General features: G+C 44.0%; 48 protein-coding genes and 1 pseudogene (1 of these 49 running past the window's edge). 24 read left to right on the plus strand and 25 right to left on the minus strand.

Annotated features, from left to right (window positions below; all coding sequences use genetic code 11):
• The 3 genes and pseudogenes from L2744_RS02050 to L2744_RS02060 form a co-directional block, all read left to right on the plus strand.
• Positions 1-183 (plus strand): annotated as a pseudogene (locus tag L2744_RS02050) (transposase); the annotation flags it as partial.
• Between the two features lie 329 nt (positions 184-512).
• Positions 513-1,055, plus strand: a complete 543-nt coding sequence (locus L2744_RS02055; protein ID WP_248990491.1) for a DinB family protein — start codon at positions 513-515, stop codon at positions 1,053-1,055.
• An 87-nt stretch (positions 1,056-1,142) separates the two neighbouring features.
• The gene (locus L2744_RS02060) at positions 1,143-1,592 is read left to right on the plus strand and encodes a GNAT family N-acetyltransferase (RefSeq protein WP_248990492.1); all 450 of its coding nucleotides are present in this window, start codon (positions 1,143-1,145) and stop codon (positions 1,590-1,592) included.
• 383 nt (positions 1,593-1,975) lie between these two features.
• Here the strand turns inward: L2744_RS02060 and L2744_RS02070 are convergent, their stop codons facing one another.
• The 7 genes from L2744_RS02070 to nadK all read right to left on the minus strand — a co-directional run bounded on the left by L2744_RS02070 (position 1,976) and on the right by nadK (position 13,015).
• Complete coding sequence (locus L2744_RS02070) at positions 1,976-3,154, minus strand: AAA family ATPase (RefSeq protein ID WP_248990493.1); 1,179 nt, start codon at positions 3,152-3,154, stop codon at positions 1,976-1,978.
• A 577-nt stretch (positions 3,155-3,731) separates the two neighbouring features.
• Positions 3,732-4,301, minus strand: a complete 570-nt coding sequence (locus L2744_RS02075; protein WP_248990494.1) for a LutC/YkgG family protein — start codon at positions 4,299-4,301, stop codon at positions 3,732-3,734.
• A gap of 1 nt (position 4,302) precedes the next feature.
• The gene (locus L2744_RS02080) at positions 4,303-5,697 is read right to left on the minus strand and encodes a lactate utilization protein B (protein WP_248990495.1); all 1,395 of its coding nucleotides are present in this window, start codon (positions 5,695-5,697) and stop codon (positions 4,303-4,305) included.
• Between the two features lie 10 nt (positions 5,698-5,707).
• Positions 5,708-6,451 (minus strand): (Fe-S)-binding protein, encoded by a 744-nt coding sequence (locus L2744_RS02085; protein ID WP_248990496.1) that lies wholly within the window; start codon positions 6,449-6,451, stop codon positions 5,708-5,710.
• Between the two features lie 312 nt (positions 6,452-6,763).
• The gene (locus tag L2744_RS02090) at positions 6,764-9,568 is read right to left on the minus strand and encodes an FAD-binding and (Fe-S)-binding domain-containing protein (RefSeq protein WP_248990497.1); all 2,805 of its coding nucleotides are present in this window, start codon (positions 9,566-9,568) and stop codon (positions 6,764-6,766) included.
• 77 nt (positions 9,569-9,645) lie between these two features.
• Positions 9,646-11,289, minus strand: coding sequence for an L-lactate permease (locus L2744_RS02095; RefSeq protein ID WP_248990498.1), 1,644 nt, complete (start codon positions 11,287-11,289; stop codon positions 9,646-9,648).
• 847 nt (positions 11,290-12,136) lie between these two features.
• Complete coding sequence (gene nadK / locus L2744_RS02100) at positions 12,137-13,015, minus strand: NAD(+) kinase (protein ID WP_248990499.1); 879 nt, start codon at positions 13,013-13,015, stop codon at positions 12,137-12,139.
• Between the two features lie 99 nt (positions 13,016-13,114).
• Here nadK and grpE point away from each other — a divergent pair, with 99 nt between their 5' ends.
• Positions 13,115-13,735, plus strand: coding sequence for a nucleotide exchange factor GrpE (gene grpE / locus L2744_RS02105; RefSeq protein ID WP_248990500.1), 621 nt, complete (start codon positions 13,115-13,117; stop codon positions 13,733-13,735).
• 121 nt (positions 13,736-13,856) lie between these two features.
• Here grpE and dxs read toward each other — a convergent pair whose 3' ends face one another.
• Genes dxs through xseB form a run of 3 tightly spaced genes read right to left on the minus strand, consistent with a single transcriptional unit; the run spans position 13,857 to position 16,870 of the window.
• Complete coding sequence (gene dxs / locus L2744_RS02110; protein ID WP_248990501.1) at positions 13,857-15,725, minus strand: 1-deoxy-D-xylulose-5-phosphate synthase; 1,869 nt, start codon at positions 15,723-15,725, stop codon at positions 13,857-13,859.
• 21 nt (positions 15,726-15,746) lie between these two features.
• On the minus strand, positions 15,747-16,628 hold the full coding sequence (gene ispA / locus L2744_RS02115) for a (2E,6E)-farnesyl diphosphate synthase (protein WP_248990502.1): 882 nt from the start codon (positions 16,626-16,628) through the stop codon (positions 15,747-15,749).
• A gap of 2 nt (positions 16,629-16,630) precedes the next feature.
• Entirely contained in the window at positions 16,631-16,870 is a 240-nt protein-coding gene (gene xseB, locus L2744_RS02120; protein WP_248990503.1) for an exodeoxyribonuclease VII small subunit, read from the minus strand.
• A gap of 311 nt (positions 16,871-17,181) precedes the next feature.
• Here xseB and pomA point away from each other — a divergent pair, with 311 nt between their 5' ends.
• From pomA to thiI, 3 genes are all read left to right on the plus strand, one after another.
• The gene (gene pomA / locus L2744_RS02125; protein WP_248990504.1) at positions 17,182-17,949 is read left to right on the plus strand and encodes a flagellar motor protein PomA; all 768 of its coding nucleotides are present in this window, start codon (positions 17,182-17,184) and stop codon (positions 17,947-17,949) included.
• A gap of 3 nt (positions 17,950-17,952) precedes the next feature.
• Positions 17,953-18,879, plus strand: a complete 927-nt coding sequence (locus tag L2744_RS02130) for a flagellar motor protein MotB (RefSeq protein ID WP_248990505.1) — start codon at positions 17,953-17,955, stop codon at positions 18,877-18,879.
• Between the two features lie 212 nt (positions 18,880-19,091).
• Positions 19,092-20,546 carry a tRNA uracil 4-sulfurtransferase ThiI gene (gene thiI, locus L2744_RS02135; protein WP_248990506.1) on the plus strand — a complete coding sequence of 485 codons (1,455 nt, stop codon included), beginning with the start codon at positions 19,092-19,094 and terminating at the stop codon, positions 20,544-20,546.
• 85 nt (positions 20,547-20,631) lie between these two features.
• Here thiI and L2744_RS02140 read toward each other — a convergent pair whose 3' ends face one another.
• A complete protein-coding gene (locus L2744_RS02140) occupies positions 20,632-20,871 on the minus strand; it encodes a hypothetical protein (RefSeq protein WP_248990507.1) in 240 nt (79 codons plus the stop codon).
• A gap of 177 nt (positions 20,872-21,048) precedes the next feature.
• On the opposite strand from L2744_RS02140, the gene L2744_RS02145 reads away from it, so the two are divergent.
• The 4 genes from L2744_RS02145 (at position 21,049) to rlmM (ending at position 24,343) form a co-directional block, all read left to right on the plus strand.
• A complete protein-coding gene (locus L2744_RS02145) occupies positions 21,049-21,960 on the plus strand; it encodes a transcriptional regulator GcvA (protein WP_248990508.1) in 912 nt (303 codons plus the stop codon).
• Positions 21,941-22,585 (plus strand): alpha/beta family hydrolase, encoded by a 645-nt coding sequence (locus L2744_RS02150; RefSeq protein ID WP_248990509.1) that lies wholly within the window; start codon positions 21,941-21,943, stop codon positions 22,583-22,585. The genes L2744_RS02145 and L2744_RS02150 overlap by 20 nt, the downstream gene beginning before the upstream one ends.
• A gap of 103 nt (positions 22,586-22,688) precedes the next feature.
• Positions 22,689-23,081 (plus strand): DUF423 domain-containing protein, encoded by a 393-nt coding sequence (locus L2744_RS02155; protein ID WP_248990510.1) that lies wholly within the window; start codon positions 22,689-22,691, stop codon positions 23,079-23,081.
• Positions 23,082-23,257: 176 nt separating this feature from the next.
• Complete coding sequence (rlmM, locus tag L2744_RS02160; RefSeq protein ID WP_248990511.1) at positions 23,258-24,343, plus strand: 23S rRNA (cytidine(2498)-2'-O)-methyltransferase RlmM; 1,086 nt, start codon at positions 23,258-23,260, stop codon at positions 24,341-24,343.
• A 99-nt stretch (positions 24,344-24,442) separates the two neighbouring features.
• Here the strand turns inward: rlmM and L2744_RS02165 are convergent, their stop codons facing one another.
• Positions 24,443-25,453 carry an isocitrate dehydrogenase gene (locus L2744_RS02165; RefSeq protein ID WP_248990512.1) on the minus strand — a complete coding sequence of 337 codons (1,011 nt, stop codon included), beginning with the start codon at positions 25,451-25,453 and terminating at the stop codon, positions 24,443-24,445.
• 254 nt (positions 25,454-25,707) lie between these two features.
• Between L2744_RS02165 and L2744_RS02170 the strand changes: the two genes are divergently transcribed.
• A complete protein-coding gene (locus L2744_RS02170) occupies positions 25,708-28,542 on the plus strand; it encodes a S9 family peptidase (RefSeq protein WP_248990513.1) in 2,835 nt (944 codons plus the stop codon).
• Positions 28,543-28,649: 107 nt separating this feature from the next.
• On the opposite strand, the gene L2744_RS02175 is transcribed toward L2744_RS02170, so the two are convergent.
• The 5 genes from L2744_RS02175 to L2744_RS02195 all read right to left on the minus strand — a co-directional run bounded on the left by L2744_RS02175 (position 28,650) and on the right by L2744_RS02195 (position 35,284).
• Complete coding sequence (locus L2744_RS02175) at positions 28,650-29,072, minus strand: DUF3192 domain-containing protein (protein ID WP_248990514.1); 423 nt, start codon at positions 29,070-29,072, stop codon at positions 28,650-28,652.
• 110 nt (positions 29,073-29,182) lie between these two features.
• Positions 29,183-29,971, minus strand: a complete 789-nt coding sequence (gene xni, locus L2744_RS02180; RefSeq protein WP_248990515.1) for a flap endonuclease Xni — start codon at positions 29,969-29,971, stop codon at positions 29,183-29,185.
• Between the two features lie 21 nt (positions 29,972-29,992).
• Positions 29,993-31,348: a nucleotide 5'-monophosphate nucleosidase PpnN gene (gene ppnN, locus L2744_RS02185; protein WP_248990516.1), complete on the minus strand. Its 1,356-nt coding sequence runs from the start codon at positions 31,346-31,348 to the stop codon at positions 29,993-29,995.
• Between the two features lie 55 nt (positions 31,349-31,403).
• Complete coding sequence (locus tag L2744_RS02190) at positions 31,404-32,960, minus strand: GGDEF domain-containing protein (protein ID WP_011790084.1); 1,557 nt, start codon at positions 32,958-32,960, stop codon at positions 31,404-31,406.
• Between the two features lie 152 nt (positions 32,961-33,112).
• Positions 33,113-35,284, minus strand: coding sequence for a tetratricopeptide repeat protein (locus L2744_RS02195; RefSeq protein WP_248990517.1), 2,172 nt, complete (start codon positions 35,282-35,284; stop codon positions 33,113-33,115).
• Between the two features lie 154 nt (positions 35,285-35,438).
• Here L2744_RS02195 and L2744_RS02200 point away from each other — a divergent pair, with 154 nt between their 5' ends.
• Entirely contained in the window at positions 35,439-37,250 is a 1,812-nt protein-coding gene (locus tag L2744_RS02200; RefSeq protein ID WP_248990518.1) for a M61 family metallopeptidase, read from the plus strand.
• Between the two features lie 81 nt (positions 37,251-37,331).
• Here L2744_RS02200 and rdgC read toward each other — a convergent pair whose 3' ends face one another.
• Positions 37,332-38,246 (minus strand): recombination-associated protein RdgC, encoded by a 915-nt coding sequence (rdgC, locus tag L2744_RS02205; RefSeq protein ID WP_011918960.1) that lies wholly within the window; start codon positions 38,244-38,246, stop codon positions 37,332-37,334.
• A 291-nt stretch (positions 38,247-38,537) separates the two neighbouring features.
• Between rdgC and L2744_RS02210 the strand changes: the two genes are divergently transcribed.
• The 5 genes from L2744_RS02210 to L2744_RS02230 all read left to right on the plus strand — a co-directional run bounded on the left by L2744_RS02210 (position 38,538) and on the right by L2744_RS02230 (position 45,246).
• Positions 38,538-39,488 carry a porin gene (locus L2744_RS02210; RefSeq protein ID WP_248990519.1) on the plus strand — a complete coding sequence of 317 codons (951 nt, stop codon included), beginning with the start codon at positions 38,538-38,540 and terminating at the stop codon, positions 39,486-39,488.
• Between the two features lie 186 nt (positions 39,489-39,674).
• Positions 39,675-40,364, plus strand: coding sequence for a phosphate regulon transcriptional regulator PhoB (phoB, locus tag L2744_RS02215; RefSeq protein WP_007646631.1), 690 nt, complete (start codon positions 39,675-39,677; stop codon positions 40,362-40,364).
• An 80-nt stretch (positions 40,365-40,444) separates the two neighbouring features.
• Positions 40,445-41,743 (plus strand): phosphate regulon sensor histidine kinase PhoR, encoded by a 1,299-nt coding sequence (gene phoR, locus L2744_RS02220; RefSeq protein WP_248990520.1) that lies wholly within the window; start codon positions 40,445-40,447, stop codon positions 41,741-41,743.
• Between the two features lie 226 nt (positions 41,744-41,969).
• Positions 41,970-42,941 carry a PstS family phosphate ABC transporter substrate-binding protein gene (locus L2744_RS02225; protein ID WP_011790078.1) on the plus strand — a complete coding sequence of 324 codons (972 nt, stop codon included), beginning with the start codon at positions 41,970-41,972 and terminating at the stop codon, positions 42,939-42,941.
• A gap of 466 nt (positions 42,942-43,407) precedes the next feature.
• On the plus strand, positions 43,408-45,246 hold the full coding sequence (locus L2744_RS02230) for a M1 family metallopeptidase (protein WP_248990521.1): 1,839 nt from the start codon (positions 43,408-43,410) through the stop codon (positions 45,244-45,246).
• A gap of 578 nt (positions 45,247-45,824) precedes the next feature.
• On the opposite strand, the gene L2744_RS02235 is transcribed toward L2744_RS02230, so the two are convergent.
• Positions 45,825-46,310 (minus strand): glutathione peroxidase, encoded by a 486-nt coding sequence (locus L2744_RS02235; protein WP_248990522.1) that lies wholly within the window; start codon positions 46,308-46,310, stop codon positions 45,825-45,827.
• Positions 46,311-46,458: 148 nt separating this feature from the next.
• On the opposite strand from L2744_RS02235, the gene L2744_RS02240 reads away from it, so the two are divergent.
• The 3 genes from L2744_RS02240 to L2744_RS02250 all read left to right on the plus strand — a co-directional run bounded on the left by L2744_RS02240 (position 46,459) and on the right by L2744_RS02250 (position 49,111).
• Entirely contained in the window at positions 46,459-47,829 is a 1,371-nt protein-coding gene (locus L2744_RS02240; RefSeq protein WP_248990523.1) for a magnesium transporter, read from the plus strand.
• A gap of 74 nt (positions 47,830-47,903) precedes the next feature.
• Entirely contained in the window at positions 47,904-48,407 is a 504-nt protein-coding gene (locus tag L2744_RS02245) for a GNAT family N-acetyltransferase (RefSeq protein ID WP_248990646.1), read from the plus strand.
• A gap of 164 nt (positions 48,408-48,571) precedes the next feature.
• Complete coding sequence (locus tag L2744_RS02250; RefSeq protein WP_248990524.1) at positions 48,572-49,111, plus strand: YfaZ family outer membrane protein; 540 nt, start codon at positions 48,572-48,574, stop codon at positions 49,109-49,111.
• Between the two features lie 527 nt (positions 49,112-49,638).
• Here the strand turns inward: L2744_RS02250 and L2744_RS02255 are convergent.
• From L2744_RS02255 to L2744_RS02270, 4 genes are all read right to left on the minus strand, one after another.
• On the minus strand, positions 49,639-49,797 hold the full coding sequence (locus tag L2744_RS02255) for a small highly charged protein (RefSeq protein ID WP_041408228.1): 159 nt from the start codon (positions 49,795-49,797) through the stop codon (positions 49,639-49,641).
• Between the two features lie 287 nt (positions 49,798-50,084).
• Positions 50,085-51,485 (minus strand): RsmB/NOP family class I SAM-dependent RNA methyltransferase, encoded by a 1,401-nt coding sequence (locus tag L2744_RS02260; RefSeq protein WP_248990525.1) that lies wholly within the window; start codon positions 51,483-51,485, stop codon positions 50,085-50,087.
• Positions 51,486-51,697: 212 nt separating this feature from the next.
• On the minus strand, positions 51,698-52,366 hold the full coding sequence (locus tag L2744_RS02265; RefSeq protein WP_248990526.1) for a glutathione S-transferase family protein: 669 nt from the start codon (positions 52,364-52,366) through the stop codon (positions 51,698-51,700).
• 68 nt (positions 52,367-52,434) lie between these two features.
• Positions 52,435-53,061, minus strand: coding sequence for a glutathione S-transferase (locus L2744_RS02270; protein WP_248990527.1), 627 nt, complete (start codon positions 53,059-53,061; stop codon positions 52,435-52,437).
• 184 nt (positions 53,062-53,245) lie between these two features.
• Here L2744_RS02270 and L2744_RS02275 point away from each other — a divergent pair, with 184 nt between their 5' ends.
• Complete coding sequence (locus L2744_RS02275; protein WP_248990528.1) at positions 53,246-53,842, plus strand: TetR/AcrR family transcriptional regulator; 597 nt, start codon at positions 53,246-53,248, stop codon at positions 53,840-53,842.
• A gap of 191 nt (positions 53,843-54,033) precedes the next feature.
• Here the strand turns inward: L2744_RS02275 and L2744_RS02280 are convergent, their stop codons facing one another.
• On the minus strand, positions 54,034-54,747 hold the full coding sequence (locus tag L2744_RS02280) for a DUF2461 domain-containing protein (protein ID WP_248990529.1): 714 nt from the start codon (positions 54,745-54,747) through the stop codon (positions 54,034-54,036).
• Between the two features lie 525 nt (positions 54,748-55,272).
• Here L2744_RS02280 and L2744_RS02285 point away from each other — a divergent pair.
• Positions 55,273-55,836: a PhnA domain-containing protein gene (locus L2744_RS02285; RefSeq protein ID WP_248990530.1), complete on the plus strand. Its 564-nt coding sequence runs from the start codon at positions 55,273-55,275 to the stop codon at positions 55,834-55,836.
• A 126-nt stretch (positions 55,837-55,962) separates the two neighbouring features.
• Here the strand turns inward: L2744_RS02285 and L2744_RS02290 are convergent, their stop codons facing one another.
• A complete protein-coding gene (locus L2744_RS02290; protein WP_248990531.1) occupies positions 55,963-57,168 on the minus strand; it encodes an MFS transporter in 1,206 nt (401 codons plus the stop codon).
• A 237-nt stretch (positions 57,169-57,405) separates the two neighbouring features.
• Here L2744_RS02290 and L2744_RS02295 point away from each other — a divergent pair, with 237 nt between their 5' ends.
• Positions 57,406-57,671: the start of a MarR family winged helix-turn-helix transcriptional regulator gene (locus L2744_RS02295; RefSeq protein WP_248990532.1), read on the plus strand. 298 nt of this gene lie beyond the right edge of the window; 266 of the gene's 564 nt are visible here — the first part of the coding sequence; the start codon lies at positions 57,406-57,408; its stop codon lies beyond the right edge, outside the window.

Consider the following 57,671-nt stretch of genomic DNA (forward strand, 5'->3'; position numbering starts at 1 on the left):
AGCGCCAAGCTACTGACAAGGTTGAATATCCAGCAAGACAACTGGCTCAAGCTCACCACAGAGTTTGGCAAGTTGTTTCATGGCCCTGTGGGAACATTGCAAGAACTTACCCATTACTGTGAGCATTTAGAGAAGCGACGACGGCACTTTGCGTCTTGCTGCCAGCACCTCAAAGCAGGCTGACTTCAAGCTTATTCATCGGCTTTCCCTTTCTACACAGCCAACCAGACAATGGGTTGGGTGACTCTTGCTAAAAATAACCATTTTTCAGTTAAATAGCACTATTTAGCTCATAATTATCCATTTGAACCCTGCCTTGTCGGTTTTTCCGCGACTTAGTGACTTGTCGTTGCTTGAATCTAAACTTCGAGTGCATTATGTTGTTTTAACTTGGGTGGCTAGATTTATTCAGGGTGGCTAGATTTATTCAACTTGGGTGGCTAGATTTATTCACACTGGGACGGGCTAAAGCCGTCCCTTAACCAAACGTCTATACATGAGAGGGAGCTCCGATGAGCCTGAAAAGTCACTTTGAATTGCTAGCCACCTACAATCAGTGGATGAACTCGAAGATTTATGAGGCCGCAGGACATCTCTCTGAAACAGATTTGGCGAAAGACCGTGGGGCCTTTTTTGGTTCGATCCTCGGAACCTTGAATCACATCCTTGTTGGCGATACCATCTGGCTCAAACGTTTTGCTACCCATCCGTCTTGCTTGAACTCGTTGCGAGAAGTCACTGAGCTTCAAAATCCGACGAGCCTAGATCAGATCGTTATTGACGATCTGCGTAGCCTATTTGAGCGCCGGATCTGGTTGGATAGCAAGATTATCGACTGGATAGCCGGGTTATCCGAAAGTGATCTGAATTTTGTGCTCAGCTACAACAACACCAAATGGGTTGCTGCCAACAAACGATATTCGAGTCTGGTTCTTCATTTCTTTAACCATCAGACTCACCATCGAGGGCAAATTTCTACGTTGCTAACGCAGGCGGGTGTGGATCTTGGAGTTACTGACCTATTGGCTCAGATTCCGGAGGAAGCTCATGTATAACCAGCCCAGTCACGGAGACGGCTACTCCATTGCGGTTTCGCCTACATTCCGTAGCCGCGCCTATGACGCGGGCGTTATGTGACAGATATGAAATTCGAACACAAGAAAGTAGAACCAAGCAACAGTGATTTTCAGTCACTTGTTGCTGAATTGAACTCATCACTTAGCCAGATCACTAATGATTCTGGCGAAAGCTCGTTTTCATCTGATGCTTTTGATTCATCGAAAGATGGTTGCATCGTGGTGTATCTAAACAAAATCGCTGTAGCGTGTGGGGTATTTAGGTACCAACAAAGTGAAGTCTGTGAACTAAAGCGAATGTACTCAAACAAACCTGGTGCTGGGTCTTATTTGCTCGAACAACTCGAATGTTATGCGGTTGAAAAAGGTTATAAAAAAGCCGTTCTATCTACACGTAGAGTTAACTTAAAAGCGGTGAACTTCTATCAACGTAACTCTTATTCAGAGTCGGGTGCATATGGGAAATACGTTGGTGTAAAACGGTCAATTTGCCTATCAAAGGCGCTAGTCACATAACAATAACAAATAAGGATAGGCCGCGAACAAAAAACAGGACAGTCACATCTTTCTCGGTTTTAACTTGGGTGGCCGGATTTACTCTGGTGGCCGGATTTACTCCCGGATTTACTCTTATGTCAGCAAAGCATACGTGAGCACCTCAAGCAGGCAAGAACCATTGCAGCCGTACGCGATCTTGTGATGAAGTCAAGTTCTACAACCGCAATTGCCTCAGGCACCAAAATGGACGACAACAATGATGGCATCCCCAGTGAAAGACAGTGGTGTAATTAACTGTTAAAGGGTCTGAGGAAAGTTTACTCAGACCCTAATAAGTACTCGGTTAAAGCGGTGACCAAATAGAGTTGACCGTTGAATGAGTCTATTTCGGAGGAAGATAGTTACACTGGCTTACAACACACACCATATCTTAAGTTCGCTCTGCGATGGAGTTCATAGACTTCACAACCTAACAATGGCTCAGTTCTATTAAGAACTGCGCCAAAACGCTCAAAGTAGTCTTCATTAACTTGTTTTGCACTGATAAGTGGTACTTCAATATTGACATCTACACGACCTTTACGTATCAACGCTGGGTCAAGATTATCAAGATGATTTGTGGTCATTATTACAAGGCAGTCATCAAGAGGAATGATTCCGTCTAACGCGTTTAGAACGCCACCTAAAGTGAGTGGTGGGTTATCTACATTGCTTTCAGCAGTACGTGATACCGTAGCCTTGACACAGTCACAGTCCTCTATTAACAACATAGCTCCGGGCGGTACCTTTCTAATAGCCTTATGAATAGTGGCATCATTTACAGTCGATAGATTCAATATGTATAGATCGCGATGATACTCAACAGCTAAGGCTCTCGCTATACCAGTCTTACCTGTACCCGTTTTTCCATGTAACAGTATGGTTAGCTTACTTACAACCGATTTTCCCCTACTTGCGAAGTTATCAACTTCCCTCATCAACTCCTGCTTAAACCCTTCATCTAGCACTAATTCACTAAAACCAGATGATTTCAATGTGCCGTAGCGACACCATTCGGTTTCTTCGAAAATATTAACTTTCGGCTCAGTAGAGATGTCTCCACGAGTATCTTCTAAAAAACTATATAGTTTATCTTTTGCCCACCATGGTGCACTTACAGTAATAGTATCGTATGCCATCGTACTATCGACCTTAGATCGGGTAGCCAACATGAAACAACCAGCGTATTTAAACAGGTGCATACCGTAGCCGATAGACTTAACACTGACACGCCCGTCGTAACTCACACTATAGTCATAGTACACAGCCTCAGAGATAGAGCGTGAAAAAAACGGAATGGTAGTATTACTGATAAAAAAGGACAGTTTATTGAATACCTCTGTGCGCGCCTGATGGCTATCGTCTATAGTGAGCCGCACAAACAGCAGGCTACTGAGCCAACTTAACAGCTTCGCGGGGACATCTTTTAGCATGTAGCCTACGAGTCCAATTAACGTAAATGTTAATACTCCAACAATGACAGCCGTCAACAAAGGATCACCATTGGTGAGCGCCTTTATTTGTAGTAATACCTCGTTCATTTACTCACCTTTACTATAAATGCCTCATGGACATATTCGAGAATACTATCAACCGAGTCGAGGATACTACCAAAGCATCCTCAGTATGTGCGCTATCGCACGTGGTTAAAGCGACTTGATAAAGCAGCCTGACGAGTCCCCTATTTATCATTAACTATTGCCTTAGGCTGCAGCGATATTCTAGGAAATCAGGCTTTTAACATAAAAAAATTTAAGCGTTCACTAAAGTGCGTAGGTAAATATCAGGGATGGCGCCGCTCATCAAAGAGCAGGACGGGGCGACCCTGCATCCACAGACTGACTTGAACAACATTCGTATTTAACTGCCAGTTCGCCATATATGGCTCTCGTTCATAAGCTTAGAAACCCTCGATTTCTATTCACCGAGTCGGTGAGCGAATGCCATAACAAGTCTGTATCTGTAGATAACATAACCCGTACAAATCAAATCTCTTAAATATCGTTATGCTAAAGTTTAAATAAGAAAGCCGCCGATGAAGGCGGCTTTTGTGTTTCGATTGTCCCGTAACCTTTGCGTTTTCTAGGTTACTTTACATCATGACTTTCATTCGTGGTTCTAGAGCAAATACACGTTCAAGCTGCAGGCACCGTGGGCGCCGACGACGAGAGCTTGTTCGATATCGGCGGTTTTTGATGGACCCGCGATAAACACCCCAAACTCACCTGAGGCTAACGTGATTTCTTTAGCTGCCTGATGTAGGGTCGGCACAATCTTATTCGTTGGCAGGGCTAAGATAAGGTTTTCACAGATAAAAGGTGTCACTCTGTGGCCTAGATTCTTATTGTTAACCCAAATGGCACCGTTTTCGGCAACGCCAATTTCGCCTGGGATAATTGCATAATCTATATTTTTGAGCTCGTGGGCTGTGGGTGGCATTTCACGGTTTGCCGTGACACCCTCTACAAGGGAGATGACCTGCAAACCTTGGGCGAGAAGTTCATCCACTTTGGCTTGCAGGGCTTTGATGCCACCTTCTTTATGTAGTGTGCCCGCTACAGTATTGAGGTTAGTCTCAAACTGGCCGACGAGGTTTTCGAGCCTTGGCGCCACTTCTATGCTCGGCATTGGGTGATTCATTAGGGCCGACAGTTTGAGCGCATTGAGAATTTCAAGTTTACTAGACATCTTATAGGCTCCTGTGTTTCTTAAACCAAGCTTCGAAGCTGGAATTGGGGGCGACTGGGAGTTCACGGTATTTACCCCATGCGCCGCTAAATGGCTTGAGTAGGCTACCAGGTAGAATGCGCAGTGCCGTTCTTGCCATGCTCATCGAGCAATTCAGCATGGTTTCACTTGCCATAAATTTACCCACTAATGGCATATAACTGTTTTTGCCATAAGGTAATTTTCCGGCTTCGGCCTTAAGGCGTCTGTGGTGGAAAATAATCTTATCGAGCGGTACTTTGGTCGGGCAGATATAAGTACAGCTGCCGCAGAGGGTACAGGCCCAAGCAATTGAGTTAGTGTCATCCAATTTAGCGCCGACGGCGATGCCGATAGGGCCTGGGATAGTGTAGTTGTAGCTATAACCGCCTGAACGACGATACACAGGGCAGGTATTGAGACAGCCACCACAACGAATACACTTCAATGATTCTGCGAGGATTTTATCCTTGAGCATCTCAGTGCGGCCATTGTCGACGATAATAATGTGCATCTCACCTTCGGGTTGTGGGCCACGGTAAAAGGCGCTGTAGGTGGTGACAGGTTGGCCGGTGGCATTGCGCGCCAGTGTTCGCAGTAAAACGGCGGCACTGTCTACATCGGGCACAAGCTTGTCGATGCCCATTGAGTGTAACTGCAACTTAGGCAGGTTGGCACCCATATCGGCGTTACCTTCGTTAGTGCAGACGACCACAGTACCACTATCGGCAATCGCCATGTTCACGCCTGTCATCGCGGCATCGGCGCTAAGGAATTGTTCACGCAGGTGGGCACGGGCGGCGCGGGTTAAATACAAGGGATCGGATCCCCCCGCTTTAGTGCTGAGTTTCTCATGGAAGAGGTCGCCGACTTCTTCTTTTTTCATATGGATAGCGGGCACCACAATATGTGATGGTGGCATTTTGGCTAGCTGAATAATGCGCTCACCTAAATCGGTGTCTATGACCTCAATACCCTGTTTTTCGAGGTAGGGATTAAGGTGACATTCCTCGGTCAGCATAGACTTAGACTTGACCAATTTTTTGACTTTATGGCGGGATAGAATGTCATGGACGATGCGATTGTGCTCGGCACCATCTCTGGCCCAGTGTACTTTTATACCGTTGGCGATACAGTTTTGTTCAAAAGTTTCAAGGTATTGGGCAAGATGGGTTAAGGTGTGCAGCTTAATTTCTGAGCCAAGCTGACGCAGTTGTTCCCATTCTGGGATGCTACCCGCGGCGCGGTCGCGTTTTTCTCTGAGCATCCACAGGGCTTTAGAATGCCAGTCGACACGAGCTTCATCGCGACAAAATATATCTGCTTTGTGGGCATGCACTTGGGAGCCATGAGCCCCGTGATTATGATTGTAAGCCATGGTGAGTCTCCTAGAGCGCGGCGTTAAGCACTTGCGCAATATGACGAATTTCAATCGGCAATTGCTGTCTGCGGATCATGCCATCTAAGTGCAATAGGCATGAGGGATCGAAACCCACCACATACTCAGCACCCGTTGCGGCATGGGCTTGAGCTTTATCTTTACCCATCTTAGCCGATACTGCACCTTCATCAACGGCGAAAGTACCACCAAAGCCACAGCATTCATCGCGACGATCAGGATAAACAATGTCTATGCCTGGGATATTGGCTAATACGGCTTCGACCTTATTGAATCTTGGACCCATTTCCTCACTCGGGGTAGCAAGGCTCAACATCCGGATGCCATGGCAGCTAAGTTGTAGGCTGATTTTGTGTGCGAAGCGCTTGGTAAAGGCGGGGATCGGCGCAATATCGTGTAAAAACTCGGTGAGTTCATAGAGTTTATCGATGACGGCTTTTGCTTCAGGGCTTTTATCAAATTCGTGGAAGTTTTCTTTGGCGGCCACTAAACAAGAGGCTGCGGGACAAACAATAGCGTCGCATTCTACGCCCTTAAAGGCATTGAGTAGTTTAAGGGTGGTACTGCGTGCTTCGTCGAAGCAACCCGAGTTTGTCATTGGTTGACCACAGCAAGTTTGACCCGCGGGTAGAATCACTTGGTGTCCGAGTTTTTCTAATAATTCCAAAGTAGCAATCGCTACATCAGGCATCATTTGATTGACCAGACACGGGATGAAAAGTGCGATTTTCATTGTGTTTTCTCTTTCTTGTTAGTGAACGACATTGCCTTGCACTGCGACCCCAAAGTCCATACAAATGCTAAGGTAGTTGATTAAATATAGGCCTATATTGGCAGAATGAGTAGTCCTAATTTAGAAAATGATCTAGTTGATTTTCTCAAAAATGAAAATGTTGTATCTAGTTGATTTTTATTGTTTTAAATGGGGTTTTGCTGGCAATGTTTTTAGTAAAAAACAACCAGTTTAATGATAAATGAGAATAGCTTAATTATGTAAATAAACGGGGCTAAAAATCGCCCCGTTTCTGACTAACTGACTCGCTATTTATCGGCTACACTCTTCGAGCAGATAGGCTAAATGGCGGTAAGAAATGCCACTGTGCTGAGTCAAACCAACCTCACACATACGGTTGGCGTAATAGCCTTCTTTTATATCAACTGGAATAAGCTTTTTGATATTACGCAGTGCACTCGCATTGATTTCAGGTTTATATAACCCTTTTTCACCCGCGTAACCGCAGCATTCAATTCCCGCAGGTTTTAACACTTGAGCCGAACAGGCATTGGCAATAGCTTGCATCTTAGGTTCAAGTTTCATCTTGCGAGCGCTACAGCCTAAGTGCAATGCAACATTGACTTTTTTGCTGATGTTGAGCTTGTCGAGCAGGTTGTCATGCATGAACTCGACGAGGTCGATAATTTGCACTTTAGGATTACCTGTTAAGGTTCTGTAAGTACAACTTAATGCATCGACGAGCACAGGCAGTTTGCCGCCATTGGTCATCTTGCTGACCGCATCAATAAGTTCCTGACGTTTGGCATCGGCATTTTTAAAGTCACCCTTAGATTCCCACATTTGCCCACAACATAAGTCACGAGTCTTTTCTGGGGTGATCACATTGTAACCTGCGCGTTCTAGCAGAGTGACAACCACTTCTGGCAGAGTACGGTTATCGGGATCTTTTGGAGTAGGACCAAAGGTTCTACCACCACAAGCAGGGAAATAAACCACTGTTTCTTGGCCGGCTTTAGCTGGAGAAGGTTTTGGCAGTTTGCCACCTTTGGGGAAATCAGGATTCCAGTAAGGCACTTCTTTTGAAATTAAACGACCGGTTTTCATCAAAGCGTTGGTGATGCCATCGCCGGTGATCTTGTGGATCACACCTAGCATGTCAAAACCTGTGCTGATCACTTGGTTAACTGCACCAAAGTGTTTAGCTTGGAAATCTAATACTTTTTGCTCTGTGGTGGTGATATAAGGCGTACGTAATTTACGCACTAGTTGACCCATACTGTTGTCTACAGGACAGGCAATAGTACAAAGTTGACAGGCCGCACAGGTATCAATCACATCATACTTCGCGGCGGCGCGCATTTCGGCTGCAGCAGCTTTATCACCGGACTGCTCTAAACGCTCAATTTCACGCAGGGTTGCAATACGCTGACGTGGTGAGAAGTTAAGGGCCGATGTTGGGCAGGTTTTTTCACAGAAACCACATTCGATACATTTATCGACAAAATCATCGACCACAGGGCATGGTTTGATGTTTTTAACGTGGACATTACTATCCTCGTTAAGGATCACGCCTGGGTTTAGAATACCTTGTGGATCAAATATTTGTTTGATGCTCTTCATCAAAGTGTAGGCATCTTGTCCCCATTCTTTTTCGACGAACGGTGCGACAGCGCGGCCAGTGCCATGCTCGGCTTTCATTGAACCGTCGTACTTGTTAATCACCATGTCGGCAATATCATCCATAAATGCATGGAAACGATCGATATCGGCCTGAGTCGAGAAGGTGGGGGTAATGATAAAGTGGAAGTTACCCGCCAGAGCATGGCCATAAATACAGCCTTCTGGGTAACCATGTTTATGGAAAAGCTCAGTGATATCGTGTGCCGCCGCCGCAAGGTGCTCTAGTTCAAAGGCCACGTCTTCGATGATAACGGAGGTTCCCTTTGGACGTTCACCACCCACAATGGGGAATAACCCTTTGCGCATTGCCCAATATTTGTCATAAACAGCAGGATTAGTACTAAATTCCATTGGGCGAATAAAGTCAAAGCCTGCAAGTTTAGCGGTAACATCTAGGGTGTAATTTTCTAAAGTTTGGGCATCATCAGCGCGGGATTCAATGAGTAGAATGGCTGATAGGGCAGGTAGTTCAGATAACCAATCTGGCATGCCAGGCTTGCCCGTTACCGCTTTAATTGATGGCCAATCGAGAAGTTCTGCCGCAGAAACACTTTCACCGTTTATCAGTGGGATAGCTCGTGCTGCATCTTCCATATTGTGGAATACGGCCATGGCCGAAGCTTTAAATTTAGCTTCATTAACTGTGTGGTAAGTGACTTCGTCAATAAAGGCTAAGGTGCCTTCCATCCCCACCATCAGGTGGTTAATGATGTCAAATGGGTCGGTAAAATCGAGTAACGAATTGATACCGTAGCCGGTGGTATTTTTAATGGAATACTTTTTACGGATTCGGTCCGCCAACACTGTGTTATGGCGAGTCATGTGCGACAGCTCTGTCAGCGCTTCCAGTATTTTTCCGTGGGATTTTACAAATTCTGCTTTTGATTTTGCACTGCCAGTATCGAGTTCAGTGCCATCTGCAAACAGGAGTTTCGCAGAAGCGATAGTTTGGTAACTGTTTTGCGCAGTACCACAGCACATTCCCGAAGCATTGTTCGCCACAATACCACCAATTTTGGCGGAGCCGATGGTGGCGGGATCGGGACCAATTTTGCGGTTAAGCGGCGCGAGTACGGCGTTGGCGTCGGAACCAATGACAGCAGCACCTAAGGTGATCTGTTTGGCATCGCTACTGACTTCAATTTTTCTAAAGCCATCATGGCCAAGGATCAATAGAATACCTTCACCTATAGCTTGGCCAGATAAACTGGTACCTGCAGCCCTAAATGTAACAGGTGCATTATGCTTACGGGCAACGGCTAATGTGAGTTTTACCTGTTCTAGGGTTTCTGCATGGACAACGACTTCAGGAACGATCCTGAAGTAGCTTGCATCGGTAGACCAGGCAAAACGGCGGACGGGATCATCCGTCACGGGATGATCACCTAATTGCGTTCTTAGATCATCGATGACCAGTTTATAGTTAATCGACATAGCATCACTCTCTTTATTAATAGATTAAAGCCGAAGTCACTGAGAGTGACTTCGGGCATTCAATTAAATAAAACGGCTTAGAATCCACCCCACAGGGTAGCTATTGTGCCCGCCAGTAAGGCATAACCAATGGCAACAGGCATTGTTTTACGTATAATTTCTGATTCTCTACCTGCCATACCTACTACGGTTGCTGCGGCTACCACGTTCATTACGCACATCATGTTACCGGCGTTTGCACCGATACCTTGTAGTGCCAATACCAGTGTGTGGTTCATGCCAACATTGTCGGCCACACTGTATTGTAGACTGGAGAACATCATGTTCGAGAAAGTGGCTGAACCCGATAAGAAGGCACCAAAAATCCCCACGATAGGCGCCATCCACGCCCACACAGCACCCATGGAACCTGCCAACATATCAGCTAAAGCGACAGGCATTGAGGCAAGACCAGCACCATTAGCACCTGAGTTTAAGAAGATCTTCACCATAGGCACTGATGCACCTAATGAAATAATGGTTGGTAACATGGACTTGCATGAAACACCGACTGTTTGCTGAATCGCAGGGCTTTTCATTTTGAACAGGAAGAAACCTAGAATACACACGGCAACAAAGAAGGCACCTGGTGCATATAGCGTCGCGAAGCTGGCCTTAAGTTCAGTGCCCATTAGGCCTGTCCAGCTAATGTTAAAGCTTGATAACCATGCTTTAAGCGGCATAACTGTACGGGATAACACCAACAGCGCAGCCATGATGATATAAGGAGTCCAAGCGGCAATTTGTGAAAACTTGGCTTTCGCTTCTATCTTCACACCTTCTTGGCTGTCATTCTCTGCGAAATCATTCCAAGGCGTTTTAGGCAGTAAGTAGCCTTTACGCGCAACGGGGATCACTAAGGCCATACCGATTAATGCACCGATAACTGCTGGGAATTCAGGGCCTGCAAGGTAGTTGATGATCCAAGCAGGAACTGTAAAGGCAAGACCTGCGAAAATCGCAAATTTCCAAATTGCTAAGCCTTCCTTAAAGGATTTATTGCGACCAAAGAATCCCGTTAGCATGGTCACCATTACTAGAGGAATTAATGAACCAGTGATTAAGTCGATAGTGATCATATGCATTACGATATATCGAGCGTAACCGGCATAGGTACCGCCATGGGCAGCAAACTGCTCCGCAGCCATGCTTACGCCACCTTGGATCAGACCCTGTTCCATCCCAAAGAGTACTGGTAGACCAATAGCACCGAAGGATACGCAGGCCGAGTCGGCAATCAAAGCAACGACCGCTGCGGCAATGGGTGGTACGCCAAGCAATACTAGCAGTGGTGCGCCAATTGCTGCGGGAGTACCAAAACCAGCACTACCTTCAATAAAGGCACCAAATAACCAACAGATGATGATGACTTGCACACGGGCATCGGCACTGATGTTAGTAAAACCAGCGCGGATAGTGTCCATGGCACCTGAGTATTTCAGGGTATTGAGTAGGAACACGGCACCAAAAATGATGGTTAATGGTGTGATGGCGGAGAGCAGTCCTTCGAGGACCGATGCCGCCAGTAATGTCGTATCCATCTGCCAAATAAACACGGCGGCGAGCGCTGTGACTACCATGGAGATGGGCATAGCCTTAGATGCAGGCATTCTGAGTAATACCAAAAAGAGCATTACACTGAGTACTGGCGTCAAGCTAGCGAGGAGTTGAAGTATTGTCATGCTTGCCTCTTCATAAAGTGGTCTGACTTATTATTTATATTGGGTTCTTGCTTTTGCCTTCATGTCGACTCTCAGACCGATAAATCAGCAGTACTGACTGTCAATTATCATGGTCACGACATTCTGTGGTGTGTACTAGACGCTATTCAGAGCCTGACTAATATGATCTAGATCATCTTGGCTGTTAAATGAAATGCTAATTTACAGGGCTGCGGGGAGCTTCTCTCATGGGATTATTCTATCTGTGATCTTGATCACTTAGTTTATAGGGTGTATATCAAATTTGATTATAGATGTTTAATTTAATGATGAGTTTGGTTATTAAAAATAGAATTATTACTCAGTTTGGCGGTCAATATTGCAATTAACTGATCCATTTATTTCATTAATGACTACTATACGGATTTTTTAGACATTTTTAAGATGTGATTAAGGTCGCATGCACGGATGAGGTCGGATTGTTGTGTTTACATCATGAAATTATAATTCATTGTAAATGTTAGTTATTACTGGTTTTTGAGGGGGTTTTAATTAGTGATTAAGATCACGTTTTAAATAGTGGGTAAATTTTGTGTGACGAATATCACTTAATGAATTATGTTTTAATTTGAAAGTTAATAACAGTTAATAAAGTTAATTTCACTTAATTTGAGCGAACAATCACTATTATTAAATAGTACCGTTTCTATATAACTAAAATAGTGAAGCTAAAAAATGAAGAGCATCTAGCAAGTTAAATAAAAATATTCAGAGAACAGTACTAAAAAAGTGCGCTGAGATTAATCAACAAATGGGAAAAATTCTGTTTTAACTTTTATCAAACTGGTTAGTCGCTATTTTTGCAGCGTTAAAATAACTTGCTGCCCCAACCTAATTTAGTTCTCAAAACGTGGAAATAATTATGGCCTTTGGGATGAATAAGCCGTAAACGTTCAGAGCTGCGACGTACAATAATCTCATCACCGGGTAATACGGCCAAATGCACATGGCCATCACAACTCACTTCAAGATTTTCACCATTTTCAGGGGAAACGACCATCTTAATCGTGCTACAGGCATCAACGACAATTGGTCTACAGGACAGGGTATGGGGAAACATAGGCACTAAAATCAATGCCTGTAAATTAGGGGTGAGAATAGCACCACCAGCGGAGAGGGCGTAGGCAGTTGAGCCTGTTGGCGTTGATACTATCATGCCATCGGCACGCTGGCTGTACATGAATTGATTATCAATATAGACTTCAAATTCAATCATATGAGCGATTTTACCCGGATGTAATACCGCTTCGTTCACCGCTGTATTACTCGCCTTAAGCATTCCGTGGCGATAAACTTCGGCCTCGAGTAAGAATCTGTGCTCCGTTTCGAAATGGCCGTCGAGTACTTTAGCGAGCGCTTCTTCGAAGGCATCTGGCGGTAAATCAGTTAAAAAACCTAAATTGCCACGGTTTACACCGATAACACCCACATCAAAACGTGCTAACACCCGGGCAGCGCCCAACATATTACCATCGCCACCGACCACTATGGCTAAGTCACAACGAGCCCCAATTTCCAATAAATCGACAGCTTCAATACTGGTGCCTAATTCGGTGGAAACACGCTCTTCTGCTAAGACTTCATAGCCTTGCATCGTCAGCCAATGGTGTAGGCGTTTTAAGGTTTGATTTGTCCCTAGGTGATGCGGTTTGCCAATAAGGCCAATGGTATGAAACTTTGTGGTCATATTTGTGCTAGATCTGGCCTTAGGCCTTGAAACGTCAAAATTGATCCCCATAATATGCCCAGAGTATTCAGAAACAAAGCATTTTTAGCTGGAGTGAAAATGAGCAACGAATCGATTAAAGCAGAACAGGATCTGATCCAAGAGGGTGTAGAGTCTGAAATCTCTACCGAAGAAGCGAGTCTCGTCGATGAGCTTACCCAAGCCAATTTCCGTATTGAAGAGCTGGAACAGTTACTCACTGAAGCTTTGGCGAAAGTTGAAGAACAGAAGGATTCAGTCATTCGCGCCGCAGCAGAGGTGGATAACATTCGTCGTCGTGCCGCCATGGATGTGGAAAAAGCCAATAAATTTGCGTTGGAAAAGTTCGCCAATGAATTATTGCCAGTGCTTGATAATATGGAGCGCGCTCTGATGGGGACAAACCCAGAAGATGAAGCGACTAAGGCGATATATCAAGGTGTTGAGTTAACTCAAAAAAGCTTACTTACAGCAGTGGCTAAATTTGGTGTGAAGCAAATTGATCCACAAGGTCAGTCATTTAACCCTGATCAACATCAAGCCATTGGTATGCAGCCCAGTGCGGATTTCCCTGCAAATACTGTGATGTTAGTGATGCAAAAGGGTTATGAGCTAAATAGCCGTTTACTGCGCCCAGCGATGGTGATGGTATCACAGGGCGGCCCTAGCCAAGAAAGTGCGACGATTGATATCGAAGCTTAAGTTGATATTGAAGTAGGCAATTCTATTCGGAAGGCTTACAGAAGCAACAAAACGAAAAAGGACTGCAATAGCAGTCCTTTTTTATGGGCGAAACACTTATCTCAATTGGGTTCAGTTCTGGCTATTGTGCTAAATAAGCATTGATCTGAGCCAAAATACCTTCAGGATCCAGTTGCAAGTCGTGGATGACTTCCTCAGGTGAACCGTGCTTAATAAACTCATCGGGTAGGCCGATTTGCAGCACCGGCTTTGGCATTTTGAGTTTTTGTAGTAATTCAAGCACCCCAGAACCCGCGCCGCCCATAATGGCATTTTCTTCTACTGTCACAAGTACATCGTGGGTTTGCGCCATTTCTTTTACCAGCTCAACATCGAGCGGTTTTACAAAGCGCATATCGGCAACGGTGGCATCTAAGCTCTCCGCCGCAGCTAAAGCTGATGCTAGGGTTGTACCAAAGTTTAACAGGGCAATACGCTTACCTACACGTTTTATCACACCTTTACCTATTGGTAGCGCTGTCATGGTTTCCACTTGAGTGGCACCCGTTGCACTACCCCTTGGATAACGCACTGCACTTGGGCCTGCATTGTAGCAATAGCCCGTATAGAGCATTTGGCGACATTCGTTTTCGTCCGAAGGCGCCATAATCACCATATTAGGGACACAACGCATAAAGCTTAAATCAAATGCCCCTTGGTGAGTAGGGCCATCTGCACCGACAATTCCACCACGATCAATGGCAAACAATACGGGTAATTGTTGCAATGCCACATCGTGAATAAGTTGATCATAGGCGCGTTGCAGGAAGGTTGAATAAATCGCAACAACGGGCTTATAGCCCTCACAGGCAAAGCCTGCACCTAAGGTTACTGCATGCTGCTCAGCAATTGCCGCATCAAAATACTGCTTAGGGAAGCGCTGGGAAAACTCTACCATCCCCGAGCCTTCACGCATCGCAGGAGTAATGCCTAACACTTTTTCGTCTTGCTCGGCAATATCGCATAACCACTTACCGAAAACCTCTGAAAACGTAGGTAAACCAGGATTCGTGGTGGGTTTTTTAAATTGTGCTGGATCGAATTTAGGCACGGCATGCCAGCCAATAGGATCTTTTTCGGCGGGTTCGTAACCACGACCTTTCTTGGTCATGATGTGAAGTACCTGCGGGCCTTTGAGATTACGCATGTTGCGCATAGTTTCGACCAGAGCATCCACATCATGGCCATCGATAGGGCCTATGTAGTTGAAACCGAGCTCTTCAAATAAAGTGCCTGGAACAACCATGCCTTTAAGGTGTTCTTCGGTACGCTTAGCCATTTCTTTGATAACAGGCATACCTTTGAGCACTTTCTTGCCGCCTTCGCGCAGCGTGGTATAGAAACGGCCTGACATCAGTTGCGCTAAATGATTATTTAAGGCACCGACATTTTCAGAGATCGACATTTCGTTGTCATTAAGCACAACTAGCATGTCATTGTGCAGATCACCTGCGTGGTTCATGGCTTCAAACACCATACCGCCAGTCATTGCGCCATCACCGATCACGGCCACGACTTTACGGCCAGCCTGTTCTTTTTCGGCGGCAACGGCCATGGCGAGGGCTGCACTTATTGAAGTGCCAGAGTGGCCAACACTGAAAGTGTCGTATTCACTTTCCTCACGCCAAGGAAAAGGATGTAAGCCATTCTTTTGCCTGATGGTGTGCATTTTATCCCGACGTCCAGTCAGGATTTTATGGGGATAAGCCTGATGTCCCACATCCCAGATCAGTCGATCGAATGGGGTGTTGTAGACATAGTGCAAGGCTACGGTAAGTTCTACTGTGCCAAGCCCAGAGGCGAAATGTCCGCTGGACATGCCAACAGACTTAAGAAGAAACTCCCTTAATTCATCGGCCACTTGCGGTAAAAGGGCCTGAGGAAGCTGGCGGAGCTCATTGGGGGTATTGGCCTGTGCCAACACGGGAAACTGAGAAATGTCCAAACTCATAGCGAGATACTTCGTCTCTTATTATATTCTTCGCTCAATGATGTAGCGGGCGAAGTCTGCAATTAACTGGCTATTGTATGGCAATTTAGCCAGCGCTGATAGTGCCTCTTGGATTAGTTGCGCTGCTGTGTCTTTCGCTCCCTGTAGTCCAAGCAGTTGTGGGAAAGTGCTTTTATTTGATTCTGCGTCCGAACCTTGTGGTTTACCCAGTTCTTCAGTTGTGGCGATAATATCCAGAATATCGTCTTGTACTTGGAAGGCAAGCCCTACGGCATGGGCAAATTCCATCATACTTGCATATTGATCTTGTGGTGCTTTAGCGGCGATAAGAGCTAACTCAACGGCGCAACTAATAAGGGCGCCAGTTTTCATATTATGCAATTGGGTTAACGCTTTTATATCAATATGTTTGTCAGTTGAAGCTAAATCTATCGCTTGGCCGCCACACATGCCACGGTAGCCTGAGGCTTTTGCCAGTGCCCTGACCATAGCGATATGCTGCTCGCTGCTTATCCCCGGAACGGCTTCTGTCACAATCTCAAAGGCTAAGGTTTGCAGTGCATCCCCTGCGAGTATGGCGGTTGCTTCATCAAAAGCAATATGCACAGTGGGTTTACCGCGACGAAGATTGTCATCGTCCATGGCGGGCAAATCATCATGGATTAAAGAATAGGCATGAATACACTCAATGGCAGCTGCACAGGCATCTAATTTTTCCAGTGTAACACCAAACATTTGTCCAACACTGTACACAAGGAATGGACGAATACGTTTACCGCCGAGTAAGGCGCCATATTGCATTGCAGCTTTTAATTGGGGAGCTGTTTCTTCAAGCGTATTAAAACGCTGTTTTAATTGGGTATCAACGCGCAGTTGATACTCTTGAATTGTACTGACTAACACGCTTATTCACCCTCAACGGCATAGGGAGATAGGGGCGCATTTTCATCTTGTTTCAGTAAAATGGCCACTTTTTGTTGGGCTTGTTCGAGTTTAGCTTGGCTATTGCGAACAAGAATAATGCCACGTTCAAATTGTTTTAACGCGTCATCAAGAGAGACGTCACCTTGTTCTAACTCGGACACTATTCGTTCGAGTTCACCAAGAGATTCTTCAAAACTGAGATTTTCGGGTTTCTTCGCCACGTCTATGCTTCCTTTGGTTTAGCGGACACAAGGTATATCAGGGCGGCTCAAGGGTCAAATTCCAACGATGGATATTTGCTCAATAGCACGCTTTGTTGCTGAATTTTTTTCAGAAAATATAAATTGCCGCTAAACTTGCTTAGTGCTTGTCCGATAACTGACAATAGGACCAAGAGTATTGTGGTCATGTTATAACATAACCGATAAGGCTCAAGTGATGATGAAAGTGTTATGTCTTTGGGGTAACGCGAGTATAACTTTACGAATAGAGTCAGTATGATGTCGTTTATAACGAATATTGAGGAGCCGTTGTGGATTTAGCTACATTAATAGGACTTGTTGGGGGCTTTGGTTTTATCCTTTGGGCGATGGCTACCAGTGGCGGCCTGATGATTTTCATTGATGTGCCTTCGATTTTTATTGTATTTGGTGGGTCCTTCTTCGTCGTGATGATGAAGTTCAATTTAAAACAATTCTTCAGTGCAGTGAAAATTGCCGTAAAAGCTTTTATGTTTAAGATTGATAAACCTGAAGAGTTAATTGAGCAATCCGTCACTATGGCTGATGCCGCTCGCAAAGGGGGATTCCTCGCACTGGAAGAGGCTCAAATTACCAATAGTTTTATGCAAAAAGCCGTGGATATGTTAGTGGACGGTCACGATGGTGAGGTGGTGCGCGCAGCCCTTGAAAAGGATATAGCCTTAACCGAAGAGCGTCATCGTAATGGTATTGCCATTTTCAGAGCCTTTGGTGACGTTGGTCCTGCAATGGGGATGATTGGTACTTTGGTTGGTCTCGTCGCAATGCTTTCCAATATGTCGGATCCTAAATCGATTGGCCCCGCTATGGCGGTCGCTCTTTTAACCACCTTATACGGCGCTATGATGGCTAACATGGCTGCTATTCCTATCGCCGACAAACTTACCCTACGTATGGGTGAAGAAATGCTCAACCGTAACTTAATTATGGATGCGGTATTGGCGATTCAAGATGGTCAAAATCCCCGCGTAATTGAAGGTTTTTTAAAGAATTATCTCGCTGAAAAACAGCGAAAAATCGATACAACGGACGGAGAGTAGCTCATGGCGAAGCACAGGTGTCCACCACCAGGCTCTCCGCTCTGGTTGGCAACATTTGCTGACTTGATGTCCCTATTGATGTGCTTCTTCGTGTTGTTGTTATCGTTTTCCGAAATGGATGTGTTGAAGTTTAAGCAGATAGCAGGATCAATGAAGTATGCCTTTGGTGTGCAAAATAAGGTTGAAGTCAAAGATATCCCGAAGGGAACTTCTGTCATTGCCTTAGAATTTAGACCAGGCCGGCCTGATCCTACGCCGATTGAAATCATCAACCAGCAAACAAATGAAATGACTGAACCTGTGTTGGATTATCAAGCGGGCGAAGATGATAGTGCTGGCGGCGTTCAACAGCAAAGTGGTTCTCAGCGTGGCGGTGAAGCCAGCGCGACGGCACAAGAAGTTGCCGATGCCGTTAAAGCCGAGGCTGCAGCGGCGCAAGATAAGATCAATCAGCAAGTGAAGAAGATGGCGCAGGAGCTCAATAAAGAGATCACCGATGGTGCGATTGAGATTGAGTCTCTGGGGCAGCAAATCATTATTCGTATTCGTGAAAAGGGTTCTTTTGCTTCAGGTTCAGGATTCCTCCAGCCTCGATTTAAACCTGTGGTGCGCTCCGTGGGTGAGCTCTTAAAAGATGTACCGGGGATCATTACTGTTGCAGGTTACACCGATGACATGCAGATAAGTGATGAGCTCTATAGCTCTAATTGGGATTTATCCAGTAAACGTGCCGTAGCCGTGGCCCACGAGTTAGTTCAAGTGAAAGGTTTTGACCCTAAACGAATGAAGGTCGTTGGTATGGCCTCTAATAATCCGATAGTGGCTAATGATTCACCTGAAAATCGTGCCCGTAATCGCCGAGTTGAAATTGCGATTGAACAAGGTAAGGCAAAAGAGTCAGAAGAAATACAACTCAAAAATTCACCTTAAAATAGGGCGATTGAGCAAAAGCCGCGTTGACTCCGCGGCTTTTTTTATGCACGAATTTTGGTTTATCTCGGTTGTCACCGTTCGAGCATTTGACGATATAGGTGTGATTGGATTGATTGAAATAGGTGCGCCAATCGCGGTGGGTTTGTTATAATCGCCCGATTATTCTTTTAACCAATTTTGCTGTTTTCAAAATTGTCCGCGGAAGTCCCATGAAGTTTATTGTAAAGCTGTATCCCGAAATCATGATGAAGAGCAAGCCTGTGCGCATGCGCTTCACCAAAATGCTCGAAACTAATATCCGTAATGTGCTTAAAAAAGTTGACGAGGATGCAAAGGTGCAGCGTCAATGGGATCGTATTATGGTGATGGTGCCAAAGAATAAGCCTGAATTGGCACAGGCCTTTGGTGAGCGTCTTGCGTGTATTCCTGGCATCGCCCACGTAGTACAGGTTGATGAGTATAGCTTTGAGTCCGTGGATGATATTTATCAGCAAGCCTTACCTGTTTACCGCGATCAAATTGCTGGTAAAACCTTCTGTGTACGGGTTAAGCGTACTGGCGATCACGACTTTAACTCCATTGATGTGGAGCGTTATGTTGGTGGTGGCTTAAATCAGTTTACCGATGCTATTGGGGTGCGTTTAAAGAATCCTGATGTCACCGTTAATCTGGAAATTGACCGCGACAAACTTTACATGGTAACTAAGCGCATCGAAGGCTTAGGTGGTTTCCCTATGGCGACGCAAGAAGATGTGTTGTCATTAATTTCAGGCGGTTTTGACTCCGGTGTATCCAGTTATCAGTTCATCAAAAAGGGTGCCCGCACCCATTATTGTTTCTTCAATTTAGGCGGTGCACAGCACGAAATTGGTGTGAAACAAGTGGCTTATCACCTTTGGAAAACCTATGGTGAATCTCATAAAGTTAAATTTGTATCAGTCCCCTTTGAGCCTGTGGTTGCTGAAATCCTAGAACGAATTGATAACGGCCAAATGGGCGTTGTGCTTAAGCGGATGATGATGCGTACTGCGGCCAGAATTGCCGAACGTCTGGGCATTCAAGCCCTAGTGACGGGGGAAAGTTTAGGCCAAGTATCGAGTCAAACCTTAACCAACTTGAACGTCATCGACCGTTGTACTGAGCTGTTGATCTTACGTCCATTAATCGCTATGGATAAACAGGATATTATCAACGAGAGTCGCAAAATCGGTACCGAAGATTTTGCTAAATCTATGCCAGAGTACTGCGGTGTTATCTCACAAAAACCCACCGTCAAGGCTGTATTAGCTAAGGTTGAAGCGGAAGAGAAGAAGTTCTCCGAGGATTTGATCGATCAAATTATTGCACAGGCTGTTACTATTGATATTAGGGAGATTGCAGAGCAGATGAATACTCGAATTACCGAGACTGAAACTGTTGTCGCCATTGATACCAATGAAGTGGTGATTGATATCCGTGCACCGGAAGAAGAGGAACATAAACCTCTTGATATTGAAGGTATTGAGGTAAAGCGCATCCCATTCTTCAAATTAGCGACCCAGTTTGCCGATCTCGACAAGCAAAAGACTTATTTGTTGTATTGTGAGCGAGGCGTAATGAGTAAGCTGCAGGCGCTGTATTTAATTGAACAGGGCTACACTAACGTGAAAGTGTATCGCCCATAAATAAGGTCCATAAAAAAGCCGCATTTTGATGCGGCTTTTCTCTTGGTTCCCTCAATTGATAGATAAATCGAGTGGAATGGAATAATTATTTTGCTTTAACAACTTGTTGTGCTGGTGTCGCTTCTTTCTCATCGGCAATGAGTAGAGTGGCTTCTTCTAAAGCTTCTTGGTGCATTATTTCCATTGCTGTAGTCAAGTCTGCACTGATACTTGCTTGTAGATCTGCGGTATCGATGACGATTTCGTCGACAAGCACATTGGCACTCACATGCGCACTGAGTGTTGAAACTAACACAAACGCAAACACAGATTTTAAATTGAACATAGTCGCCTCCGGGCTGACAAAGTAACGCTGTCAGACATTCCCATCATCGTTTTCGAGATTGTCCAACTTAGGTGTTTCATTGGCGCAGAATTTAACCAAAATCACTGGCCTTTACAAACGATTAAATGTAACAATACGGATTAGAAAAACTAATTAAAAATTGAGATAGAGATCACTATGTCAAGACGATTACCACCGCTTAATGCGGTTAAAGCATTTGAAGCCGCCGCACGGCACTTGAGCTTTACTCGTGCCGCTGAAGAATTGTTTGTTACTCAGGCTGCGGTGAGCCATCAAATAAAGGCATTAGAGGACTTTCTCGGATTAAAATTATTTCGCCGAAAGAACCGCTCTTTGCTGTTAACTGAAGAAGGGCAGAGTTACTTCCTCGATATTAAAGATATCTTTATCCAACTTGCTGATGCGACCGATAGATTACTCGCTCGTAGTGCGATTGGTTCTTTAACCGTGAGTATGTCGCCAAGTTTTGCCATCCAATGGTTAGTACCACGGCTCGCGAAGTTCAGTGAGAAAAATCCTGAGATTGATGTACGTATTAAAGCTGTCGATAGCGAGGCCAGCTCCTTAACGGACGACGTAGATGTCGCTATTTATTACGGTCTCGGCAATTGGCCCGGTCTGCGTGCCGATAAGCTGAGGAATGAAGTGTTAATTCCGGTGTGCTCCCCCCTGTTACTCAATGGCCCTAAACCCTTATCTCAGCCTAGTGATTTGAAGTATCACACGCTATTACACGATATGAGCCGCCACGATTGGCAGGCATGGTTTAGACAATGTGGGATTACCGATATTAATGTGAACCAAGGACCCATTTTTAGTCATTCATCCTTGGTATTGCAGGCGGCGGCACACGGTCAGGGAGTTGCGCTGGGTTATAGCGTGCTCGCCCGCCCAGATATCAAAGCAGGACGCCTCGTGTGTCCGTTCCAAGAAGTACTGGTGAGTAAAGATGCTTACTACTTAGTCTGCCAACAAAATCATGCTGAGCTGGGTAAAGTGGTGGCATTTCGCGAGTGGATGTTAGATATGTTTGCCGAGGAGTCACGCAGTGAGCTGTTGCCCGGATAATCCGGTTTACGTGTTAGAGGGTGAACCTTCGGCTACTTTGATTTTATTTGCCCATGGTGCGGGAGCTAACATGGATTCTGATTTTATGCAGGCCATGTCGGCTGGGTTAGTTGCTAAGGGCTTTCAAGTGATGCGCTTTAACTTTCCCTATATGCAGGCTAATGTCGTAGATGGCAAACGGCGTCCACCGGACCGCGGGCCTAAATTGCTCGCTTGTTTTACACAGATGCTCGATATTGCCCATTCACAACCTCAAGTTGAACGTGTGGTGCTGATGGGGAAATCCATGGGTGGGCGTATGGCTGCGTTATTAGCCTGCGAACCTGAACAGGCGGCGCGGATCGATAGGGTGATTTGTTTAGGCTATCCCTTTATTCCTCTCAAAGGGGGAGAGCCTAGATTGGAACCTTTGAACGAATGTCGGGTCCCAGTGTTGGTGTTGCAGGGCGATCGAGATAAGTTTGGTGGCAAAGAGCAGGTCGCCACTTGGCCGTTGAAAGAAGAGATCGAATTAGCATGGTTAACCGACGGGGATCATAGTTTTGTCCCTCGGAAGTCGTCAGGCACCACCGAAGCGGCTAATCTTAAATTTGCCATTGATTTATCAACCGATTTTATTGGCTAACTCTATTTTAGTGACTGAGTTTTGAGACTCATGCTGAAGTAAGTTTTATGTCAAATACTGAGGTATTGATGAAAAGTTAAGCCAATTCCAGTAGGAGAATGAAATGCGTAAAGGTTTATTACTACTCGCTGCAGTAAGTGGATTTTTAGCGGTTGCCCTGGGCGCTTTTGGTGCCCATGGTTTAAAGGCGGTTGCTCCACCTGAATTGATCGAAGTATTTAACTTAGGTGTGCAATACCATTTCTACCATACCTTTGCCTTAATCATGGTTGCCTTCTCGGGCCAATGGTTAACCTCGCGTTTACTGGACTGGGCGGCATATCTCTTTGTCGCAGGAATAATGCTGTTTTCTGGCTCGTTATATGGGTTGGCATTGTTTGGGACTAAATGGTTAGGTCCTATTACTCCGATGGGTGGTGGTTGTTTCTTACTCGGCTGGTTATTATTTGCAGCCGCGGTATGGCGTCACAAAGTTATCGACGGTAACGAGTCTTAAGCTCAATCATGAGTGTGAGTTAACAGGCTTAGGGAGCACCTAAGCCTTTTTGTTTTCCAAATCGCAATTCGAGTTGGTATCGTCGGCAAATAGGGCATTTGCAGACTTAAATTGTTATACTGGCGCCCAAATTGATAGTCAGCCAGTTAATTGGCTTGGATTTCTCAGGGATCTCCATGAAAAACCTATTTTTATTTTGCCGCGCAGGCTTTGAAAAAGAATGTGCAGCAGAAATTCAGCAGCGAGCTGGTGAGCTTAATGTCGGTGGCTTTGTTAAAGCTAACAATAACGACGCTTATGTTGTTTACCAATGTTTTGAAGACGACGCTGCGGATATTTTAGCAAAACAGTTACCACTGGATTCACTTATCTTTGCCCGCCAAATGTTTGCATCAAGTGAATTGCTTGTCGACTTACCTGAAAATGATCGCATTAGTCCGATCGTGGCTGCACTCAGTGACGTCCACAAAGCCGGTGAAGTGCGAGTTGAAACGCCTGACACTAACGAAGCCAAAGAATTATCGGCTTTTTGCCGTAAGTTTACAGTGCCTTTACGTCAGCATTTGAAAAAATCGGGCAGCTTGCTCGCCCAGGAAAACCCGAAACGCCCGATTATCCACGTGTGCTTTGTGGGACCGGGTCGTGCCTATGTGGGTTATTCCTACAGTAATAACAGTTCTCCCTATTTTATGGGGATCCCACGTCTTAAAATGGCGGCGGATGCACCGAGTCGTTCTAGCCTAAAACTCGATGAAGCCTTTGGGCAGTTTGTGCCGAAGGAAGAGCAGGAAGATCGTATCCGCAGTGGCATGAATGCGGTGGATTTAGGCGCTTGTCCGGGTGGCTGGACCTACCAACTGGTTCGCCGTGGTATGTTTGTGTCGGCGGTTGATAATGGCCCTATGGATGAGAAACTCATGGAAACGGGCCAAGTGAAACATTACCGTGAAGACGGTTTCCGTTTCGAGCCGCAGCGTAAAAATATCTATTGGCTAGTGTGTGACATGGTTGAAAAACCAGCGCGCGTAGCGGAGCTGATTGAAGCTTGGGCGATTAACGGTTGGTTTAAGGAAGCGATTTTTAACCTTAAATTACCGATGAAGAGTCGCTACAAAGAAGTCACTGCGATCCTTGAAACCATGCAGACCATTTTAAAAGAGAATGGGGTGACTGATTTTAAAGTACAGTGTAAGCATCTTTATCACGACCGTGATGAAGTGACAGTGCATTTATGGCTGCGTCCAAATACTGCGTGGAATTGATCCGCTAGTGTGAGCTAACACCGCTATTTATTCAAAATAACAAAAAGCCCCAAAGGAAACGTTGGGGCTTTTTCGTGTTTAATGAGTTTAGCTTTAATCTTAGCTTAGGCGATCGAGTACCGCTTGAGTGAAATCTGTGGTGCCGTGGGTACCGCCTAAGTCGCGGGTGGTACGGTCACCTTCTGCAATCACGGCGGATACGGCTTTACGGATTTGTTCCGCTTTATCAGCCATGCCTAAGTATTCCAGCATTTGAATAGAGGCCAAAATGACTGAGGTTGGGTTTGCGAGGTTTTTACCCGCGATATCTGGCGCACTACCGTGAACCGCTTCGAAAATCGCCGCATCACGGCCAATGTTTGCACCCGGTGCCATACCTAAACCCCCCACAAGACCTGCACACAGATCCGACAGAATGTCACCGAACAGGTTGGTGGTCACGATCACATCGAAGTTTTCTGGGTTCATCACTAATTTCATGCACGTTGCATCGACGATCATTTCTTCTGTCTTGATGTCTGGGTAACGTAGGCTGACTTCACGGGCCACTTTCAGGAATAGGCCTGAAGTTGACTTCATGATGTTGGCTTTATGTACGATAGTGACTTTTTTACGGTTTTCTTTACGGGCCAGTTCGTAGGCGAAAGTGGCAATTTGCTCGGCGCCTTGGCGAGTGACGATACTGGTTGCTTCAGCCGTTAAACCATCGTCAGATACTTTTTGACCGTGGCCAGAATACATACCTTCGGTGTTTTCACGTACTGTGATGATATCGATATTTTCATAACGAGCTTGCGTGCCTTTGAACGACAACACGGGGCGCACGTTCGCGTACAGGCCAAACTTCTTACGTAATGTTACGTTGATAGAAGTAAAACCTTCACCCACTGGCGTAGTGAGTGGGCCTTTAAGTGTGATGCGATTTTTTTCGATGAGTTCTAAGGTACGCTGTGGAAGTAACTCGCCTTGTTTTTCTAGTGCTGTTAAACCAGCATCGGCAAATTCATATTCAAAATCACAACCTGCTTTATCGAGAATTTTTAAGGCTGAATCAATAATACTTGGGCCAATTCCATCACCTGGAATTACGGTTATCGTTCTTTTTGACATGGAGAAGTCCTTCCACGGTTCGTCGTTACTGCAATTGTCCGATCCGGCAGACTCCGGATAACATGACTATGAATTTGGTATTTTTTCTCCCCATTATTTTAACCACCTTTGGTCAAACTTCACAGGAAATAGTGAGGGATATCACGATTTTTTATATGCTATAACTTGTAAAAATACTGGGTTCTAACGATGATGGAGACCCAATGGTTAAAAAAGTCTACTTTAGTCTAACAAATACATAAAAGAGGAAGACATTGAAGTTACTACCTATTACATCTCTGGTTCTGTTATCCCTAGGAATGTTGCCAGCAGTGCAGGCCGAAACCAGCACTAAGCCGCTCACCTTAACAGACATAATGCATTTTGAGTCCCTCGGTAAGCCAGTGATTGCCGACAATGGTCGAGTGCTTGCGGTGGAGTCTGCTCCCGATCGGGGCGATAGTCACGCCATTGTGAGAAATGTACTCTCACAGCAAACCTATAATATTGCGGGTGGTTCAGATCCTATTATCAGTCACGATGGCCGTTATGTGGCGATGGTAGTTAAACCCAGTTTGCTTACCGTTGAAACCAGTGATGCTAAGACGAAGAAGAAACTCAAGGCTGACATGGTATTACTCGATACTCAAACAGGCTTGCAAACCCGCTTTGAGCGCGTAAAAGAATTTGCGTTCAGTGATGCGGGTAAACATCTGGCGATTTGGTTTGAGGCCGATGAAGATGCGAAAAAAGAGGTTGAGTCTAAAGATGCCAGTGAAACAGCGGAAGTGGTTACTGAAGGTTCAGTTAAATCTGAAAAACCTAAGGTTGATAAGTTTGATCAGGGTCGACGTTTTAGTCTGATCAATTTAGAGAACCAAACTCAGCGAATCGATGCCGAACATGTCACGGCTTATGCTTTCGATAAAGACAGCCACAGACTCGCGCTGGCGGTCAATGATATCGCCAATCAGCAACATCAATTGCACTTAGTGGATTTAAAGTCCCATCAGCAATCTACAGTCTTTGAGTCGACCAGCCAACAGATTGGCGCCTTAGCACTGGCAAAAAATGGTCGCTGGCTGGCATTTACCCAAGGTCAAGCGAGTGAATTGCCCTATGGCCGCAGCTATCAGTTAAATGTACTCGATTTGAAGTCGGGTAAAGTGAGTAAAACCCCTGAGTCTCCCGAATGGAAACTCAATCGATACTCGAGCTTAAGCTTCTCATTAGACAGTGAGCGGCTCTTTTTTGGCCGTGTACCGGAGGTCAGTCAGCAGCTTAGCTTAAAGAAAATTACCGAAGAAAAAGATCTTTTTGATGCTGATATTGTCACTGGTCAGCGCGGGCTTAAGGTCTGGCATGGTGATGATCTACGTATTAAACCTAATGAAATCAAACAATACGAAAAAGAACAAAAGCGCACTTATCTTGCGGTGCTGCATTTAGATTCAAATAACCTAGTGCAGCTTGGCGATAAAACCGTACCGGATGTGACCATTTCACAGCATAAACGCTTTATGTTGGCGAGTTCAGATTTACCCTATCGCAAGATGGCAACTTGGGCTGGGTTCTATCAAGACTACTATCTTATCGATATGAACACTGGCCGTAAGGTGCCATTTTTAACACAGCAACCAAATGACGCTGAGCCAACGCTGTCGGGAAATGGCAAGTATGTGGCTTATTATCAGCAAGGTCATATTTATCTTTATGATATCGCCGAGGGGCGTCGTACTAATCTGACAAAATCCTTAGGCGTGAGTTTTGCCGATGAGGATCATGATTATCCCTCTAGCGCTCCAGGATATGGTTTTGGCCCTTGGCTTAAGGATGATGCGGGCTTTTTAGTCTATGACAAATACGATATCTGGCAGTTTAATACTGAGTCTAAAGCGGGTTTTGCGTTAACCGCAGGAAAAGGACGAGCACAACAAATTCAGTATCGTGTCGAGGGACTCGTGGATAGCCCCGATGTGCCCACCGAGCTTGCCTATAACGCCACGGTTTTACTCCATGGTTACAGTGATAAAACCAAGGCTGATGGCTTCTACCAAGCCACTTTGGGTGAAGCGGGCGTTAAGACGTTGATGCAAGGCGAGTATAAGCTGACAGTACTAGGGCGCAGTAAAGATACTGATACTATTGTGTTTTCAAAGGAACGTTTCGACTTATTCCCCGATTTATATACGGCTAGTTACAGTGCGCCTCAAAACGCAGTTAAGCAAACCGATTTAGATAAGCAACGTCAAGCCTTTAATTGGGGCCAAGCTGAACTCGTTCATTGGACCAATGGTGATGGTAAGCCGTTGGATGGGGTGTTAATTAAGCCAGTCAATTATCAAGCGGATAAACGCGTTCCAGTGCTGGTTTACTACTATCGCTTTATGACGGATAGATTGCATGCTTTCCCACAGATGAATATCAATCATAGACCTAATTTTGCTTGGTATATCAATAATGGCTATGCGGTTTTTCTGCCGGATATTCGATTCGATATTGGTTATCCTGGGGCGAGTTCAGTACAGGCGCTCACCTCTGGGGTGCAAAAGCTGATTGATATGGGGATTGCCGATCCCGATGCGATAGGTCTGCAAGGTCACTCATGGAGTGGCTATCAAACGGCGTTTGCCATCACTCAAACTAAGATGTTTAAAGCGGCTGTGGCTGGTGCTCCCGTTGCCAATATGACCAGCGCCTACAGTGGTATTCGTCACGGTACTGGGCTTGCGCGTCAGTTCCAGTATGAAACAGGGCAGAGTCGTATTGGTGCCAGTTTGTTTGCCGCACCACAAAAGTACATTGAAAACTCTCCGGTGTTTTATGCAGATCGCATTCAAACCCCTTTAATGATTATGTTTGGTGACAAAGATGATGCGGTGCCTTGGGAGCAAGGAGTTGAAATGTATTTAGCCATGCGCCGTGCGGGTAAAGAGGTGGTGTTCTTGCAATACGAAGATGAGCCGCATCATCTTAAAAAATACCCTAACAAGCTCGATTACAGTGTTCGTATGATGGAATATTTCGACCATTATTTGAAGGGTAAACCAGCTCCAGCATGGCTTCGTAAAGGTGAAGCCTACATCGAATATCAGACTGATGATGAATAAGTTTTTGTGACTTGTGCTTCAAAAACGCCACTTAACCAGTGGCGTTTTTATTGGGTTAATCACAGCATTGTATTAATTGCTAATTGCTAATTGCTAATTGCTAATTGCTAATTGCTGAGAGGAGCTTCATTGGCCGTATTTAAGCTCGTATCTGTGCCTGCCTCAAGGTACTGCTTATAAGTATCAATACCCCAAGCGATGAGTTTGCTATTTTTAAAAATAAGCGGTGTGCATTCTCCTTTGGTGGTAATGCCATCTGACTTTTCATGGTGGGTGCGATAAAAAAGCACTTGCAGTTGGGCTTCATCGATGGATTTAGCCTCTGAAAAATCAGCCTTACCTAACATCGATTTCACCTCGGTAATATCTTGCCCTAGGGTTAGATCGTTAACTTTTTGGTTCAAGTAGGCTTGTCTATCTTCCCAATTCATCTCATCGGGAGTGGGTTCATATACGAGGACTATCACGGCCACAAACGCAACATAAGCAGCAAAAATACTACCGATAATTACTGAAGTTTTTGATTTCATTTAAACTAATCCCTTTCCTCATCGAATGAATCGCCCTAGTTCGACCATAAAATACGCTTTTGTTACACCAAGGTAAATGTGTTTATTGCAACTTAGTGTTAACAATACATTTATTGCTCTATATTGGGGGCTGGATGAGGTGTGCTGTTTGCTCGGAAGTCTTTTAAATTGATATTGAGAGGCAAATCCGTTTGCAATTGCGCCAGCTTATAACTGAGACGCGCCATTTCTTTACCCTCGGCCAGTTTCTTCGCTTGTTTAGCGCCCAAGTTAGGTAATGATGAAAAGAGTGTGCTTAATGTCCTGAAGGTCTTTAAAAGTTCTGCCGCCGATTTTGGACCTATGCCTGCAATACCCGGGATCTTGTTACCGCTGTCTCCTGCCAGCGCCATTAAATCGAGAAACTGGCTACGGTCAACGCCCAGTTTTTGTTCTAATGCAGCAATATCTAGGTATTGCTGATTAAAATGATCCCACTGAGTAATGCGTGGATGATTGAGCTGGCTAAAGCCTTTATCAGTGGAAACGATTATGGCTTCTCCTTGTGCTTTAGCCGTTTTCACCGCAAGAGTGGCAATCACATCATCGGCTTCTGCGGCGGCATAGATAGAGGCGATATTAAGCGTGGCTAAATGCTCCTGTAATGCTCTGAGTCCCTGTGCAAGTGGCTCAGGCATAGGTTTACGGCCTTTTTTATAGTCGGGGTAAAGTTGTTTACGCCATGAAATTTCATCTCCATCCCACACGATAGCTATATGGGAAGGGTGGTGGACGCGCAGCAATTTAGTGCATGCCAAAGTGACGCGCTCCTTAAGGCTTTCCATATCGTTCTCATCGGGGATCGCCGCATAAATACGGCGAACCAAGTTGAGACCATCGATGATTAAAAACTTATTCATTGGCTTGGTTTGCTAACGACCTTATTTAACTATCTGATAACATGGTACATAAGCTGTGCCGGGAAGTTTCATTCTCTGTTGCTGCACAAACGCACTCAACAGGTTATCCATCATATCCATCAGTATTGGATCACCTTTCAATTGGAAGGGACCCAAATGCTCTATTTGTTTGATTGTATCCGATTTAACATTACCCGCTACTATACCCGAAAAGGCTTTTCGTAGGTTGGTGGCAAGTTTTGCTTTGTCGATGTTTAAGTGTAAATCCAAGTTGGCCATGACATCATGGCTTGGGATAAAGGGCAGTTGAAACTCCGCTTCAATCTTCAATGCCCATTGGTATTGATACGCATCGCCTGTTGCTCTGCGGTAGGCTTTGACTTGTTCCATACCTTGTTTCATTACCCGAGCCACCTCTGCGGGATTATCAATGATAATTTGATATTTTTTCTGTGCTTCATCCCCTAAGGTTGCGGCAATAAACTCGTCTATTTTTATGAAATAATCGGCGCTTTCCGTGGGACCTGTGAGGATCAGTGGGAAGGGCGTTTCCTGATTTTCTTTATTCAGTAAAATGCCCAAAATATAGAGCAGTTCTTCAGCCGTTCCCGCGCCACCCGGGAAAATAATGATACCGTGCCCGAGGCGTACAAAGGCTTCTAAGCGTTTTTCAATATCGGGTAAAATCACCAGTTCATTGACAATTTGATTAGGGGGCTCGGCAGCGATAATACTAGGCTCTGTCAAACCAATGTAGCGGGCATTCTTTATCCGTTGTTTTGCGTGGCCAATCGCGGCACCTTTCATTGGCCCTTCCATCGCTCCTGGGCCACAACCGGTGCAGATATCGAGTTCTCTCAGTCCGAGTTGATAGCCGACCTCACGGGTATATTGATATTCGATGGCATTAATGCTGTGTCCACCCCAACAAACGACCACATTGGGATCTTTCATTGGCGCAATGGCTCTCGCATTACGCAGAATATCAAAGACAACGTTAGTAATATGGCTGGCATTGGCAAGATTGATGTATTTTAGGGTTTCATATTTGTCGCTAATATAAAGAATATCCCTGAGTACAGAGAACAGATGTTCTTGAATACCCGTGATAATTTGGCCATCGACAAAAGCCTGTTCGGGTGGATTGATGAGTTCTAATTTAACTCCGCGTTCCCGTTGTAGGACATTGATATCAAAGTTTTTGTATTGTTCAAATAGGGCTTTAGAATTATCGGTTTTTAAACCAGCGGCAAGTACAGCGAGTGAGCAGTTACGATACAGTTGATACAATGCGCTTTTTGCGCTTTTTTTGAGGCGATCAACTTCAAGTTGTGAAAGCTGATCCATGCTACCTTTAGGGCTAACTTTTACTATCATTTATCACTCCTTCGTTTGACAGGAGTGATAAGAGGAGGCGTATAGTCGGTCTTAACTATACGTCAATCACAACCCTGTCTCTGCTTTCATGTTTTGCTTTATAGAGTGCTGCATCGGCGCGTTCGAAGGTCTCATGTATGAGCTCATTCCCCATAACTTGTGCAGCCCCTATAGATACTGTAACTGTAATTCTCTGATTTTTAAATTTAAATGGAATGTTTTTTACTTTTTCACGCACTCTGTTTAAAAGTTGAACAATATCACCGTTACCAACATCGGGTAGTAAGAGGACAAATTCTTCACCGCCGTAGCGTGCAACAAATTCTGTATCTCGTAGGGAGTTCTTAAGTGCCATCGCAATCACCTGCAATGTTTTATCACCAGTACTGTGGCCAAAACTGTCATTAATGGTTTTAAAATGATCAATATCGGCAACCGCCACCCACAATGGGCTCTTATGACGTTGATAGTTACGGTATTCCAACTCCATGCGTTCTTCTAAGGCTGCGCGATTAGGTAATTGCGTTAAGCTATCTAATAAATTGAGTTTTTGTTGCTCGAATAACCGTTCTTTATAGGTATTTGCTTCGGTACTGAGTTCATTGAGTTCTTTGCGCATTGTTTCCATGGATTTACGCAACAGTGCTTGTTCCCTCTGTTCCAAGGCTTCTTTACGGGCTAATGCCGAGCGGATCGAGTTTAACTGTTCGGTAAGCTTTGCTTTAAGATCAACCACATCTTCAACATCTAATATGATTGCTCCTGCGTTATCAACCCGAGTATTGATCTCTCTGTTTAACTGTGTTTTTAGCTGAAAACTGCGTTGGGTGTGGTTGTAGGATTCACTGACCACTTCCCGTACCGCGGCTAGGGCATCATTTAAGGCGTATAAAAATTCTTGGGATGCCGACTTTTCCCGTGCGATGTTATCAAGCAATAAAGATAAAATGGTTTGATAAGCTTCGAGTAAATTATCGATTTCTATATCGGAGGCTAGCATTTCCTTTATGACTAACACTTGATCACGTTGATCTTTACGGAATTCAATTTCCGAAATCATATGGGCTAGTTCATGGGCAAGTTGTCTGTGCTTAGGTAGAATTTCAAGCTTTTCTGATTCGCTAAATTGCTGCTGTAATATGGTTTCGTAAAAGCCAATAATTTGTTTAACTTTAGGAATATATTCCCAAACCGTATGGAAAGGCTTGGAAAGATCCTGCTTGAAATAGTTAACTTCTTTTTTGAGTTTTTCGGGTGCAGAGTTAACGCGTTGGATCTGACGAACCACTTGGGCTAATCCCGCTCGACTTTCTTCGAGTTGTACCATCACATGGTGATATTGGCCTTTTAATAGGCGTTCAACATCCACTAATTCTGGTAATGCCTCATCGATCCGCTCAAACGTACTTAAGTTATGGCGAAGTTTAGCGAGCTTATTATCCAGTTCAAGGTTTTGCCCTTTACAGGCTAGGCTTAAATGGCCAATAAATTGGAGTAGTGTTTGTAACTTGGCATTTCTATCTTCATTGACTTCATCTAAGGCGAGTTTGGCCGAGTGAAGTTTTTGTTGTAATAATGCAAGTTGTGAAACGGTTGCGTTTGAATCCTTCATCCGGAGTATTTTCCTAACTCTGCAAGGCTAAAAAGCATGACGATCCTATGTCCAGATTAGCTGTGAAGTCGATATGCTACTAATGTTATAACAATGACAGTAGAGTGCAAATGCGATTTGGCTGTGTCCCCGTGATTAATGACTGATATTGATCAAATATTTTCCAGTAATTGTCTATATTGGTTATTTTCCCAGCAAGGCCAATGGATATCGTCTTTATTTGCGTTGGTTTCCACGCGGATCAATCCGCGTTCAATGCCCTTCTCGAGATGTAAAAAGAGCGGATTTGCAAAGAGCGTTGGTGGTACAAAATCGAGCGCCCTGAGACTAACAAAATGATCGCCTTGAGTCGGTATGCTACGCGCGCAGGCGAGGGCCATTTGCGCTGTCTCAAATTGAAGTTGAGGCGCCATTTTCATTTCTGATTTAACCAGCAGAGGTAAGTTAATAAATCCGAGCTTAAACGTCTGGGTCAATGCTTGTCTATCGAGGTACTGTCGAATTTGGCTGATAATTTGCTCTGGTTCTATCCCATGGTTGAATCGAACGGCAAATACCCCTTGACGTATAACATAGACGGGTAGGGATAGTGCATCAGATATTAGGGCAGCCAATTTAGTGTTTATGGTATTGGCAAAGTATTGGCCATAGTGAAGATCCGTCGTGACGTGCTCTGGAAATTCAATTAAGCCTAGTGCGGCTGTTGATGGTTGTTTTTGGTTTAAATGTCCAGGGCTTAAATGTGCAAGTAAAGCAGCATATCCTAGGTGATGGGTAAAAGCTTCCTGCTGACTGAGTTGTGCTAACGCTTTATTTTCGATTTTGATTTGGCGGCGAGATTTAAGTTGTATCAACATAATGATAATAAATAATGCCAGAATAAAACCACATAATACCAATAGCTTATAGGTGTTTTTGGTTTCTTGCTGAGCTTCATTAAATTTATTTTGTAACAGGCTAAGTTCAAGCTTGAGTTGCTGCTCTGCGAGCGTTGATGGTGATACAGATGGGGCTTTATCTGTATTTTGCTCTTGTGAACTTAATTCAATGATCTGCTTTTGTGTCTCTATGGTTTTACCCTGTTCTCCTAAATTTTCTGCCGCGAGGGCGATGAGTGTTAATGCGGATTTTTGCTCGTCCATCAGTTTTAGTTCGGTTGCAAGCACCAATGCATTATCGGCATGACTCATCATCAATGGCCAATCTTGATTGGTTTTGGCTACTTCACCAATCAATAATTCGTTATACACTAAATAATGATGACTTTGCTTTTCTTGAAAGATTTGATTTGCCATTAATAAATATTTTAAGGCATTCGTGTTGTCACTGATATTTGAGTAGGCTTGCCCAAGGTTATGGTAGTTCAGACCTTGGGCAATATAGTTACCGCGTTTAGCATCTAATTGCTGGGCATTAAGGTAGTAATCAATAGCCTTATTCCAGTCTCCTTGTTCACCGTACACCATGGCGATGACAGTCATACAACTCGATAGATAAGTATCATTGCCCATTTTTTTAAAACCGTCAGCGGCTTCATGGGCATTCTTCAGCGCTTCATCCCATTGCTTTAAATCACGATAAACCTTGGCTAACTGCAGCTGTAGGTGGGTTTTCATTGAGGGATAGTTAGAGCGGTTAGAGAGCCGAATGGCTTCACTGTAATGTTGTAATGATTTAGTTAGTTGCTGATTTTTATTGTAATAATGGCCAAGTTTTGATTCCGCAGCAGCAATCAGATAATCATTTCGTAGCTTATAGGCGATATCACGATAGGTATGAAAGTGCATTAAGGCGGGAACATCTTGGCGTATGACTAAATGTAAACCACCTAAATGCTCGTGAATGGTGTGCTTAAGCAGCATGGCTTCAATATCAAAGCTGTCATTGATACGGCTGAGCGCCTCGTTATAGAGGGTTATTGCTTCTTGATACTTTTGTTCTGTTCGACCAATATACCTCCCCTTCAACATAGCAACAAAGGCTTGTTCATAGGGCGATTCGGCAATACTTGCGAGTAGCGCTATGATGGCATTTGCATCTTGAACTCCAACTTTAGATTTAACATTGGGTTCCATATTAAGTCGTGCCAGTAATTGCAAAAGATGCATAAATTCTGCTGGCTTATAACCTTGCTCTTGGGCTACACGCTCGAATTGTTCACGATTTTTAAAGACAATAGGGAAAGAGAGCGATTTATGTAGGGTGTCGTACATGTTTTGCGGTGTTTCACGCAGTTCAACTTCTTCAGATTCAAGATCACGACTCTGAACACTCCAGGAAACCGACATTAACAGCGTCAATAAAATAACAATAATTTTTTGCATTTTTATACTGATCTCATCTTTCCTAGGGCAAGGAATATATTTTGTTAGCTTTTGTTAGCTTTTGTTAGCTTTTGTTAGCGACTAATGAGCTTGCTACATCGACTTGTTATACTTGGGGAAATTATAAGAAGCATAATAACAGAAGGAAGCAAGAGTGAAACCCAACAGATTATCAATCTTGATGCTAAGTGGATTTTTTTCAGCCAGTGTATTTGCTGATGTAAACTATGAAATTGACTTAAGCCAGCCAGAGCAGCATTTGGCACATGTTAGGGTCATGTTTCCTGAGACGAGTGGTCACAGTTTTACCGTTAATCTTCCTGTGTGGCGTACGGGGAAATATCAAGTATTACCTTTAGCCGATGGCGTGCGCCTCTTTAGCGCTCAAGACAGTAAAGGTAATGATCTGCCATGGAAGCGCACGGCGAGCGGTGAATGGCAAGTTATGCTCAAACAACCGACACGTGTAACGGTAACTTACCAGTTATATGCTAATGAATTAGATCAACGGGTTCGTCATATTGATGCCAGTCATGCGTTTTTAGATGCCAGTGGTGTGTTTATGTACAGTCCACAATTTAGATCTGAACCCGTTGAAGTGCAGTTAAAAGTGCCTAAAACATGGCAAAGCTATTCGGGAATGGCTTCTGGTCATTTAGCCCATTCTTTTATTGCGCCCAATTATGACGTGTTAATTGACTCTCCTATTGAAACAGGCATCAGTACTCATAGAAACTTCAGTGCAGATGGGAAAAAGTATGAGCTTGTTTTTTGGGGAGAAGGAAATTACAACGTCGATAAAATAGTCAAGGATTTAACCGCATTAAGTCGTCAAGCAAAAGCCATTTGGGATGATTATCCTTTTGAGCGTTATGTTTATATGGTACATGCTACCAGTGGCGCAAGTGGGGCGACTGAACATTTAAACTCCACTATTATTCAGCTACCCCGTTTTAGTTTTCGGGAACGTAGGGATTATTTACGCTTTATTAGTACGGCATCCCACGAATTTATCCACACTTGGAATGTCAAAGCTTATCGCCCAGATGGGCTCGTCCCCTATGATTACCAGCATGAAAATATGACGGAATTATTATGGATGGCCGAGGGTTCAACTAGCTATTTCCAAGGACAGTTACTCCTTCGGGCTGGTGTGATGACACCAAAAGAGTTTCTCGACGATTTAGCCAAACGTATTGAAAAAAACCAACTTAATCCAGGGCGAGAAACTCAGTCTGTCGCCGAGGCCAGTGCAGGGCAATGGACTAGTACGGGTGGCGATTATGCGATTAATCACAGTGTGAATATTTACTCCGAGGGCTACTTAACCTCTTTAGCCTTAGACTTCTCACTTCTCGAAGACTCTAAACTGAAGCATTCTTACCGTGATGTGCACCGTCGTTTATATCAAAATCATCGGGTGCCCAAGGGATATACGATCAATGATGTGCAGCAAATTCTAAAAGATTTATCAGGTAAAGATTACACTCCTTGGTGGCACGCTAATGTGAATCGTCCTATAAGCCTAGATTACCCAGATCTGTTAGCACAGGCTGGTTTGGTTATGTCCTATGGAAAGGATTCCAAAGCTGAGGCATTTGCGGGCATGACCTTAAGCAGTAAATATGGATCTTTGGTATTAGATCAAGTATTGCGTAATGGTCCCGCATGGCAAGCGGGCATTGTAGCGGGTGATGAAGTCCTCGCGATTAATGGTCTTAAGGTAACAGCTACAGGCTTTAATAAACGGATAAAAGATTTTAATGCTGGCGATAGCATTGAAGTAACCTTATTTAGCAACGATAAAATCAAGCAAGTGACTCTGAAACTGGGTGAGCAACAAAGTGGTATGCTGATGTTAAAGGGCAATGCTAATGCAACTAAGCAGCAAAAGGCGTTCTTTAAGGCATGGTTGGGTATTGAGTGGCCTTTTGATAATCGAGGCGAATTAGCGGTTAAAATCTAACGTATTTATGTTGTTATCTGGATTAAAAGCGCGCCTAATTTAGCGCGCTTTTTTATCATGTACTCGTTATTAAGTGAGGAGTTAGTCTTGTGTTTCTTCTAGTCCGCCAAGGGCTGATACAAGTGCGTGCATTAAGGCAACTAACTCGCTACCCATTAATGCAAAATCAGCATCTAAACGTGCCATAGGATCATCAGTACCGACTTCATCGTTCCCCGCTCTAAATTCTTCAGAGAATTTAAGACGTTTCACGCTAGCATCCGATTGCAGCAATAGCGCGATGGATTGACCAAAGTGCAGGGCTAATTTATGAACTTGTTTGCCCGTCGCTAAGTGAGCGAGCACTTCATCTTCTTTTAGATCCTGTTGCTTAAAACGTACAATGCCACCTTCATCTGCTTCTGATTTAAGCTCTGCTTCATCTTGCATTTCAAAGGGTAATGGTGCACTGCCATTCTTTAACCATTCGGTTAAATGGGACTCAACAGGCGCTTTAAAACTTAAGGGGATCACTGGCAAACTGCCGAGAGCTTTACGTAATAACGCTAATAATTCTTCGGCCTTAGTGGCACTTGAACTATCAACGAGGATCATTTCCAGCTCTGGTAAAATCAGTGCGCGAGTCTGGCTACGGCGTGAAAATGCCCGTGGTAACAAACTGGTGATAATTTCATCTTTAAGAGCATCTTTCTCTTTTTTTGCCAGTTTTCGATTTTCTTCATCCTCAATGAGAGCCACTTTTTCTTCAAGTGCTTCCTTGATGACTTGGCCTGGGAGCATTTTTTCTTCTTTAGTCACACAAATTAAATGGCGATTGTTGGCACTATGCACCAAGGAACTGCCTTTTTTTCCTAAGGCATTGGAAAACCCAAATTTACTGATGTCTTGGCTTGAGCATGGGGAGAAAGTGAAATCTGCAAGTGCGGTTTCAAGTGCTTCAGTTTCGACGACAAAAGGTTTATTAAAACGATAAAGAGTAAGATTTTTAAACCACATAAGAGGCGCTCATCGGAAAATAAAGTGGCAGTTTACGGCATAGTTGGGGCGGGGTAAACCTACACGCAATAGCTTAATCTAAGGGCTAATGCAGAATTCATTAAATTGTAACATTCCGGTTTTTAAGTTATTAATTATTGATATTAATGGTATTTAATTTTTATTGCTGACGTATTTTTCCGTGTATTCACCTAAGTTGTCACACTTGAAATAAAACTGAAACAGATTCATTGCACACTTTCGGTCGTTCCAAACCAATAACCAAGACGAACATAACGTCGAAAGGATGAAATGATGAACGTTTTTTGTAAAACTCTACTCGCTTCTGCGCTAGCTTCTACAACTCTGGCTTCAGCTTATGCCGCTGAGCCGCTGACTGTTTATGGTAAGTTGAATGTCACTGCTCAATCGAATGATGAGCAAGGTGATGCTACAACAACTATTCAAAGTAATGCTTCTCGTTTTGGTGTGAAGGGTGATTTCGAACTGTCTAGCTCGTTACAAGCCTTCTATACTATTGAATATGAAGTTGATACTGACGCTGAGACTAGCAACAACTTCACAGCCCGTAATCAATTCGTCGGCCTGAAAGGCTCCTTTGGTTCGTTCTCTGTGGGTCGTAACGACACCCTGCTGAAAACCTCTCAAGGTGGCGTTGACCAATTCAACGATTTATATGAAACTGGCGACATTAAAGTCCTGTTCAAAGGCGAAAACCGTTTAAGCCAAACGGCAACTTATTTAACACCTTCATTTGGTGGTTTCGTCTTCGGCGCAACCTATGTGGCGGAAGGCGATGCCAATCAACAAGGTCAAGACGGCTTCAGCTTAGCGGCCATGTACGGTGACGCTAAACTGAAAGAATCAGCTTTCTATGCGGCTATCGCTTACGATTCAGATGTTAAAGGTTATGAAATTATTCGTGCTACGGTACAAGGTAAAATCGCTGGTTTCACCTTAGGTGGTATGTACCAGCAGCAGGAAGAGACCTATAAAGACGAACTGCCGGTGACGACTGATAGCGTTAACGGTTACCTGTTCAGTGCGGCTTATGATATCAAGGCAGTCACTTTGAAAGCACAATTCCAAGATATGGAAGACAAAGGTGATTCATGGTCAGTGGGTGCCGATTACAGCTTAGGTAAGCCAACGAAATTATTAGCTTTCTACACTAATCGTTCATTCGAAGCTTCTTCTGATGATGACAAATACATTGGTGTTGGTTTAGAACACAAATTCTAAATCCGGTATCAAGGTTTAATTAAGGAGGCATGCAGCCTCCTTTTTTATTGCCATAAACAAACAGTTATATAAACTCATTATGACAAATATCGCTACTATATGGCTTGCGCGGTGCGCTTATTCATAAATCTGTAATAAAAATGACTAATAATAACCGTGTTGACATTCACTGACAGAAAATCACTTATGACTGCAAGGATATTGATAGTAGAAGACGAGTTAGCCATCCGCGAGATGCTGACTTTTGTAATGGAACAGCATGGGTTTACGACCTCTGCGGCGGAGGATTTTGATTCGGCCATTGCGCTGCTAAAGGAGCCTTACCCCGATCTGATTTTATTGGATTGGATGTTTCCTGGCGGAAGTGGTATTCAACTGGCGAAACGCTTGAAACAAGATGAGTTTACCCGCCAAATTCCGATCATAATGTTAACCGCCCGTGGTGAAGAGGAAGATAAAGTCAAAGGCCTCGAAGTCGGCGCCGATGATTACATCACTAAACCCTTTTCCCCTAAAGAGCTGGTCGCCCGTATTAAGGCCGTATTGCGCCGCAGTGCTCCTACCCGTTTAGAGGAAACCATTGATGTGCAAGGTTTACTGCTCGACCCCGTGAGCCACAGGGTGAGTGTGGGTGAGACGGTACTCGATATGGGGCCTACTGAGTTTCGCTTATTGCACTTTTTTATGACGCACCCAGAACGTGTCTATAGCCGCGAACAGTTGCTCGACAATGTATGGGGCACCAATGTGTATGTGGAAGACAGAACCGTCGATGTGCATATTAGACGTCTTCGTAAAGCCGTTGAAGAATCTGGACATGATCGTTTGATCCAGACTGTTCGTGGTGCAGGTTATCGTTTTTCAACACGCATATAGTGCCGAATAAGAGATAGGCACAAGTTGGCTTTTAGGCTATCTTGTGCTCCTCCTATTTAGCCTGATGTCTGGGTTTATCTATGTCTCACTCTTATTCAGGGTATCGGTTATTTACGCGCTTGGCAGTTTTTCTACTGCTTTGTTTGCTAATTGGTTTATTGGTTGGGAGCCCCCTCTGGATACTCACTATTGGTCTGCTCGGTCTAGTGTTGTGGCATTATCGCCAATTAGCACGGCTTAACTTTTGGTTATGGCGGGATAGAAAACTCACGCCGCCGCAGGGCAGTGGGAGCTGGGAAGGGATATTTAACGGCATTTATCGCCTCCAAGGGAAGAATCGCCGCCGTGTTGGGCAATTAGCCGCGCTGTTGGCCCGATTCCGTCAAGGCGCTGAAGCGCTGCCCGATGCCGCTGTGGTGCTTGATTCTGAGCATAATATTTTATGGTGTAATAAGTTAGCGCAACTGATTCTCGGTTTTGTGTGGCCGCAGGATAATGGTCAACGAATCGATAATTTAATCCGCCATCCTGATTTTTCCGCTTATATCAAAAGTGCACAATATAAAGAACCGCTGGAGTTACCTTCGCCTGTATCGGATAAGCGTTTACTTGAAATCCGTATCATGGCTTATGGTGACAGACAATTGTTATTAATTGCGCGGGATATTACTCGTATACGTCAGCTAGAGGGAATGCGTAAAGAGTTTGTCGCTAATGTGTCACACGAACTTAAAACGCCGCTCACTGTGTTACAGGGCTACCTCGAAATGATGCAAAGTATGGCAGAGCCTGATTCGATGAATGTCAAGCCGCTGGCATTAATGCAGCAGCAGACTCAACGCATGCAATCCATGGTCGAACAGCTATTAGTGCTCTCGCGAATTGAAGATGCGGCAGATATAAATTTAGAGAACACCGTTAATATGTCGCAATTAATGGAAGTCCTTAAAGAAGAAGCGAAAGCAGTTGCTCAAGATAGGTATGAGTTGAGTTTTTACTGTGAATCAGGACTCGATTCACACGGTAATGAGTTACAACTTAGAAGTGCTTGTTCTAATTTAATTTCTAATGCTATTCGCTACACAGAGCCTGGCGGCAAAATTACCGTACAGTGGCGAAGTGTGGCTACGGGCGGGCTTTTTAGTGTGACAGATACGGGGGAAGGTATTGCACCACAACACATTGCTCGTTTAACGGAGCGTTTTTACCGTGTCGATAGTGCTCGTTCTCGCCAAACCGGCGGCAGTGGCTTAGGGCTGGCGATTGTTAAACACGCACTTAATCACCACCATAGTGAGTTAACGATTACAAGTGAAGTGGGAAAAGGGAGTACTTTTAGCTTTGTGATCCCGCTGCATTTAATCAAACGCAAGAAATAGCATATGTAAAATATTGGATTTATTAATAATAAAAACAGGCCATTACGGCCTGTTTTATTTTGTTTATCTCACCTTTGCAGGACGGTGAACTCAAAAAAATATAAAAATGTGACATTGTCATCTAAGTGTCACATCACAGACATAGAATTGTCATTGTAGCAATTGATACTGGCTGCGTCTGAAGAAACTTAGTTAGAAATTAGTTAGCTTACTACTGGAGCATATAATGAAACTGAAAAAGCTTGTCGGCGCGATGACTCTTACTGCCGCTGGTGTATTCTCTGCCACTGCCATGGCATCGATTGATCAATCTCTGCCTACTTATGAGAAAACAAGTGGCGTATCAGGCAATCTATCATCTGTAGGTTCGGATACTTTAGCCAATATGATGACATTATGGGCTGAAGAATTTAAGCACATGTACCCTAACGTCAACATCCAGATCCAAGCCGCAGGTTCTTCTACAGCGCCACCAGCGTTGACAGAAGGGACTTCACAGTTCGGTCCTATGAGCCGCAAGATGAAGCCCAACGAAATTGAAGCGTTTGAAAAGCATTATGGTTATAAGCCTACAGAAATTCGCGTAGCAATTGATGCTTTAGCTGTGTTTGTACATAAAGACAACCCAATTAAAGGTCTAACTGCAGAGCAAGTTGATGGTATTTTCTCCTCTACGCACAAATGTGGTGGCAGTGATATCCAACGTTGGGGTGATTTAGGCCTTGACGGTAACTGGTCAGCAAAAGATGTTCAACTCTACGGCCGTAACTCTGTATCTGGTACTTATGGTTATTTTAAAGAACATGCTCTTTGTAAAGGTGATTTCAAAGCCAACGTGAATGAGCAACCCGGTTCTGCTTCGGTAGTGCAATCAGTATCTCAATCACTTAATGCTGTGGGTTATTCTGGAATTGGCTATGTTACAGCAGGTGTAAAAGCTGTGCCTATTGCCAAGAAAGGCAATGAGTTTATCGAAGCGACACCTGAAAATGCGGCTAACGGTACTTACCCATTATCACGTTACCTATATGTTTACGTGAACAAACAACCAAACAAAGATTTAGCGCCAATGGAAAAAGAATTCATCCGTTACGTGCTGTCTAAGCAAGGTCAGCAAGTGGTAGAGAAAGACGGTTATGTCACTTTACCCAAAAGCGTTGTTGCTAAAGATTTAGAGCAATTAGGTATTCGCTTGTAAGTTAAGTCGTATCACACTTAAGGACCTCTTCGGAGGTCCTTTTTTATGGGGAGGCTTTGAGAGAAAGATTTAAGTACAAACGAAGGTATAAAAAAAAAGCAACCTAAGTAGGTTGCTATAAATTCCAAATCGGAATACCGGGATTATCGCGCTAGAAACCATCTAAAGGAGAATGATGATGAACGAAGAAACTCATTGCAAAGATTCGGTTCATAATATCTGACTCAAGGTTTGAAAATTAGTTCACACAAAGAGCAAAAAAATTTATATAAAAAGATTAATACTGCGTAATAGGTGCTTTCTACAACAGCATTTTATCAACCTACCCCCCTTAAACGGCAATTGCCTAGAATATGCTTAGTTACAAAAATCCGATGATACATCCTGATCATACCATTTGCGTCTGACTAAATTTGCAGTCGATAATGTGTCTTAATTGCTACAGTGAATACAGGTTATCGAGGCTATGTCGATAGAATCAACACACAGTCATTTATTTATCAATACCGATTGGGATCTGACCCGAGATTATCATTCTTTTGCCAATAGCGAACAGGTGCAAGTGACCCATGTCTCTTTGGAGCTATCGGTGGATTTTTATGCTCAGCGCCTTACGGGTAAAGCGACACTGTCATTGAACTTTGTGCAATCACATGTTGCAGAGCTTTGGCTTGATACTCGAGATTTAACCATACTTGCCGTGACAACCGTTAATGCAGAGCCCCTTAATGTAGAGTTCCTTGATTTTGAATTCCAAGAAAACAATCCAATCCTAGGGCAAAAACTCTGTATTCGTTTACCTCGCACTCCTTGCTATCAGATTTGTATTGAATACCAAACATCCCCCAATGCACAAGGGTTGCAATGGCTAACGCCAGAACAAACCGCGGGTAAACAACAACCTTACCTCTTTAGTCAATCGCAACCCATTAATGCTCGTAGCTGGATCCCACTGCAAGATAGCCCCAAAGTGCGAATTACCTTCGACGCTAAGGTACATGTACCACAGGGGATGCGTGCTGTAATGAGTGCTATGAATCATCCAGAAACCCCATTAGAAGGCGCCTTTACATTTGAGATGGAAAAGCCCATTCCTACTCACCTAATGGCATTAGCTGTAGGAGATATAGCTTTCCAAGCAATAGGTCCAAGATGTGGCGTTTATACTGAACCCAGTATGCTTAAGGCTGCCGTTGCCGAATTTGATGATACCGAACATATGCTCGAGGTTGCTGAAGCATTACTTGGTCCCTATGTGTGGGATCGCTATGACATCATAGTGCTGCCACCGAGTTTTCCCTTTGGTGGAATGGAAAATCCAAGATTGGCGTTCTTAACGCCAACCTTGATTGCTGGGGATAAAAGTTTGGTGTCAACCGTTGCCCATGAGTTAGCCCATTCTTGGACTGGGAATTTAGTGAGCAATGCAACTTGGCGGGATCTTTGGTTAAACGAAGGTTTTACCACCTATTTTACCAATCGAATTGTCGAAGCCGTTTATGGTAAAGAACAGGCTGAATTAGAGTGGGTGATAGAGTTTGGCCGTCTAAAAGAGGAAATGACCTCGTTACCTAAATACAAACAAACCTTACCTGCGAATGTGCAACTGGACGATCCCAATCTTGCGTTTAATCGCTTTACCTATGATAAAGCTTCCATGTTTGTTCACGAGCTAGAACATAGACTCGGAAGGATTGAGTTCGATAAATTTTTAATCAAATATGTGAGCCATTTTGCTTTTAAAGCCATCACGACCGAGGAGTTTGTCACTTATGCTCAAGCAACCATATTACAAACATATCCAGATAAAATAAGTGAAGTAGAGCTGCTTGAGTGGGTTTATGGTGAAGGCTTACCAGAATGGTATAGAGGTCCAACTTCGTCGAGTTTAGATAAAGTGGATGATGCACTGGCGTGTTTTTTACAGGGGACAGCGGCAAGTCATTTAACCGTTAAAGGTTGGCGAGTTCACCACTGGCAATATTTTTTGAGTCAATTACCTGAAGTTTTGACCCAAGTCCAACTGATGGATCTTGATGACACTTTTCATTTCACCCAATCTAAGAATGCAGAAATTGCCTGTGATTGGTTTAGAGTGGCAATTCGTAATCACTATGATCCAGTTTTGCCAGCTTTAAGTGCTTATTTGATGCGCATTGGCCGAGGTAAATTTGTGCGACCGCTTTATGCAGAACTACAAATTGCTGGATATGATACCGAATTAAAAGAAATTTATGCTAAAGCTCGTAAAGGGTATCATCCATCGATTCAAGTACAGTTGGATAAGTCGTTAAAATGCCCATAAATTTGAGATAAAAAAATGGCAACCAGAGGTTGCCATAAAAAATCAGAGTAGAATACAAAAGAATTCAGTGCGCTAGCGTGTTTTCCGTTGTATCCCAAAAGGGAGATGATGATGAACGACTAACCAACCTGACTCAATGCGATAAAACAGAAACTGTATCATTTGAATGAAGCTCTTTATCTAACAAGCTCCACTACCAAGTGTGCATTTAATCTCATTTGCTAATCCTTACGTATACTCAGAGTCATCATTTTTTGTAAAGTTCACTCGTTTTAGAAAAAAATAGAAAAAATCTTTTTTGAGAGGATTCGGGAGGCTTAAATAACGATATTTTTTGAATGACGACTAAAGAGATCAAAGCTAAAAACATAAAAAAAGGCAACCAAATGGTCGCCTAGTGACCTATTGCTAGGTCAAGGGGGCCGCGCTAGAAGCCCCAGGGAGAATGATGAACATGAAAAAGACATTCGCTGTTCAATACATTTGAGGGGATCGTACGGTTAAAGTTCCATCAAATATTAAAAATAAATCGACTTTTCTATAAAACAAAATAATTTCAAATAGATAAATTAAAAAAATTATTTCAATAGAGCTTCAATCTTACTGGCTAATGCTTCAGGTTTTGTTGTTGGGGCGAAACGTTCAATGGCTTCACCTTGACGATTAACTAAAAACTTAGTGAAGTTCCATTTGATAGCTTCAGTGCCTAGGACCCCAGGAGCCGTTTTTTTTAAATACTGATATAGAGGGTGAGTATGATCACCATTCACTTCAACTTTGGAAAATAGTGGGAAACTCACCCCAAAATTCAATTCGCAAAAACGTTGGATCCCTTCCTCATCAGCTTTTTCTTGTGCGCCAAATTGGTTACAAGGAAAACCAAGTACCACGAATCCCTCATCTTGAAATTGTTTATAAAGTGCTTCTAACCCTTTGTACTGCGGCGTAAATCCACATTCACTCGCGGTATTCACTATCAGCAAAACTTTACCCTGATATTGCGCTAACGATACGGTATTGCCTTGAATATCTGTTGCTGTATGGCTGTAAATATTTGATGTCATGTTTATCTCCCCCTTATGTAGAACTATAGCATAAGCAATAAATATATTTTTAACAATATACTTGTGTGCAATTTAGTTGGTTTGTTTGCTAATTATCTTAAATATCAATATAGTTACGTTAATTTAGTTGTAAGAGAAGGGCATCCATGTGACTGAACATCAAGCCGAATATGAAACAAACACTCAGGTAGATGTAGGGCAGGTTGTTCAGCAACTCACTGATGTTGAAGGTGAAGAACAAGCTGAGGTATTTAGCGAAATTTTAAACGAGGCAGAACCTGGCACCATTGCTCTGGCCCTTGAATCTTTACCTTTAGATGAGCGTTACGAGCGTTGGCAGCAGGTTGAGTTTAGCGAACGTGTCACGGTACTCAGCTTGATGCGTGCCAATCCCCGTATGGGAATTTTGCAGCGGATGCCCAATAACGAAGTGGATTTGTTATTTGCGCAATTAAGCCCCGAAGATTTAATTGAATGGAGTGATTACCTCCCCGAGAGTTTTACTGACCGCGCATTGGCACAAATGGGGGAGCGTCAGAGGCAACGTTTTGAGTTATATGATCAATATTCAGAGAATGAAATTGGTCGTTACACTGACCATCAAATGTTGGTTCTCAGTGATAAGGCAACTGTTGCTCAGGCGCAGCGTTTTTTTCGGCGAATAGAACTCGATTGCAACGACAATCTGTTTATCGTTGATGATGAAGATAAATATCAAGGTACGGTAAGACGCTACGATATTTTTAAGCACAATCCCGATGAATTATTAATTTCACTTTTAGCTGCGGATAGCAGAGCGTTGTCCGCGGATACGAGCTTATTGGATGCCGCTGAAGCAATCGAGCATAGCCGCGAAATTGAATTACCCATTATTGACGAGCAGGGTGAGTTGATTGGTCGCGTGACGCTGCGAACTGCAACGGCGCTAGTGCGTGAGCACTATGAGGCGCAATTAATGGCTACAGCAGGTATGGATGAGTCAGACGACTTATTTGCACCTATTATGAAAGGTGCCCAGCGTCGAGCTGTTTGGCTTGGCATTAACTTACTCACTGCGTTTCTCGCTTCAGCCACTATCGGGCTTTTTGAAAACGTGCTTTCACAAGTTGTTGCACTGGCAGTATTGATGCCGATTGTCGCTTCTATGGGCGGGATTGCAGGTAGCCAATCGTTGACACTCATGATCCGCGGTATGGCGATGGGGCAAATTTCTGTGGGTAACGTGTTTTCGTTAATGAAAAACGAACTTGGTATAGGTATCGTCAACGGTATTTTGTGGGCCATTGTGATTGGCGTCATTGCGGGCTGGTGGTTTAGCGATAATACCATTGGCATTGTGATTGGTTGTGCTATTTTGATTAATATGGCGGTGGCCGCGTTGGCTGGGGTGCTGGTACCTATGATATTGCAGAAGTTCAATCAAGATGCGGCGTTATCAGGTTCGGTCATTTTAACTACAGTAACGGATGTGGTTGGATTTTTTACTTTCTTAGGAATGGCGACGTTACTCTATTTGTAATGGGTTCATTTAGGTGGATACATAGCAGGACTTGTGGACTCTACCCATAGACAATATTGATGGATAATTTAGACATGAGTGGTATTCAGTTTGTGGTAAGTGAAAAGCCAGAGGAATTAATACTGGCGGCAAGCTTAATCGATAAGCGTGATGACAATGCCCATCCACTGGATCATCAAGCTTTCTTTCGCGCTCGCGTAGTGATCCTCGCAAAAACGTCCCAAGGGGATATTGTTGGCTGTGCAGCTATTAAGGCTGGGGAAGGCAGTGTAGGGGAGCTTGGCTATTTAGTCGTGTCTCCTTTATATCGGCGTCAAGGGATTGCTCAAGGTTTGACACGAAAGCGGATTGAGGTCGCCAAATCTCGGGGTATTTCTATGTTATTTGCAACAATTCGTGCGGAAAATACCTCTAGCCGAGCAAATCTTTTAAAAGCCGGGTTTATATTTTGGCGTGATTATTTAAGTATCCGAGGTACGAGAAATACTGTTGGTTGGTATTATTTAGCCCTAGAGGATAATATCGATGTCGAAGTGGTAATGCAGTCTTTAGTTGGTGATCGCACTCCATTGGTTTAAATAGTCAGTAGGTGAAACTAATTTGTATTAAAGCTGTTTTATTTTTGTTCTTATTGGTTCATTTTTTGTAATTTATCCTCCTTGATTACATTAATATGCAGATTTTCTTTGTTTCTTCGGTATGATCTGTGGCTATTATCCACAGTGATTATTGAGGTGTTTTCATGGCTAAGTTCAGAGTAGCAAGTGTCTTATTATTGAGCGTCGCAGCGCTGCAAGTGAATGCGTCAGAATTTAACCTAGGGTTGAACAATGATGTGGTTTCTACAGAGTTAGAACTACAACTGAGTCAAGATACTAATGCGGTATTAGGTTATATCTACTCAGATGATAGTGGTCATATTGCCCAAGGCGCTATGCACATGACTTACGATACGAGTGTGCACCACTTTGAAGTAGGGGCAAAGTTAAGCCAGCTTTGGGCAGACGAGGCTCCCAATGGTAGTGCCGTTTCTGTTGGTGGTCGTTATATCCTTTCCATGGGACCCAATATTTCACTCCACGCAGCAGCTTACTATGCACCTTCTGTTCTATCTTTTGGCAACGTTGATGGTCATTATGAATTAGATTCAAAAGTTCAGTATAGTGTCACGCCCAATATGGCACTCTATGTCGGTTATCGAAAACTCGCATTTGAATATGATAATGCCCGCGATTTGACCTTTGAAGATGGTGTATATATTGGTGGGAAATACCGCTTTTAAGTATTAATTTTGTATAGATTATTGAGCCGGCCAAAGTTAAAACTTGGTCGGCTTTTTCATATTATTTACATTTAATACGCCTCAATCGATATCTCTCAGACTTAAAGTGTAAAACCATTGTTAATCATCTAAAATATAATGGAAAAAACTATGAAGTTTGGGGCTAATATACCAATGTAAAATATTAGATATTCAACTCATTTAGTTTAATTGGTTGAAAAATAAATGTGGCAGAAAGGGAATACTTAGATTTTCCTATATAGGAAAAAGCTTTAGCATCCTAAATCTATTTGGCTATGAAAATATAAATAACGGTATTTTTGTGATGTTTACTTTTCTCTTGATATTAAATTTTCAACGTAAAGTGCAGAGTATGCTATTTAGTCTATTGATTTTACAACTGATATTGAGAAGGAATGAGCGTGGATAATTACAGTTAACTAGCAAGTTGGAGATTATCCAACTTGCTCGGATTTGACAGGTTTCATAAAACGCGAATTTGTTAACACAAATTCCTAAAAGCTAGTTTACTTCGATTTATGCTGATAAAAATCCACCTCTGTATCGTCCGAGAAACGACGCTTTGTATCTCTGCGTCGCTGTTTTACACGTTTATTTTTTTGTTTACCTTTGACGTTATCGCCCCATGGCGCATCATCGTCGTCAAATTCATAGGAGTGTGACATGGTCAAAATTCCAAAAATACCTGTGCCATTTTCAGCACCCGATCTTTTTACCCAAAGGTGAGATGAAGCTAAAGCGAAATTTTTCATCATTGATGGTGAAAAGTTTTGCACAATAATGTGCTTAGGTCATACACATAGGTTTACTATAAATTTGCTAGTGATTTTTTATATTTATCTTTTTGATATTTAAATAGTATTTTTGCTTGTTGAGTGCGGTGTTTTTTCTGTGAGATGATATGCGCCCAAAATGTAGGGCGGCAAGATCCAATTAAAATAATGAGTTAGTGCTATGTATTTCGATGCATTTTCGCAACAAACATACCATCACTATTGGCCTCAAAGGGCCAGATGGTCAACATTTCTGTTTGTTCACCCGTAAAAGGATGGCGTATCGGCGTTAGCGTGAACTCTGGATGCTGCTGTAAAAACGCCTTAACCACATCTTGGTTCTCAAGCGGCGACAGCGAGCAAGTGGCGTAAACGAGTACGCCGCCCGCCTTAACTGCGCGGCTACTGCGGCTTAAAATATCGAGCTGTAACGCGGCTTTATCGGTGACAGCCTCAATATCATCCAACCAACGCATATCGGGATTACGTCGCCAAGTGCCAGTGCAACTGCAGGGTGCATCGACTAACACACCGTCGAAATGATCCGCTGGTACGGGCAGGGCATCGCTCTTCCAACGGGCCACGCTAATGCCGTTAAAGTGGGCTCTTTGGGCACGCTTAGTCAGTTCTTCTAGGGCATTGGAGCGAATATCCGAAGAGATGATGCTGCCCACAGATGGCGTTTGGTTATCAGCAGCTTGAGCTAACATCAAAGAGCGCAGCTGCAGGGTTTTACCACCAGCACCGCTACAGGCATCCCACCAATGGGCTTCGGGTTCTGGCGCACAAATTTGCCCTATGACCTGTGAAGCCAAATCTTGGATCTCAATTTTGCCATCTTTATACAGGGCGATTTCATTAAGATTCATGCTCTTGCTGCCAAGATTAATTGCATCGCTAAAGTAGTGATCATAGCTAGCATCGATACCAATAGCTTGCAACTGCACCGCCGCATCATGGCTACTTATCCCCTGCGCGCGGCCCCAAATTGGCGGACGACTGGACATCGCCTCAATCAATTGGATTTGCTGCGCCGCATCAATAGGACACACCTGCCAGAACCACTCGGGTAATAAGTCCTGTGGTTTAAACTTAGCCGCGGGAAATAAATGCTGCATTAGCGTTAGCTTGTCGTCGAGGCTTTCAACGGCAAGTGCTTGAGCTTGCTGATAATCGATGGGCGATTGCGATAACTCATGCCAAGCATTGGCGATATCTTGCCAAGCATGGGCTTCCAATAGGGCACTGGCGCTTAGGCTGGCAAAATAGATGGCTGGCTCTTGCTGCTCTTGTTGAGCGCCTAATTGCTGAAACCAACCCCACCAGCGAAACAGACTAAACAAGGATTCCCGAATGACTTTACGATCCTTCGAGCCGTGTTTTTTATGTTCTCTGAAGTAGTTGGCCAGAATACGGTCAGCGGGCATTTTACTGCGTTGAATTTCATCGAATAACTGCTTAATTGTACTGGCGTAACTCAGCGCGCGTTTTTGCGCGGGTGTGTTCGCCTCTGCGTTTAACGTCGATGATGTGTTTGAGTCGAATGCCTTACCGGAAGAGAAGCTGCTTGGATTACCCATAAATTTAGCCTAGATCATGCTTCTGTGACTGCGCCTTATTTAAAAGGCATAGCTCAGAGGAGAAAAATAAGTGGCGCAGAGTGTAGCAGTTTTGCCTAACAACGGGCAGTAAAAAAGCCCCGCTTAGGCATCAACCTGCGGGGCTTTTTGCGGTTGAGCCTAGGAGGCCAATAGCGGATGCAACATTAGGCGGCTATCCGCTTACCAATAGATTATTTCGTCACCATTTTTTGGATTTGCTTAGCACGTTCTTCATCACTCATTTCTACTGGTGGCGGCGTCACTATGCCTTTTTGGCACGCAGGTCTGAGTGCTAATTCGTCTAACCAACGTTGCAAATGAGTCAGACCTTCCATATTGATGCCGCTCCACTCGTGGATCCGCACCCAAGGCCAAGTGGCGATATCGGCGATAGTGTATTCATCACCAGCAAGATAGCGATTGGTTGCGAGTTGGGTATTCATGACCTCGAATAAGCGCCTACCTTCTTTTTGATAACGGTCAATGGCTGCAGGGATTTTTTCGGGGAAGTATCGGAAGAATACGTTGGCCTGTCCCATCATGGGGCCGACGCCGCTCATTTGGAACATTAACCACTGGATTACCTGTGAGCGCTTCTTGGGATCGGCGGGCAGGAATTTCCCTGTCTTTTCGGCCAGATACAGCAGAATCGCACCCGATTCAAGTACCACAAAATCCTCGTTGTCGCGGTCGATAATGGCGGGAATGCGACCATTGGGATTAATGGCGATAAACTCGGGCTGTTTTTGCTCGCTGGTGCTGAAATCTAATTTGTGGACGCAATATTCAAGTCCCATTTCTTCCAGTGCGATGGAGATTTTAAAACCGTTAGGGGTCGCGGCTGTGTATAAATCTATCATGTTGATTCCTTTGGATTATAATGCTTATAGCTACTCGCTTTACAGCCAATCAATAGGCGTTAGTGACGCTATTTTTTAGGGGTTAACGATACTATGGCGGGACGCTTCGCCATAGTGTCGAACCAAGCCTTGAGATGCGGCAAGCTGTCAGTTACTTCGATGTCTAAATTCTTAATAAAACTGATAAAAACGTAAGCCGAAATATCGGCAATACTGAATGCATCACCTGCCACAAAGGGCGATTTGTTCAATTGTTGGTCTAAGGTCGGTAGGAAGTCAATGACCCTTTGGCGTGATTCTGCGCCCCAAGACTCGACACAGTTTTCCCTGTCTTTATAGATGCCGCTTAAATTACGAAAGGCTTGAAATCCAACCATTAAACCTTGTAATTCAATGATACGTTGCCACATTTCTACTTTGGCACGCTCAAGAGGCGTATTGCCAAACAGCGAGTGGTCACTCGGGTGAATTTCTTCTAAATAGCGGCAAATGGCAACCGATTCACACAGGTAGTTGCCATCATCGAGTTCGAGCAGTGGAATGCGGCCATTTACACTTTTGGCTTTAAATTCGGCACTTAAATTTTCCCCTGCGCGGATATCTACGTTTACTCTTGGTACTTCTATGCCTTTTTCTGCAAGAAAAATACTAACGCGGCGCGCACTGGGAGTAGGGGCTAATTCGTAGAGTTTCATCTATAGTCCTTTGGTTTTTATCTGTACTTTATGCCCGTTCCGAGCATATAAGGCTTTAACGGAACGATCGGTTAGGATAGAATTTACGCCATATCTAAACGATCAGTCAAGAATGTTTTGCCCCTCTATTTTTTGTGGCATTGATGATCGTGAGCGCGTATTCAAGAGATTAGGTCGCAGGCTTATGGCACGAAGTTGTAATTTTGATCGGCAGGAAAAACTCATATTGGCGATGGAGCTTTTTTGGCAAAAAGGCTTTGCCGAAACCTCGATTTCCGATCTCGTCGGCCATTTAGGCATTAATCGATTTAGTCTCTATAACAGCTTCGGCGATAAGCAGAATCTTTACCGCGAGTGTCTCAGTTTTTACCTCGATAACTACTCCTTTTGCGCCTCAGATACTCTGCTGCATGGCAAAGCGGGTTTGGCCGAGATAGAGGCTTATTTAGCGCGCTTTGTTGCCCTGCAGCGGGAGCAAAAATACGGCTGTTTTATGCAAAATGCTGTGCTAGAAAAGAGCCTCGACGATGAGAGTGTGCTGCAGGAATGTCAGCGATTATTTTGCCGATTACAGTCATCATTTACCCAAGTGTTGCAAGCTTGCCAAGCGCGAGGGGAGCTATTAGCCCATGTGCAGCCTCATCAGGTTGCTGCCTTTTTAGTGCTGCAATTACAAGGAATTAGAGTGCTAGGGAAAGCGGGCGAATATGAGCTATTAGAGAATGCGTTCATGGTATTGCAGGACTATTTACGTGGTTTAAGTGCAAATCAGACCATGTAATAGTACAAGACACGGTTTGATTGACCTAAGTAGCTGCTCCAAATAGTAGTTCTCCTAAGCCGACCTCAAACGCAGACACGCGTAAATCCCTCCATGGTGAGAAGGGTCTGCTTATTTAAGATCGGCTTACTGTGGGGGTAGTGGCATAATTAGGGACACTTATTTAGGCCTATGCCTAGGCCATGTTGTTTTTAGAAATCAAGATCGAGCGCAAAACACAAATAGGCCATCAGTTGGGTGCAGTGTGCAAATTGCTCGGCGCAAAAATTGGCAGCATCTGGACGGCAGAGTTCCTCAAAGGCGATATTTTTTACTGCGATAAAATCTTTGCGTTTTAACTCGGTTAGCATGGGATGATTTTTATCAAAGCCCTTTGGCGGTCGAGTTAAACTGTCACCGTCCATGTTAAATCCATGAGTTTGCAAGGTTTGCAATGCCTTTTTATAGCCGTTGGGATTCTCATCGATACAGGTACGAATGGCATTTAAAGTTTTCGATTCTGGGTGCCAAATCCCCGCGGCAATAAAACAGCCATCTTCGGCAATATGCAGATACAGGCCCGGCGCGTGCACGTCTTTACCCTGAAAATGACGAAATTGAATGCCGACATTGGTTTTGTAGGGCGTTTTATCTTTGCTAAAACGGCTGTCTCGCTGGGGACGCATCAGGCTGCCACCGACTTTTTTTGGCACCGCTGTGAGTCTAGGTGAAAGGGCGAGAATACTTGGCTGCATTTGCTCGATAAACTGTAGCGCAGGAGTTCGCACTGTCTCTTCGTATTGCGCCTGATGGGCTTTAAACCACTCACGGGAGTTGTTTTGCGCCAGTTGATTTAAAAATTGCAGGCTCGCGGCGCTGAATGTTGCACCAGTAGCTATGGGAATTTTAGTCGTTTGAGTGGCCATTATCGGTGAACCTTATTAATGCATATAAACCGAGTGCAAGCAGTATTGATGCTAACTGAGGAACGTAAGGAAAGTTACTGGCATTATCCTCTCGTATTGCCCACCCGTTCTATCTCAAGATAGTTAAGACTGCCAAATAGGGCACCAATACTGCCATCCTTCGGCAAGATCTTCACTTAAATTCTCCAATGACACCTTTTTCTCGTTTTTATCGTTTATCTATTTTCTACAAAATGTTTACCTCGCCTATGAACCTCAAGCCAATTTAAAGGGATTAAGTGCACACTTAATGGTAAAAAAACTCAGTAATCAGCAGGTGGCGCCTTTTCTCTCGGAACGCATCTCTGCTACCAGTCGAGATGTTCACTTAAGCTTACACGATGAATTTTAAGCATAAATTATGAAATCTTTATAGGCTGAATAAATAGAGCATATAAAAAATAAGGTTATCTTGCCTGAGCCCCCTGCCGTAAAAAGCCAATTTATGGCATAATCCGCGTTTTAATAAGCATATAGACAGAAAAAATGACTGAAAATGAATTGCTAAGTCGCTGTGGCGGCAAGTGTGAACTGTGTGGCAGCGAGCTTGAACTCTCAATTTATGATTTGCCAGCCTCCGATGGGCGTGACAATGAGATTATGACTTGTGAAACTTGCAGTGGCCAAATTGCGGCACCGGATACCATGGACATGAACCACTGGCGTTGTCTGAACGACAGCATGTGGAGCCCAGTACCGGCAGTTCAAGTGATGTCATATCGTATGCTTAAGCGCTTAAATGGCGAAAGCTGGGCGCAAGATTTGCTGGATATGTTGTATCTAGAAGACGATTTAAAAGCCTGGGGCGATGCTGAAGTTGCCGCGGCGGGTGATGACACTACGCCAACCTTAGACAGTAATGGTGCCGTGCTCAACGCCGGCGATACAGTGGTGATCATCAAAGACTTAAACGTAAAAGGCACTAGCTTTGTGGCTAAGCGTGGCACCGCTGTGCGCAACATTGCTTTGACCAACAACCCAGAGCATATCGAAGGCCGAGTCAACGGTACTCGTATTGTGATCCTGACATGCTTCGTTAAAAAGTCTTAAGTTGTCGTACCTTGCTATCAAATCGCTAGCTCTTGCTATTAGATGCTGATTAGCGCAATAAAGTACCGCCATGTTAGTTTATCTACATGGCGGTTTTTTATGCATGTTGTTTAATGAGATAAATACTCAGACTGCGCAGTGTTTTACAGGGTACTGGTATGCATACTCCTGTGGATTGAATTGGCGAGATAGCAACCAAGCGGCAATACTCAGGCTTGCAAGCAGCAACCATGCACTCTCAAAGCTGTCGAAGTTATCGCGGATGAGCCCCGCAACCCAAGGTGATATGGCCGCGATGGTATAGCCGACACCTTGCACAAAGGCGGTTAATTTGCCTGCTAATAGGGGGTTATGTTGATGATCCATAGTGACAATTAACCCTAGAGGAAAAATGCCTCCAATACCCAATCCTGCTAAACCTGCCCATAAAAAGAGTGATATTTCAGGGGCAAGTGCTAATCCCATAAATCCGATAAGCTGTAATAAACAAAGCAGGGCAATGATGGCGCGTCTATCCATTGATTTACTGGCAAGCCATGGAAAAACTAAGCCTGCTATCACTTCCATACTGGTTAAGAAACCTAACACTAGTCCTGACTGAGTTTGGCTATAACCTAGCTCGACTGCGTAGGGGGCTAGCCATGCGAGCACGCAGACATAACAGCTCGTGCCTAATGCAAAAAAGATAGCGAGTACCCAACTGCGGCGAAAGTGCCAAAAGTGAGGCTGCTGTGATTGCACATTTGTATGGTCTTGCAATTGAGCTTTGGGTTTAACGATTAACCATAACGCTAAAGCTAATATGCCCAACCAAGTCCAATGCCCTAAACCGGCTCGCCAACCTAAATTTATATCTATGTAGGGGGCGCTGCTCGCGGCTAATGCGGCACCGCCCATAATCGCGGTGACATAGAGCCCCATCATTAAAGGGACTCGTTCACCAAAATTTTGCTTAATTAACATTGGCATTATGGTTTGAATAAGTGCAATGCCGATCCCTGCAAGTAGCGCTGAGCATACAAGCCAAGTGGCATCAACTGTCCAGAATCGCATGGCTGTTGCGATAATCAGTAATAACAATGAACCAGTCATTATGGTGTTAAATCCCAATCGTTTAGCGATACTAAAACCCGCAAAACAGCCTAATCCCATTGCGAGTACGGGCAGTAATGTCAACATTGAGGCTAAGGTAAAACTTAGGCTGATATCCTGTTGTATGCTGGGTAATAGAGGGCCAACAGAGGCAAGAATAGGGCGCAGGTTAAGGCCGATAAGCATTAGGGCAAAACCGAGAGGCAATAAATTGGCTTTATCTGACAAGGCTGAGCGCATGGAAACTCCAAAAATAGGCTGATATTGAGTTAGTTTGATCTGGGATTAGCACCTCGCTTGGGGCTAGATTTAGCTAATCCGTGTTGGTTATTCACTTTTTATTCAATAAAACGGCGTGGAAACCGCAAAAATAACACTCTTAAAAGAATCTCTTTAAAAAGTATCTTTATATAAAGATATTTTAATTCTGCGGGAAAATGACTAATATGTAAAGAATCTTTATGTAGAGATAAACCTATGGCAGCGGAAACTCATCAAGCAGATACAATCGCAGCGTTAAGTGCAGCCCCTTTGCCTGCTGAACCGAACAAACATGATGGGCTTGATAGGATAGTGGAACAGTGGCAAAAGCAGGGTGTCACAGCAGATCTGATCCCTATGGTAGTGCTCGGCCGAATCGCCCGTTTGACTAAGTATATTGAAGTCGTGCTGCTGCAATGCCATGCCGAATTTGGTTTAGGTCAAGGCGAGTTCGATGTGCTCGCTACCCTAAGGCGTTCCGG

It is taken from the genome of Shewanella profunda (genome assembly GCF_023283765.1).
Taxonomy (GTDB): Bacteria; Pseudomonadota; Gammaproteobacteria; order Enterobacterales; family Shewanellaceae; genus Shewanella; species Shewanella profunda.

Excerpts from the sequence above, each read along its gene's own strand:
- L2744_RS02060 (WP_248990492.1), top strand. The coding sequence starts at position 1,143 with ATGAAATTCGAACACAAGAAAGTAGAACCAAGCAACAGTGATTTTCAG.
- L2744_RS02230 (WP_248990521.1), top strand. The coding sequence starts at position 43,408 with ATGTCGATAGAATCAACACACAGTCATTTATTTATCAATACCGATTGG.
- L2744_RS02080 (WP_248990495.1), bottom strand. The coding sequence starts at position 5,697 with ATGGCTTACAATCATAATCACGGGGCTCATGGCTCCCAAGTGCATGCC.
- L2744_RS02095 (WP_248990498.1), bottom strand. The coding sequence starts at position 11,289 with ATGACAATACTTCAACTCCTCGCTAGCTTGACGCCAGTACTCAGTGTA.
- L2744_RS02270 (WP_248990527.1), bottom strand. The coding sequence starts at position 53,061 with ATGAAACTCTACGAATTAGCCCCTACTCCCAGTGCGCGCCGCGTTAGT.
- L2744_RS02075 (WP_248990494.1), bottom strand. The coding sequence starts at position 4,301 with ATGTCTAGTAAACTTGAAATTCTCAATGCGCTCAAACTGTCGGCCCTA.
- rdgC (WP_011918960.1), bottom strand. The coding sequence starts at position 38,246 with ATGTGGTTTAAAAATCTTACTCTTTATCGTTTTAATAAACCTTTTGTC.
- rlmM (WP_248990511.1), top strand. The coding sequence starts at position 23,258 with ATGAAAAACCTATTTTTATTTTGCCGCGCAGGCTTTGAAAAAGAATGT.
- L2744_RS02275 (WP_248990528.1), top strand. The coding sequence starts at position 53,246 with ATGGCACGAAGTTGTAATTTTGATCGGCAGGAAAAACTCATATTGGCG.
- thiI (WP_248990506.1), top strand. The coding sequence starts at position 19,092 with ATGAAGTTTATTGTAAAGCTGTATCCCGAAATCATGATGAAGAGCAAG.
- L2744_RS02155 (WP_248990510.1), top strand. The coding sequence starts at position 22,689 with ATGCGTAAAGGTTTATTACTACTCGCTGCAGTAAGTGGATTTTTAGCG.
- L2744_RS02130 (WP_248990505.1), top strand. The coding sequence starts at position 17,953 with ATGGCGAAGCACAGGTGTCCACCACCAGGCTCTCCGCTCTGGTTGGCA.
- L2744_RS02195 (WP_248990517.1), bottom strand. The coding sequence starts at position 35,284 with ATGCAAAAAATTATTGTTATTTTATTGACGCTGTTAATGTCGGTTTCC.
- L2744_RS02190 (WP_011790084.1), bottom strand. The coding sequence starts at position 32,960 with ATGAAGGATTCAAACGCAACCGTTTCACAACTTGCATTATTACAACAA.
- L2744_RS02255 (WP_041408228.1), bottom strand. The coding sequence starts at position 49,797 with ATGTCACACTCCTATGAATTTGACGACGATGATGCGCCATGGGGCGAT.
- L2744_RS02225 (WP_011790078.1), top strand. The coding sequence starts at position 41,970 with ATGAAACTGAAAAAGCTTGTCGGCGCGATGACTCTTACTGCCGCTGGT.
- xni (WP_248990515.1), bottom strand. The coding sequence starts at position 29,971 with ATGAATAAGTTTTTAATCATCGATGGTCTCAACTTGGTTCGCCGTATT.
- L2744_RS02250 (WP_248990524.1), top strand. The coding sequence starts at position 48,572 with ATGGCTAAGTTCAGAGTAGCAAGTGTCTTATTATTGAGCGTCGCAGCG.
- grpE (WP_248990500.1), top strand. The coding sequence starts at position 13,115 with ATGAGCAACGAATCGATTAAAGCAGAACAGGATCTGATCCAAGAGGGT.
- L2744_RS02210 (WP_248990519.1), top strand. The coding sequence starts at position 38,538 with ATGATGAACGTTTTTTGTAAAACTCTACTCGCTTCTGCGCTAGCTTCT.
- phoR (WP_248990520.1), top strand. The coding sequence starts at position 40,445 with ATGTCTCACTCTTATTCAGGGTATCGGTTATTTACGCGCTTGGCAGTT.
- L2744_RS02280 (WP_248990529.1), bottom strand. The coding sequence starts at position 54,747 with ATGGCCACTCAAACGACTAAAATTCCCATAGCTACTGGTGCAACATTC.
- L2744_RS02070 (WP_248990493.1), bottom strand. The coding sequence starts at position 3,154 with ATGAACGAGGTATTACTACAAATAAAGGCGCTCACCAATGGTGATCCT.
- L2744_RS02245 (WP_248990646.1), top strand. The coding sequence starts at position 47,904 with ATGAGTGGTATTCAGTTTGTGGTAAGTGAAAAGCCAGAGGAATTAATA.
- dxs (WP_248990501.1), bottom strand. The coding sequence starts at position 15,725 with ATGAGTTTGGACATTTCTCAGTTTCCCGTGTTGGCACAGGCCAATACC.
- L2744_RS02165 (WP_248990512.1), bottom strand. The coding sequence starts at position 25,453 with ATGTCAAAAAGAACGATAACCGTAATTCCAGGTGATGGAATTGGCCCA.
- L2744_RS02290 (WP_248990531.1), bottom strand. The coding sequence starts at position 57,168 with ATGCGCTCAGCCTTGTCAGATAAAGCCAATTTATTGCCTCTCGGTTTT.
- L2744_RS02265 (WP_248990526.1), bottom strand. The coding sequence starts at position 52,366 with ATGATAGATTTATACACAGCCGCGACCCCTAACGGTTTTAAAATCTCC.
- nadK (WP_248990499.1), bottom strand. The coding sequence starts at position 13,015 with ATGACCACAAAGTTTCATACCATTGGCCTTATTGGCAAACCGCATCAC.
- L2744_RS02145 (WP_248990508.1), top strand. The coding sequence starts at position 21,049 with ATGTCAAGACGATTACCACCGCTTAATGCGGTTAAAGCATTTGAAGCC.
- L2744_RS02140 (WP_248990507.1), bottom strand. The coding sequence starts at position 20,871 with ATGTTCAATTTAAAATCTGTGTTTGCGTTTGTGTTAGTTTCAACACTC.
- ppnN (WP_248990516.1), bottom strand. The coding sequence starts at position 31,348 with ATGATAGTAAAAGTTAGCCCTAAAGGTAGCATGGATCAGCTTTCACAA.
- L2744_RS02235 (WP_248990522.1), bottom strand. The coding sequence starts at position 46,310 with ATGACATCAAATATTTACAGCCATACAGCAACAGATATTCAAGGCAAT.
- L2744_RS02285 (WP_248990530.1), top strand. The coding sequence starts at position 55,273 with ATGACTGAAAATGAATTGCTAAGTCGCTGTGGCGGCAAGTGTGAACTG.
- L2744_RS02090 (WP_248990497.1), bottom strand. The coding sequence starts at position 9,568 with ATGTCGATTAACTATAAACTGGTCATCGATGATCTAAGAACGCAATTA.
- phoB (WP_007646631.1), top strand. The coding sequence starts at position 39,675 with ATGACTGCAAGGATATTGATAGTAGAAGACGAGTTAGCCATCCGCGAG.
- L2744_RS02085 (WP_248990496.1), bottom strand. The coding sequence starts at position 6,451 with ATGAAAATCGCACTTTTCATCCCGTGTCTGGTCAATCAAATGATGCCT.
- L2744_RS02260 (WP_248990525.1), bottom strand. The coding sequence starts at position 51,485 with ATGGGTAATCCAAGCAGCTTCTCTTCCGGTAAGGCATTCGACTCAAAC.
- L2744_RS02175 (WP_248990514.1), bottom strand. The coding sequence starts at position 29,072 with ATGAAATCAAAAACTTCAGTAATTATCGGTAGTATTTTTGCTGCTTAT.
- L2744_RS02055 (WP_248990491.1), top strand. The coding sequence starts at position 513 with ATGAGCCTGAAAAGTCACTTTGAATTGCTAGCCACCTACAATCAGTGG.